General features: G+C 42.7%; 52 protein-coding genes and 1 other RNA gene (2 of these 53 only partly in view). 33 read left to right on the top strand and 20 right to left on the bottom strand.

Annotation, left to right across the window (positions count from 1 at the left end; all coding sequences use genetic code 11):
- On the bottom strand, positions 1–127 hold the start of the coding sequence (kdsB, locus tag KUA50_RS05100) for a 3-deoxy-manno-octulosonate cytidylyltransferase (protein ID WP_218457366.1). It extends 626 nt beyond the left edge of the window; 127 of the gene's 753 nt are visible here — the first part of the coding sequence; the start codon lies at positions 125–127; its stop codon lies beyond the left edge, outside the window.
- A 50-nt stretch (positions 128–177) separates the two neighbouring features.
- Complete coding sequence (recQ, locus tag KUA50_RS05095) at positions 178–1,983, bottom strand: DNA helicase RecQ (protein ID WP_218457365.1); 1,806 nt, start codon at positions 1,981–1,983, stop codon at positions 178–180.
- 111 nt (positions 1,984–2,094) lie between these two features.
- Between recQ and KUA50_RS05090 the strand changes: the two genes are divergently transcribed.
- Both KUA50_RS05090 and KUA50_RS05085 read left to right on the top strand, forming a co-directional pair.
- Positions 2,095–4,056, top strand: coding sequence for a dipeptidyl peptidase 3 (locus tag KUA50_RS05090; RefSeq protein WP_256624303.1), 1,962 nt, complete (start codon positions 2,095–2,097; stop codon positions 4,054–4,056).
- Between the two features lie 26 nt (positions 4,057–4,082).
- Positions 4,083–4,583 (top strand): NUDIX hydrolase, encoded by a 501-nt coding sequence (locus KUA50_RS05085; protein WP_218457364.1) that lies wholly within the window; start codon positions 4,083–4,085, stop codon positions 4,581–4,583.
- Between the two features lie 136 nt (positions 4,584–4,719).
- On the opposite strand, the gene pheS is transcribed toward KUA50_RS05085, so the two are convergent.
- The gene (gene pheS / locus KUA50_RS05080; protein WP_022111572.1) at positions 4,720–5,760 is read right to left on the bottom strand and encodes a phenylalanine--tRNA ligase subunit alpha; all 1,041 of its coding nucleotides are present in this window, start codon (positions 5,758–5,760) and stop codon (positions 4,720–4,722) included.
- A gap of 112 nt (positions 5,761–5,872) precedes the next feature.
- Between pheS and KUA50_RS05075 the strand changes: the two genes are divergently transcribed.
- Genes KUA50_RS05075 through KUA50_RS05065 form a run of 3 tightly spaced genes read left to right on the top strand, consistent with a single transcriptional unit; the run spans position 5,873 to position 8,625 of the window.
- Positions 5,873–6,730 carry a DUF4348 domain-containing protein gene (locus KUA50_RS05075; RefSeq protein ID WP_218457363.1) on the top strand — a complete coding sequence of 286 codons (858 nt, stop codon included), beginning with the start codon at positions 5,873–5,875 and terminating at the stop codon, positions 6,728–6,730.
- A gap of 6 nt (positions 6,731–6,736) precedes the next feature.
- On the top strand, positions 6,737–7,828 hold the full coding sequence (murB, locus tag KUA50_RS05070) for a UDP-N-acetylmuramate dehydrogenase (protein ID WP_218457362.1): 1,092 nt from the start codon (positions 6,737–6,739) through the stop codon (positions 7,826–7,828).
- An 11-nt stretch (positions 7,829–7,839) separates the two neighbouring features.
- Positions 7,840–8,625 carry an MBL fold metallo-hydrolase gene (locus tag KUA50_RS05065; RefSeq protein WP_218457361.1) on the top strand — a complete coding sequence of 262 codons (786 nt, stop codon included), beginning with the start codon at positions 7,840–7,842 and terminating at the stop codon, positions 8,623–8,625.
- Here the strand turns inward: KUA50_RS05065 and hisB are convergent.
- The 3 genes from hisB to KUA50_RS05050 form a co-directional block, all read right to left on the bottom strand.
- Positions 8,622–9,698, bottom strand: coding sequence for a bifunctional histidinol-phosphatase/imidazoleglycerol-phosphate dehydratase HisB (gene hisB / locus KUA50_RS05060; protein ID WP_218457360.1), 1,077 nt, complete (start codon positions 9,696–9,698; stop codon positions 8,622–8,624). The genes KUA50_RS05065 and hisB overlap by 4 nt on opposite strands.
- A 79-nt stretch (positions 9,699–9,777) precedes the next feature.
- Positions 9,778–10,710 carry a hypothetical protein gene (locus KUA50_RS05055; RefSeq protein ID WP_218457359.1) on the bottom strand — a complete coding sequence of 311 codons (933 nt, stop codon included), beginning with the start codon at positions 10,708–10,710 and terminating at the stop codon, positions 9,778–9,780.
- 39 nt (positions 10,711–10,749) lie between these two features.
- On the bottom strand, positions 10,750–11,532 hold the full coding sequence (locus tag KUA50_RS05050; protein WP_022111566.1) for an RNA methyltransferase: 783 nt from the start codon (positions 11,530–11,532) through the stop codon (positions 10,750–10,752).
- Positions 11,533–11,710: 178 nt separating this feature from the next.
- Between KUA50_RS05050 and KUA50_RS05045 the strand changes: the two genes are divergently transcribed.
- Positions 11,711–13,849, top strand: a complete 2,139-nt coding sequence (locus KUA50_RS05045; protein WP_218457358.1) for a BamA/TamA family outer membrane protein — start codon at positions 11,711–11,713, stop codon at positions 13,847–13,849.
- Positions 13,850–13,865: 16 nt separating this feature from the next.
- On the opposite strand, the gene KUA50_RS05040 is transcribed toward KUA50_RS05045, so the two are convergent.
- Positions 13,866–14,273 carry a hypothetical protein gene (locus tag KUA50_RS05040; protein ID WP_218457357.1) on the bottom strand — a complete coding sequence of 136 codons (408 nt, stop codon included), beginning with the start codon at positions 14,271–14,273 and terminating at the stop codon, positions 13,866–13,868.
- Positions 14,274–14,466: 193 nt separating this feature from the next.
- On the opposite strand from KUA50_RS05040, the gene KUA50_RS05035 reads away from it, so the two are divergent.
- Positions 14,467–15,270, top strand: coding sequence for an MBL fold metallo-hydrolase (locus KUA50_RS05035; protein WP_218457356.1), 804 nt, complete (start codon positions 14,467–14,469; stop codon positions 15,268–15,270).
- Positions 15,271–15,366: 96 nt separating this feature from the next.
- Here the strand turns inward: KUA50_RS05035 and KUA50_RS05030 are convergent, their stop codons facing one another.
- Genes KUA50_RS05030 through KUA50_RS05015 form a run of 4 tightly spaced genes read right to left on the bottom strand, consistent with a single transcriptional unit; the run spans position 15,367 to position 18,858 of the window.
- Positions 15,367–17,361 (bottom strand): tetratricopeptide repeat protein, encoded by a 1,995-nt coding sequence (locus KUA50_RS05030; RefSeq protein ID WP_218457355.1) that lies wholly within the window; start codon positions 17,359–17,361, stop codon positions 15,367–15,369.
- Positions 17,362–17,411: 50 nt separating this feature from the next.
- Positions 17,412–17,972, bottom strand: coding sequence for a peptide deformylase (gene def / locus KUA50_RS05025; RefSeq protein WP_022111561.1), 561 nt, complete (start codon positions 17,970–17,972; stop codon positions 17,412–17,414).
- A complete protein-coding gene (gene ruvX, locus KUA50_RS05020) occupies positions 17,969–18,385 on the bottom strand; it encodes a Holliday junction resolvase RuvX (protein ID WP_218457381.1) in 417 nt (138 codons plus the stop codon). The genes def and ruvX overlap by 4 nt, the downstream gene beginning before the upstream one ends.
- Positions 18,382–18,858 carry an SPOR domain-containing protein gene (locus tag KUA50_RS05015; RefSeq protein ID WP_218457354.1) on the bottom strand — a complete coding sequence of 159 codons (477 nt, stop codon included), beginning with the start codon at positions 18,856–18,858 and terminating at the stop codon, positions 18,382–18,384. The genes ruvX and KUA50_RS05015 overlap by 4 nt, the downstream gene beginning before the upstream one ends.
- A 314-nt stretch (positions 18,859–19,172) precedes the next feature.
- Between KUA50_RS05015 and KUA50_RS05010 the strand changes: the two genes are divergently transcribed.
- The 3 genes from KUA50_RS05010 to KUA50_RS05000 are packed head-to-tail and all read left to right on the top strand — an operon-like array spanning position 19,173 to position 20,043.
- Complete coding sequence (locus KUA50_RS05010) at positions 19,173–19,385, top strand: YtxH domain-containing protein (RefSeq protein WP_022111558.1); 213 nt, start codon at positions 19,173–19,175, stop codon at positions 19,383–19,385.
- A 36-nt stretch (positions 19,386–19,421) separates the two neighbouring features.
- Positions 19,422–19,772 (top strand): phage holin family protein, encoded by a 351-nt coding sequence (locus KUA50_RS05005; protein ID WP_218457380.1) that lies wholly within the window; start codon positions 19,422–19,424, stop codon positions 19,770–19,772.
- Between the two features lie 10 nt (positions 19,773–19,782).
- Complete coding sequence (locus KUA50_RS05000) at positions 19,783–20,043, top strand: hypothetical protein (RefSeq protein ID WP_256624301.1); 261 nt, start codon at positions 19,783–19,785, stop codon at positions 20,041–20,043.
- A gap of 270 nt (positions 20,044–20,313) precedes the next feature.
- Here the strand turns inward: KUA50_RS05000 and KUA50_RS04995 are convergent, their stop codons facing one another.
- Positions 20,314–22,530, bottom strand: coding sequence for a RelA/SpoT family protein (locus KUA50_RS04995; RefSeq protein WP_218457352.1), 2,217 nt, complete (start codon positions 22,528–22,530; stop codon positions 20,314–20,316).
- A 123-nt stretch (positions 22,531–22,653) separates the two neighbouring features.
- Here KUA50_RS04995 and KUA50_RS04990 point away from each other — a divergent pair, with 123 nt between their 5' ends.
- The 3 genes from KUA50_RS04990 to KUA50_RS04980 all read left to right on the top strand — a co-directional run bounded on the left by KUA50_RS04990 (position 22,654) and on the right by KUA50_RS04980 (position 25,347).
- Positions 22,654–24,219 carry a DUF4301 family protein gene (locus KUA50_RS04990; protein ID WP_218457351.1) on the top strand — a complete coding sequence of 522 codons (1,566 nt, stop codon included), beginning with the start codon at positions 22,654–22,656 and terminating at the stop codon, positions 24,217–24,219.
- A 167-nt stretch (positions 24,220–24,386) separates the two neighbouring features.
- An RNA gene (gene rnpB / locus KUA50_RS04985) (RNase P RNA component class A) lies at positions 24,387–24,795 on the top strand.
- Between the two features lie 120 nt (positions 24,796–24,915).
- On the top strand, positions 24,916–25,347 hold the full coding sequence (locus KUA50_RS04980) for a hypothetical protein (protein WP_218457350.1): 432 nt from the start codon (positions 24,916–24,918) through the stop codon (positions 25,345–25,347).
- Positions 25,348–25,645: 298 nt separating this feature from the next.
- On the opposite strand, the gene KUA50_RS04975 is transcribed toward KUA50_RS04980, so the two are convergent.
- The 5 genes from KUA50_RS04975 to rpsA all read right to left on the bottom strand — a co-directional run bounded on the left by KUA50_RS04975 (position 25,646) and on the right by rpsA (position 33,031).
- Entirely contained in the window at positions 25,646–26,980 is a 1,335-nt protein-coding gene (locus tag KUA50_RS04975) for an NADP-specific glutamate dehydrogenase (protein ID WP_218457349.1), read from the bottom strand.
- 390 nt (positions 26,981–27,370) lie between these two features.
- Positions 27,371–28,948, bottom strand: a complete 1,578-nt coding sequence (locus tag KUA50_RS04970) for a calycin-like domain-containing protein (protein WP_218457348.1) — start codon at positions 28,946–28,948, stop codon at positions 27,371–27,373.
- 24 nt (positions 28,949–28,972) lie between these two features.
- A complete protein-coding gene (locus tag KUA50_RS04965; protein ID WP_256624300.1) occupies positions 28,973–29,767 on the bottom strand; it encodes a porin family protein in 795 nt (264 codons plus the stop codon).
- Positions 29,760–30,935 (bottom strand): PCMD domain-containing protein, encoded by a 1,176-nt coding sequence (locus KUA50_RS04960; RefSeq protein ID WP_218457347.1) that lies wholly within the window; start codon positions 30,933–30,935, stop codon positions 29,760–29,762. The genes KUA50_RS04965 and KUA50_RS04960 overlap by 8 nt, the downstream gene beginning before the upstream one ends.
- Positions 30,936–31,249: 314 nt before the next feature.
- Positions 31,250–33,031: a 30S ribosomal protein S1 gene (rpsA, locus tag KUA50_RS04955; RefSeq protein WP_022111539.1), complete on the bottom strand. Its 1,782-nt coding sequence runs from the start codon at positions 33,029–33,031 to the stop codon at positions 31,250–31,252.
- A gap of 316 nt (positions 33,032–33,347) precedes the next feature.
- Between rpsA and KUA50_RS04950 the strand changes: the two genes are divergently transcribed.
- The 12 genes from KUA50_RS04950 (at position 33,348) to KUA50_RS04895 (ending at position 45,436) form a co-directional block, all read left to right on the top strand.
- On the top strand, positions 33,348–34,829 hold the full coding sequence (locus KUA50_RS04950; RefSeq protein WP_118115310.1) for an oligosaccharide flippase family protein: 1,482 nt from the start codon (positions 33,348–33,350) through the stop codon (positions 34,827–34,829).
- Between the two features lie 153 nt (positions 34,830–34,982).
- The gene (locus KUA50_RS04945; protein ID WP_218457346.1) at positions 34,983–36,419 is read left to right on the top strand and encodes an SLC13 family permease; all 1,437 of its coding nucleotides are present in this window, start codon (positions 34,983–34,985) and stop codon (positions 36,417–36,419) included.
- Between the two features lie 181 nt (positions 36,420–36,600).
- On the top strand, positions 36,601–37,578 hold the full coding sequence (pfkA, locus tag KUA50_RS04940) for a 6-phosphofructokinase (RefSeq protein ID WP_118115315.1): 978 nt from the start codon (positions 36,601–36,603) through the stop codon (positions 37,576–37,578).
- 243 nt (positions 37,579–37,821) lie between these two features.
- Positions 37,822–39,348 carry a F0F1 ATP synthase subunit beta gene (gene atpD / locus KUA50_RS04935; protein WP_218457345.1) on the top strand — a complete coding sequence of 509 codons (1,527 nt, stop codon included), beginning with the start codon at positions 37,822–37,824 and terminating at the stop codon, positions 39,346–39,348.
- A 101-nt stretch (positions 39,349–39,449) separates the two neighbouring features.
- A complete protein-coding gene (atpC, locus tag KUA50_RS04930) occupies positions 39,450–39,689 on the top strand; it encodes an ATP synthase F1 subunit epsilon (RefSeq protein WP_022111534.1) in 240 nt (79 codons plus the stop codon).
- Positions 39,690–39,691: 2 nt separating this feature from the next.
- A complete protein-coding gene (locus KUA50_RS04925) occupies positions 39,692–40,135 on the top strand; it encodes a hypothetical protein (RefSeq protein WP_218457344.1) in 444 nt (147 codons plus the stop codon).
- 50 nt (positions 40,136–40,185) lie between these two features.
- Entirely contained in the window at positions 40,186–41,295 is a 1,110-nt protein-coding gene (locus KUA50_RS04920; RefSeq protein WP_022111532.1) for a F0F1 ATP synthase subunit A, read from the top strand.
- A gap of 73 nt (positions 41,296–41,368) precedes the next feature.
- A complete protein-coding gene (atpE, locus tag KUA50_RS04915; RefSeq protein ID WP_006846851.1) occupies positions 41,369–41,608 on the top strand; it encodes an ATP synthase F0 subunit C in 240 nt (79 codons plus the stop codon).
- Between the two features lie 124 nt (positions 41,609–41,732).
- Entirely contained in the window at positions 41,733–42,233 is a 501-nt protein-coding gene (atpF, locus tag KUA50_RS04910; protein ID WP_022111531.1) for a F0F1 ATP synthase subunit B, read from the top strand.
- Between the two features lie 8 nt (positions 42,234–42,241).
- Entirely contained in the window at positions 42,242–42,778 is a 537-nt protein-coding gene (locus tag KUA50_RS04905; RefSeq protein WP_022111530.1) for a F0F1 ATP synthase subunit delta, read from the top strand.
- Positions 42,779–42,871: 93 nt separating this feature from the next.
- Positions 42,872–44,458: a F0F1 ATP synthase subunit alpha gene (gene atpA, locus KUA50_RS04900; protein WP_022111529.1), complete on the top strand. Its 1,587-nt coding sequence runs from the start codon at positions 42,872–42,874 to the stop codon at positions 44,456–44,458.
- 6 nt (positions 44,459–44,464) lie between these two features.
- Positions 44,465–45,436, top strand: coding sequence for a F0F1 ATP synthase subunit gamma (locus KUA50_RS04895; protein ID WP_218457343.1), 972 nt, complete (start codon positions 44,465–44,467; stop codon positions 45,434–45,436).
- Positions 45,437–45,659: 223 nt separating this feature from the next.
- Here the strand turns inward: KUA50_RS04895 and KUA50_RS04890 are convergent, their stop codons facing one another.
- Complete coding sequence (locus tag KUA50_RS04890; RefSeq protein ID WP_218457342.1) at positions 45,660–48,104, bottom strand: DUF3943 domain-containing protein; 2,445 nt, start codon at positions 48,102–48,104, stop codon at positions 45,660–45,662.
- A gap of 361 nt (positions 48,105–48,465) precedes the next feature.
- On the opposite strand from KUA50_RS04890, the gene KUA50_RS04885 reads away from it, so the two are divergent.
- The 8 genes from KUA50_RS04885 (at position 48,466) to KUA50_RS04850 (ending at position 55,762) form a co-directional block, all read left to right on the top strand.
- A complete protein-coding gene (locus tag KUA50_RS04885; RefSeq protein WP_022111526.1) occupies positions 48,466–48,879 on the top strand; it encodes a SoxR reducing system RseC family protein in 414 nt (137 codons plus the stop codon).
- An 84-nt stretch (positions 48,880–48,963) separates the two neighbouring features.
- Entirely contained in the window at positions 48,964–49,911 is a 948-nt protein-coding gene (locus tag KUA50_RS04880; RefSeq protein ID WP_218457341.1) for a Fe-S cluster domain-containing protein, read from the top strand.
- 3 nt (positions 49,912–49,914) lie between these two features.
- Positions 49,915–51,267: an electron transport complex subunit RsxC gene (rsxC, locus tag KUA50_RS04875; protein WP_218457340.1), complete on the top strand. Its 1,353-nt coding sequence runs from the start codon at positions 49,915–49,917 to the stop codon at positions 51,265–51,267.
- 99 nt (positions 51,268–51,366) lie between these two features.
- Positions 51,367–52,368, top strand: a complete 1,002-nt coding sequence (locus KUA50_RS04870) for an RnfABCDGE type electron transport complex subunit D (protein ID WP_218457339.1) — start codon at positions 51,367–51,369, stop codon at positions 52,366–52,368.
- A gap of 13 nt (positions 52,369–52,381) precedes the next feature.
- Complete coding sequence (locus tag KUA50_RS04865) at positions 52,382–53,056, top strand: RnfABCDGE type electron transport complex subunit G (RefSeq protein WP_218457338.1); 675 nt, start codon at positions 52,382–52,384, stop codon at positions 53,054–53,056.
- 6 nt (positions 53,057–53,062) lie between these two features.
- The gene (rsxE, locus tag KUA50_RS04860) at positions 53,063–53,647 is read left to right on the top strand and encodes an electron transport complex subunit RsxE (RefSeq protein ID WP_022111521.1); all 585 of its coding nucleotides are present in this window, start codon (positions 53,063–53,065) and stop codon (positions 53,645–53,647) included.
- Between the two features lie 5 nt (positions 53,648–53,652).
- A complete protein-coding gene (gene rsxA / locus KUA50_RS04855; RefSeq protein WP_218457337.1) occupies positions 53,653–54,255 on the top strand; it encodes an electron transport complex subunit RsxA in 603 nt (200 codons plus the stop codon).
- Positions 54,256–54,805: 550 nt separating this feature from the next.
- Positions 54,806–55,762 (top strand): D-2-hydroxyacid dehydrogenase, encoded by a 957-nt coding sequence (locus KUA50_RS04850; protein ID WP_218457378.1) that lies wholly within the window; start codon positions 54,806–54,808, stop codon positions 55,760–55,762.
- A gap of 295 nt (positions 55,763–56,057) precedes the next feature.
- Here KUA50_RS04850 and KUA50_RS04845 read toward each other — a convergent pair whose 3' ends face one another.
- The gene (locus KUA50_RS04845) at positions 56,058–57,269 is read right to left on the bottom strand and encodes a hypothetical protein (RefSeq protein WP_218457336.1); all 1,212 of its coding nucleotides are present in this window, start codon (positions 57,267–57,269) and stop codon (positions 56,058–56,060) included.
- Between the two features lie 54 nt (positions 57,270–57,323).
- A protein-coding gene (gyrA, locus tag KUA50_RS04840) for a DNA gyrase subunit A (protein WP_218457335.1) crosses the window boundary here: on the bottom strand, positions 57,324–57,671 show its final stretch. The gene runs 2,292 nt beyond the window's last position; the window shows 348 of its 2,640 coding nt (coding positions 2,293–2,640); its start codon lies beyond the right edge, outside the window; it ends in the stop codon at positions 57,324–57,326.

The following is a 57,671-nucleotide window of genomic DNA, read 5'->3' as shown; positions in this document are numbered from 1 at the left end:
CCTCTAAGGCAGCGGAAACTTTTTCATAAACATGCTGGATGACAGGCTTGTCGCCCAACATAGCCAGCGGCTTGCCTGGAAATCTTGTAGAGGCGAAGCGCGCAGGAATAATTCCGATAAACTTCATATTTACTATGTTTTTTGTTCAAACGTTCTATTTTAGAAGAACATTCTTTTTTATTCAAACATTCTTGGTTCTTTATTGATTTCTTTGAGGAAGATTTCCCCATACTTTTTCTTCTTGAATTCACCGATGCCATGCACTAAGCCAAACTGTTCGATGGTTCTTGGTTTCATGGCTGCCAATTCATGCAAAGACTGGTCTGACAGTATGATGTAAGGCGGATAGCCCTGTTCTGTAGCCAGTTTGAGTCGGAGTTTTCTCAATCTTTCGAAAAGGTCCTGATTCTCAGTCTTAGTATGTGATACGCGCACCAGTCTTGGATGTACCACTGGAGTCTTGCTCTTATCGTTTTGTTGTGTGACAGCCAGTTGTACAGGGTGTTCTCCCTTGAGTACCTGCCAGCCGAGGCCCGTTACTTTCATGACATTGTGCTCATTGTAGGCAATTTCGAAAAATCCCATCTGCATCATCTGCAACATGTAGTTTTGCCAGTCTTTCACGCTGACGTCACTTCCCACGCCAAAGGTCTTGAGTTCATTGTAATGGTTTTTGACCACTGTAGGTGATTTGATGCCCCTGAGAACTTCGATACATTGTCCGATGTGAATTTTTTCGTTAGTTCTGACAATGGCGCTCAGTGCTTTTTGTGTGACAATCGTACCATCGAATGTTTTTGGCGGATGGGCGCATACATCGCAGTGCCCGCAGTCTTCCGCTGATGTTTCACCAAAGTAGTTGAGCAGGATTCTTCTGCGGCAGACTCTGGCTTCAGCATATTCCTGCATACGTTGCAGTTTCTCAGCATTGATAGCCTTTTGCCCGCTTGCTTCAGCAAAACTCTTTCTCTGTATGACATCAGCTAATGAGTAGAATAGGATGGTGTCTGCAGGTGCCCCGTCGCGCCCGGCTCTTCCTATCTCCTGATAGAAACTTTCGATGCTCTGTGGCAGGTTATAGTGGATGACCCATCTTACGTTTCCCTTGTCGATACCCATGCCGAAGGCAATGGTGGCGCAGACTACCTGTATCTGATCCATCTTGAACCGTTGCTGGATAGAAGCTCGTTCTTCTGTAGGAAGCCCGGCATGATAGGCGGCAGCATTGATGCCTTTCTTTTTGAGTTCTTCTGCCACAACCTCTGTATTCTTTCTCGAGAGACAATAGATGATACCTGCATCGCCCGGATGGGAACCGATATGGCGCAAGATGAATTTGATTTTTTCTGCCTTGGTTCCTTCACGGCGTACAGCCAGACTTAAGTTGGGGCGGTCGAAGCTGCTGACGAATGTCTTGCCATTGAGGTGTAGCTGCTTGACGATGTCCTCACGGGTGATTTTATCAGCAGTGGCGGTCAGAGCCATGACCGGTACTCCTTGGAATCTTTCGTGAAGAAGTCCCAACTGTGAATATTCCGGTCTGAAATCATGCCCCCATTGGCTGATACAGTGAGCCTCATCTACGGCAAATAATGAGATTTTGATATTGCTGAAGAGATATGGTATTTCGCTCAGCAATTTCTCTGGAGAAACGTATATGATTTTCAGGTCACCAGCCTCACATCTTCTTCTGATGATGGTTTCCTCTATCGTATCCGTACTACTGTTGAGTGCTTCTGCCGGAATACCATTGGCTTTGAGCGCTTCCACCTGATCGTGCATCAGACTGATGAGTGGTGATATAACCACAGCGGTACCAGGCAAGGCTAAGGCGGGTATCTGATAGCAGAGACTTTTACCGCCTCCTGTAGGCATCAGTACGAGACAATCCTTGCCCTGCATGATTTCCTGGATGATGGCTTCCTGATTAGAACGGAAGGAATCATATCCAAAATAATTTTTCAGTATATCTATTATTTGCATTTCGCATGAATTTCTGGCAAAGGTACATATTTTTCATTAGAAAACAGACTTTTTATTTGATTATTTCAAAGAAAGTTGTTACTTTTGCATCATAATAAATAAATAAACAGAATGATGAGCAATTCTAACGAACATTTTCAGTTCACAGATGAGCGTTTTGCCGACTTGCAAATGTTGCGCTATCGCTTGAATGGTTTTGAGGATTTGACACTTTCTCAGCAAATATATATTTATTGCTTGGCAAAGGCTACCTTGATGGGCCGTGATATTACCTTCGACCAGCAGGGAAAGTACAATCTTCGTATCCGTAAGACTTTGGAGGCTATCTATAAGCATTACGATGGAGATAGAACATCTGATGACTTCAAGGCTCTCGAGGTTTACCTCAAGAGAGTCTGGTTCTCCAGCGGCATCTATCACCATTATGGTTGTGAAAAATTCAAACCGGGTTTTTCCGAGCATTTCTTCTATGAGGCAGTTTCTCTGATGCCAGAGACAGAACTGCCTTTAAGAAGAGGTGAGACCAAGGAGGACCTGCTGGATGAATTGGTGCCCGTTATCTTTGATGAGGAAGTTCTTCCGAAGCGTGTGAATCAGACTGATGGGGTTGATCTGGTAGCCACTTCTGCCTGCAATTTCTATGAAGGCGTTAACCAGGATGAGGTGGAAAGGTTTTATGCCAGACTGAAGGATGGTGAAGACTTGACACCACCTTCCTATGGACTCAATTCCAAACTGATGAAGCGGAATGGAGAAATCGTAGAAAAGACCTGGAAAGAAGAAGGTATGTATGGTTCTGCCATTAAGGAGATTATTTCCTGGCTCTTGAAAGCTCAGAAATATACAGAAAATGAGCAGCAGGCTCATGTCATCGATCTTCTGATCAAATATTATCGCACTGGCGACCTTTCTGATTTCGACCGATATAGCATTGCATGGGTCAAGCAGCAGGAGGGTATGGTTGATTTTATCAATGGTTTTATTGAGGTTTATGGTGATCCTCTTGGACTGAAAGGAACCTGGGAAGGTCTTGTTGAATTTAAAGATATGGAGGCAACCCGACGTACTCAGGCTATCAGCCAGAATGCGCAGTGGTTTGAGGACCATTCTCCTGTAGCTCCTCAATTCAAGAAGGCTGAGGTGAAAGGTGTGACGGCTCATGTTATCTGTGCTGCCATGTTGGGGGGTGATGAATATCCTGCTTCTGCCATCGGTATCAATCTTCCGAATGCTAACTGGATTCGCGAGACTCATGGCAGCAAGAGTGTGACGATAGGAAATCTGACTGAAGCATACAATAAGGCTGCGCATGGCAATGGATTCCTGGATGAATTTGTTGTTGATCAGGAAACTCTTGATCTCATCAACCGATATGGTGATGTGACGGATGACCTGCATACCGACCTGCATGAATGTCTGGGACATGGCAGTGGTCAGTTGCTTCCTGGTGTTGACCCTGATGCTCTCAAGGCTTATGGCAATACAATCGAGGAGGCTCGTGCTGATTTGTTCGGCTTGTATTATGTTGCTGATCACAAACTGGTAGAGTTGGGATTGACTCCAGATGATGAGGCTTATAAGGCTCAATATTATTCTTATTTGATGAATGGACTGTTGACACAGGCGATACGTATCAAGGAGGGTGATAAGATAGAGGAAGCTCACATGCGCAACCGTGCGTTGATAGCCAATTGGGTCTTGGAACACTATTCTCAGGCGGTACAACTGGTGAAGAAAGATGGCAAGACTTACGTTCAGATCACTGATTATCCTGCTCTCCGTCATGCTTTTGCAGACTTGTTGGCTGAAATCCAGCGTATCAAGAGTGAGGGTGATTTTGATACGGCCCGTATTCTGGTAGAGAAGTATGCTGTTAATCTCAATCCAGAGTTGCATCATGAGATCTTGGAACGATACAAGAAACTTAACCTGGCTCCTTATAAAGGATTTATCAACCCATGGATGAAACTGGAGTTTGATGAAGAGGGTAATGTGACAAAGGTTCTTCTTGATTATACGGAATCCTATGAACATCAGATGCTCAGATATTCTGATGAATATGGTACGCTATAACAAATAGCATTAAAATAGTAATGAAAATGATAGATAATAAAGATGAACAGTTTCCGGTAGTAGATGAGATGGGAACTATTTTGGGTGCCATCAGTCGTGGTCATGCTCATGACGGCAGTAAAATATTGCATCCCGTGGTACATCTACACCTTTTTAATAATAAAGGCGATCTGTTTCTCCAGCATCGCCCGGCCTGGAAGGATATTCAACCTGACAAGTGGGATACAGCTTGCGGTGGACATGTCGATTTAGGCGAGAGTGTGGACCAGGCTCTGCACCGCGAAGTGAAGGAGGAACTTGGAATAACCGACTTTGAACCAATATCCATGGGACATTATGTCTTTGAGAGTAAGCGTGAGAAGGAATTGGTCTATGTGCATCGCTGTGTGTATGATGGCGAAGTGAAGCCAAGTCAGGATGAACTGGATGGAGGCAGATTCTGGACAAAGGAGGAAATACTCGAAAATATGGGTAAAGAAGTGTTTACTCCGAATTTTGAGAATGAATACAAGAAGTATTTCATGTAATCGGGTGTATGATATAATCATAGAGTTATTCCGGTATTATCCGAATTTGGTTTTATCGTCCATAAAATAAAAGAAGAAATCCGGCAAAAGTCAGGTGGAAACCTACTTTTGCCGGATTTCTTGTATCAGTATCTATTTACTTTGCAGATTCGAATTCACGCAAGAAACGTGTATCATTCTCAGAGAAGAGACGGAGGTCGCTTACACGATACTTCAAGTTGGTAATACGCTCTACGCCCATACCAAATGCATAACCAGTGTAAACATTAGAATCGATGCCGCAAGCCTCAAGATCATGAGGGTCAACCATGCCGCAACCGAGAATCTCTACCCAGCCGGTATGCTTACAGAAGTTACATCCCTTACCACCACAGATGTTACAAGAGATATCCATCTCTGCACTTGGCTCAGTGAATGGGAAATAGCTTGGACGCAGACGGATCTTGGTGTCAGCACCAAACATCTCGCGAGCAAATGTAAGGAGAACCTGCTTCAAGTCGGTAAAGCTGACATTCTTGTCAACATACAGACCTTCTACCTGATGGAAGAAACAGTGTGCACGTGCGCTGATGGCCTCGTTACGATATACACGACCAGGGCAAAGTACACGGATAGGTGGCTCGTGGGTCTCCATATAGTGAGCCTCATCACCCGACGTATGACTGCGCAGGAGAATGTTCTTGGTCACATCGTTAGGGTCGCTCTGCTCAATGAAGAAAGTATCCTGCATATCGCGGGCTGGATGATCAGCGGCAAAGTTGAGCATGGTGAAAACATGCTTGTCATCGTCAACCTCTGGACCATGATAGAGGGTAAAGCCCATGCGAGAGAAAATGTCGATAATTTGATTCTTGACAACTGTCAATGGATGACGGGTACCGAGAGCTACAGGGTAGGCGGTACGTGTCAAGTCAATATCATCGCTGGATGCATCAGCCTCTTCCATTTGCTCCTTGAGAGCGTTGATGCGTTCTGTAACAGCTTGCTTCAACTCATTGATCTTTACACCAATTGTTTTCTTCTGGTCGGCTGGCACTGTGCGGAAGTCGGCCATAAGGGCATTAATCGAGCCCTTCTTGCTCAAATACTTGAGTCGGAGTTGCTCTACTTCTTCTGCATTTTGAGCAGAAAGAGTGCTCACTTCCTTCAAGAGTTCTTCTATTTTTTCTAATAACATAATCTTAAATTATATATTTTGAGTGCAAAGATAACATTTTTCGCTCAAAATATGAAATATCTCAAAAGAAAGTTGTACTTTTGCATTGAAAATTTGAGAAATTTATAGGTTTATGAAGAAACTTTCTTTTTTATCAGTGCTACTGGCGGTCCTTACAGTCGTTTGTTTTACGTCTGTGGGATGCTCTGACAAGAAGCCGGCTCAGGTGCATGATTCTACATCTGTTGATTCTGTTATCGCAGATACCCAAGCTGTTGATTCTACGGAGAAATTGATCGAGGAGACTCCGATGCCTAAGGCTGCAGATGAGCTTTTCGATGATTTCGTATTTAATTTTGCTGCGAATAGAAAACTGCAAATGAAACGTGTTCATTTCCCATTGCCTGTCTATCATAATGATAAACTCGTAAAAACGATAGAAAAGCGGGCTTGGAAAATGGAGCATTTCTTCATGCATCAAGATTATTACACCTTGATTTTGGATAATCAGAAGCAGATGAATCTGGTGAAGGATACTGCTATCGACCATGTGGTCATAGAAAAGGTGTTCTATGCCAAGAAAACAGTGCAGCAGTTCCTTTTCAATCGCATCAATGGTGAGTGGATGATGACTTCTATCAATTATAAGCCTATGTACACCAACATGAATGCCAGTTTCTTGAAGTTCTATGGAAAATTTGCTACGGATTCTGCTTTCCAGGCTGAACACCTCCACAATCCTGTGAAATTTGTTGGTCCTGATCCGGATGATGATTTCAGTACCATGAGTGGAGATATTGAACCGGAAACCTGGCCAGCCTTTGCTCCGCAATTGCCTCATGGAATGATATACAATATTATATATGGACAGAAATATGCTGAGAGCAATCAGAAAATCTTTGTGATACGTGGTATTGCAAATGGAATGGAAACAATATTGACTTTCAAGCGTGTTCATGGAAAATGGATGCTTACCAAACTTAATATGTAATACAGAATGAAGGATATTAAAGATTATAGCCTCTTGGCTCACAATACTTTTGGCATAGCTGCTACTTGCCGTCGCTTTCTGGAATATGCTTCTGTAGAGGATGCAAGAAAGGTGGCTGAGATACTTACAGAGCAAGATCAGCCTGTTTTGATTATCGGAAGTGGTAGTAACCTGCTTTTGACGGGTGATTATCCCGCTACGGTCATCCACTCTTCCATCTTGGGAATTCGTGTCATTGATAGGCAGGAACTCCTAAATGAGGGATGGATTACTGCTGCAGATGTAACTGCTGAAAAGACGATGGACTCTCTTGCTTCTCAAGAGGATGAAATCTTCGTAGAGTGCGGAAGCGGCGTTGTCTTTGATGATTTTGTTGCATATTGTGTTGAACATGGTTACTATGGTGCCGAGAATCTGTCAATTATTCCTGGTGAGGTGGGAGCCAGTGCGGTGCAGAACATAGGTGCTTATGGTGTTGAGGCAAAGGATATCATTTATAAGGTAGAGGCTGTTGAACTCTCTACGGGTAAGATTGTAAAATTTGATAATTCCGACTGCGAGTATAGTTATCGCCAGAGTAAATTCAAGAAGGAATGGCGCGATAAGTATTTGGTTACCCGTGTGGTATATCGTCTGTCAAAGACCTATACTCCAGACCTTGACTATGGCAATATCCGCAGTTCTTTGGCTGAAAGAGGTATTTCTAATCCTACGGCAAAGCAGTTGAGAGAGGTCATCATGGATATTCGCAATGCTAAATTGCCGGATCCGAAGAATCAGGGCAATGCGGGTAGTTTCTTTATGAATCCTATCGTGGATAAGACTAAGTATGAGGAATTGGCATCGCTTTATCCGAACATGCCTCATTATACGATAGATGCATCTCATGAGAAAATTCCTGCAGGATGGATGATTGATCAGTGTGGATGGAAAGGTAAGAGCCTTGGCCCTGCTGGTGTTCATGATAAGCAGGCTTTGGTCTTGGTAAATAGAGGTGGTGCTAAGGGACAGGATGTGGTCAGATTGTGTAAGGCTATTCAGGATGATGTCTTTCATAAGTTTGGCATTGAGATTCACCCTGAGGTAAATATCAAATAAAGAGTTGTCTCATGAATAATAAATTAAAGATAACTTTATTGGGAACAGGAACATCAAGCGGTGTTCCTGTTTTGGGATGTAATTGTGAGGTATGCAGAAGCCAGAATCCAAAGGATAAGAGGTTTCGCTGTGCCGTATTGGTAGAAACGGATCATACCCGGATACTGATAGATGCAGGTCCTGATATTCGCATGCAACTTCTCCGTGTTCCTTTCCGTAAGTTAGATGGGGTGCTGATTACTCATATCCATTATGATCATGTAGGAGGAATGGATGACTTGCGCGGTTTCTGTAAATTTGGGGATATTCAGGTTTATGGTGACGGGTTGGTTACTTCCACCTTGCCCCATACCATGCCTTACTGTTTCCCTGCTAATCCGGAACTCCTTTATCCAGGTGCTCCCAAATTATCGCTGCATACCATAGAACCTCATCATGAATATACGATAGGGGATATCTCCTACATGCCAATTAGGGTAATGCATGATAAAATGCCTATTTTGGGTTATCGCTTCGGAAAGTTTGCCTATATCACGGATATGAAGTCGATGGATGATGAAGAATATACTTATCTGGAGGGGGTAGAGGTGCTGGTAATCAATGCGTTGCGCTTTGAGAAGCCTCATCATAGTCATCAGTTGGTAGATGATGCCATTCGTGTGGCAAGGCGTATAGGAGCCAAACTGGTTTATCTTACTCATGTAACGCACCAGATTGGCTTATACGAAAAAGCCAACAGGCGACTGCCTGCTGGCTTCCAGTTTGCTTATGATACTCAAGTGATAGAAATCCTTTAGAGCATACCCTTGGAACTTGGCAGTTCGAAGTGGTAAATGTCTCGCTTCACTGCCATTTTCAGTGAGCGGGCCAGCGCTTTGAAGATTCCTTCTATCTTATGGTGTTCATTTTCACCCTCTGCCTTGATGTTGAGATTCATCTTGGCTGCATCGCTTAAGCTTTTGAAGAAATGCTTAAACATCTCTGTAGGCATTTCGCCTACTTTCTCTCTATGAAATTCTGCGTCCCATATCAGCCATGGGCGACCTCCGAAGTCTAATGCTACCTGGCACAGACAGTCATCCATTGGCAGGCAATAGCCATATCTTTCAATTCCTCTTTTATCACCTAATGCCTGGAGGAGACATTCACCGAGGGCTATACCTGTATCTTCGATGGTATGGTGCTCATCTACTTCAAGATCTCCCTTGGTATGTATGGTGAGATCCATCATGCCATGCTTACCAATTTGTTCCAGCATGTGGTCGAAGAAGCCCAATCCTGTAGATATATCGCACTTGCCCGAACCATCGAGATTTACCTTGATATAGATGTCTGTTTCCTTGGTGGTGCGCTTCACCTCAGCGATACGGTCACCTGCAAAGAGAATTTCAGCTATCTTGTCCCAATCCATTCCGTCTTTGCCGAGAATGAGGCTCTTGCAACCGAGATTTTCTGCTAATTGCGCATCTGTCTCTCTGTCTCCGATAACATAACTGTTGGCCAGATCATACTCAGGATTATTCATGTATTCTTGCAGCATTCCCGTACCCGGCTTTCTCATAGGTGAATGATCTTCCGGAAAATGTCGGTCGATATGCTGTTTCTCAAAATGGATACCTTCGCTTTCCAAACTCTGGATGATAAAATTGTGTACAGGCCAGAAAGTATCTTCTGGAAAACTGTCAGTGCCCAAACCATCCTGATTGCTCACCATGATTAACTTGAAATCTGTATGTTGAGCTATGAACGAGAGATTTCTGAACACGCCCTTGGTAAAGACGAGCTTTGCAAAGCTGTCTATCTGTTCATCCTCAGGTTCTTGAATCAAGGTTCCATCGCGGTCGATGAAAAGCAATTTTGTCTTTTTCATTGAATTCTGTATTTTTATGTTGATACTATTTTATGATGCTTTAAAGTGAAAGTAGCTTCATTGGCAGATGAAAGCAACTTCATTTATTGGTGAAAGAGCCTTCGTTTGTATTTTGCAGTTCTTTTTTCTTTTTCTCCAGACAGGTATTTGCCCCATAGAGGTAGGCATAGGAAAAGCCTAACCAGCTTGCAACGTATGTCAGGACAAATATTGTGATAGTCAAGACAATCAAAAGTAATGGAGTGAAATAAGCAGGGACTCCAAGCGGGTCGCCACCTAAAGCTCCCACTTGAGATGACATCTGTGCCCAACTCATGATGAAGGTTGGTATCAATACGATACAGGAAATGATGCAGATAATGATCGTTCCCAAGAAACCCATCAGGAAAATACTGCCCAGGTGTTTGGCGCCTTCTTTGTAAGTGCTCCAAGGTTTCAGCTTTTCTTCTTTTTGCTTGAGCATAACATGGGGGATGATATGGGCAAAAGGCAAAACCAAGAGTGCAATGATAACCAATAAGATTATTGCGACAATGCCTGTTACTGCATAAGTTAGGGTTAATGTGGAATTTGCTGCCATAGCCTTGGTTGCCATGGCTTGGTAAATAGCAGACGTGCCTCCATATCCGAAACCGATGGCAAAACCACCTATTATTTCGAATATAATATATACGATGGTGAATTTCAGCAAATTCTTCCAGAATGATGTCTTGGTAAGCCATGTCCAGATAGCTGCACTACTGAGACAGAATGAAAACCATGTCATTGCATAAATGATGGTTTGCAGAAGGTATGACGTGATGGGATTTTCTACTCCCCAATCATGCAGTCCCTTATTGGGCATTCTGAAATATATGGTAATTGCCATCAGAACAGCATAGATGAGTGTAGCCCACCATGTCTTCTTGATGAGTGAAGTAAAATGGCTTCCGATGTAATCATAAGCAGCTTTCATACAGGATGTTATGCTGCGATTCTTGAATAAAACTTTAGTATCCATGATCTTCTTCATTTATGAATATTTTCTTCCTTTTAAGAACGTAACCTTCTTTTATGAGAGGGATATGTCCTGTCTTCTAAATTCTGCACAAGTAATAGCGGTGGCTATCGCTACATTGAGACTGTCTGCGGTGGCTCTTCCTTCAGGGAAGTTGGGAATTAACAGGCGGTGGTTGACGAGTTTGGTCAATGCAGGAGTGATACCTTTCCCCTCATTTCCCATGATGATAAAACCACGGTTCTCTAACTTTTGCTGGTAGATATTCTCACCATCTAACAGTGTACCGTAAATCGGTGTCTCCTGAGAAAGTGACTCCATCAAAGCCTGCAGGTTTCCATATTCCACTCTTACGCGGGCTATACTACCCATGGTAGCTTGTACTACCTTGGGATTGTAGACATCTGCTGTGTCCAGACTGCAGTAGATATGTTCGATACCAAACCAGTCTGCGATTCGTATGATTGTTCCCAGATTTCCCGGGTCTTGGACTCCATCCAGTGCAAGATTGAGAATCGAAGTGTCCACTTCAGAAAAGCCTGTAGTAGATGTAGGGTGTTCCCTGCCGGCCTGTTTGAAAACAGCAAGAACCTGTTGGGGATGCTGTAAGAAACTCACTTTTTTGAGTTCTTCATCAGTTACTTCAATCACTTCTGTTGAGGCTCCAAAGCGTTTACCTTTCAGCCATTCTTCTGTAGCAACGAGGATTTCTGCAGGCTGGAGTTCCAGGAGGTCTTCCACCACCTTATGTCCTTCGGCTACAAATACGCCTTCTTTATTTCGGTTCTTTTTGAGCTCAAGAGAGTGAATATATTTAATTTTATTCTTGCTTATCATATATGTATCTTCTATTCTTATTATGAATCTTGTAATCCCTTTACTATAGGACTTATTTTTGGCAAAGTTACATTAAAAATAGGACATGGCAAAATATTCCTCCTGTTAAAGCCTTAATTTGTTTGAATTTTTATATTTTTTTTTCGTTGGCTCGATTTTTTGTCGTAACTTTGCAGCAATGAAGAGATATAGTTATATTCCGTTTTCAATCCTTTTGTTGACTACAGCTTGCTCTACTGGCAAGTATGTACAAGAGGGTGAGTATATATTAGATAAGGTGGCGGTTGTGTCAGATCAGTCTGATTATAATGCAGCCCCTCTATCTCAGTATGTACGTCAGAAAGAGAAGCCCAAGTTGTTTTCGCTTTTCAGAAATCCTTTCAGTCGCAAGCCTGTCATTTATGATACCTTGCAGGCTCGTCTGTCCTGTCAGGATCTGATGACAGCCATGCAGAATGAAGGATATATGAATGCGGGTGTTTCTCTTTATACTGAGACAAAAGGGAAAAAACTGAAGGCTACCTATCTCCTTCATCCAGGGCAACCTTTTCTGATAGGAAAGGTAAATTATGACATCCAGGATGAAGGTATCCAGCAGTTGTTGCATCTCGATCAGACTGATAATCAGCAGATAAAACCTGGTATGCGTTTTACTGTTGAAACATTGGATAATGAGCGTAAGCGTATTGCTGGTTTATTGTCAGATAATGGATATTTCCGTTTCAATAAGGATTTTATTCACTTTACGGCCGACACGGTGATGGGACGCAAGGATATTGCTCTGACGCTTCAGTTGAGAAAGTACAAGTCAAATAGCAATTCTCCAGAAGTTGATCACACCCGTTATCTGATACGTGATGTACTTTTCCAAAGTAATGACAGTGATCGAATTCATCTTCGTAAACAGGTACTTCTCAATGCGACCGCCATCAAAGCGGGGCGACCTTATGATGCTTCTGCTTTGCAGCGGACATACAATAATTTCGCCCGCCTGCAAGCTGTAAAATATACGAATATTAAATTTGCGGAAGTGCCGGATACCAATTTGCTGGATTGCCATATTCAGATAAGTACCAATAAGCCTTCTACTATATCATTCCAGCCGGAAGGTACAAACACAGCTGGTGACTTGGGCGCTGCTGCATCCATTACCTATACCAATCGCAATCTCTTTCATGGTAGCGAACAGTTGAGTATAGAGTTTCGTGGCGCATATGAGGCAATTACCGGTTTGGAAGGTTATCAGGATCAGAACTATACGGAGTTTTCCGTAGAAACGAAATTAGTTTTCCCTCGTTTCCTGGCTCCATTTCTTTCCAAGAGTTTCAGGCGCAGACAGACGGCAAGTTCTGAGTGGGCTGTAAGTTGGAATTTTCAGAATCGCCCTGAATTTCATCGTAGAGTCTTTTCATCTGCATGGCGTTATCGCTGGAGTGAACCGAAGCATCATCTGAATTACCGCTTTGATTTGCTGGATCTCAATTATGTGTATATGCCTTGGATCTCTTCTACGTTCAAGCGTGATTATTTGGATAATGCGGAAAACAGAAATGCTATCCTGCGTTATAACTACGAGGATATCTTTATCATGAAGGCTGGTTTTACTGTCAGTTATACGGATGGTGTAGATGCTGTCAGGGCTAATTTTGAGTCGGCAGGTAATCTGCTGAATGGAGTATCTAAGGGATTTGGATTTAAAACTAATTCTCAGGGACAACATACTTTGTTTAATATCGCTTATGCGCAGTATGTGAAGTTGGATTTTGATTATACTCATCTGTTCCAGTTTGATAAGCGTAATGCCTTGGCTCTTCATGCTGGTCTGGGAGTTGCTTATCCTTATGGTAATAGCACGGTGCTGCCTTTTGAAAAACGATATTTCTCTGGCGGTGCCAATTCCGTAAGAGGTTGGAGTGTAAGAGAATTAGGTCCGGGTAAGTTTAAGGGAACTGACGGCCGTATCGATTTTATCAATCAGACGGGTGATGTCAAACTTGACTTAAATGCTGAGTATCGCTCTTCTTTGTTCTGGAAATTGCAGGGTGCGCTCTTCATAGATGCAGGTAATATCTGGACGCTCCGCAATTATGCAGAACAGCCTGGAGGTCAATTCAAGTTTACTGAATTCTATAAGCAAATAGCCGCTTCATACGGTATGGGTCTGAGATTGAACTTTGATTATTTCATCTTGCGATTTGATGTGGGTATGAAAGCTATCAATCCTGCTTATGAATCAGAAAAGGAACATTGGTCTATCTTCCATCCAAAGTTGAGCCGTGATTTCGATTTTCACTTTGCAGTAGGTTTGCCTTTCTAAAGAGGGAAGGGCAAACCTATTTTTGCAAGGTAGGTAACTGCTTGAGTTCTACTTTCCATTTGCCATTATGGATAGTCATCGGCAATGTGAGTTTCGACTTGTTGATGAGATGGGCCTCTTTACCAATTGTATCCATTTGTAGGAAATTGGTTATTTCCAGATTGACGGTAGCAGATACTTCATCTTCTTTGAAGTCTATGTCTCCAATTTCGATGTGTGCATCTTCATTTTTTGCTTTCAGAAGTTCTATGTCTGCTGGGTGTACGTTGCTTGCGGCATAGCGTAGCCAAACCTTAGATTCGGGGGTGCAAAACCTGGCTGCCTTTTCAAAATGCCAATTATAATAATAGGTAGCGAAGGAATCAGCGTCTGCTTTCAGTTGTTCTTCACTTCCTTCATGTGGCTGGCAACTTATGAGGGACAAAAATCCGAATAAACTTCCGCATACAATTGAAGAAAGTATGGGATAAAAGCTTTTTTTTGTATATGTGATTACATTTCTTACCATAAAGCTGATGTTTAAATCCTATTAATTTGCTAAAAATTGCTACAAAGGTACTAAAAAACTTTGTAATATGAGTTTTTTTTGCTAATTTTGCATGAAAATATAATTTTAAATGCTGAGATTTATTTCCTTCGGCAGTGGAAGTAGTGGTAATTGCTACTATCTTTACACTGAGACGGATTCTATATTGATAGATGTTGGTGTCGGATTGAGAAGCTTGAAAAAGCATTTTCATAATTATGGCATGCAGTTTGAGGATATTCATCATATCCTGGTTACTCATGATCATGCAGACCATGTTAAGTCTGTGGGAAGTTTGAGTAATGATTTTCATCTACCGGTATATACAACCCGTAAAGTTCACATGGGGATAGAGAGGAATTATTGTGTTCGCAAGAAGATTGTTCCGCAAAATGTCCATGTCATAGAAAAAGGGGTTCCTTTTACTCTGGGAGAGTTTAAGGTTACACCATTTGGAGTTCCTCATGATAGTACCGACAATGTGGGCTATTTTGTGGAACAGGGTGGTGTGTGCTTCTGTCTGCTTACTGATGTCGGACATATTACAGAAGAAATGCACAAATTCATAGGTCGTGCTAATTATCTGGTAATAGAAGCAAACCATAGTGTTGAAATGTTGTTGCAGGGTAATTATCCTCAATATCTGAAAGATCGTATTCTGGGTCCTAACGGACATCTGAGTAATGATGCTTGTGGAAAGGCGCTTGCCGAATATGCAACTTCTAATCTCCGACATGTTTGGCTCTGTCATCTTAGTGAAGAAAATAATCATCCGGAATTGGCACGGAAGACTGTTGAACATGTTTTGAGAAGCTATGGCATTGTGGCAGGAAAGGATTTTGGTTTGGAAGTGCTGAAACGTAAAACTCCGAGTGAAATCTATAAGTTATTATAATTTGTATACAGAAGGGGGTGTATTAAGCTGATAATTTTGCTTGATACACCCCTTTGTTATAGAATTATCTGTTGTTGCATTATCTGCAAACAAAATCTATTTCTTTTCTTCTTTCTGTTTGTTTAGCCTTTTGATGACAGAATAAGCATCATAAAGACCTAATTCTCCTGCTTTAGACAAATCTTGGATGGCAGTAGTCTTATTGCCAGTTTTTGAACGTGCTATACCTCTATTATAATATGCTTCTGCCAGTTTGTTGTCTATCTTGATGGCCATGGTATAGTCGTCAATGGCCTTGGATAATTCCTTGCGGTTAGCGTGCAGATTACCTCTATTATAATAAATGTATGCATTATTGTTCTTGCTCAGACGGATCGCATCACTGAAATCTGCTTCTGCAGAATGGATGTTGATAATAGGCTGTCCCTCAGAAACGTTGAATTCGTCCATTTCTGTCTGACAAACGGCTCTTTGCCAATATGCTAATGCGTTGGTGTCGTCCAACTTGATGTATTCTGTGAAATCACTGATGGCTGCCTCAAAGTCACGCAATACAGCATTGGCAACAGCCCTGTGTATCAGAAGTTCCTTCTTTCTTTCGTCATCTTTTGCTACGCTTAATTCTGCCGATAGCTTATCAATTAGCGAGAATATTTTCATAGAGCCGTTCTCGTCCAGCTGTTCCTTGTTGCATACGATGTAGAGCTTTGTGTCCTTATTTTGTTTGTTCTGGATATTGAGTTGCTCTACGTCCCTGTCGAATGCCTGTACACCCGTAATATTTTGTGTACTTGGGAAATAACTGATTCTGTACATAGGGAGATAAGCAGTCTCCACCAATCTGTTTTGAATGCGTCCGCGATACTCACTCTTGTATTCGTGCTCGTATTTTGGTTCGTCTTCTACTACAAGGCTTGCAAACTTATTCGGATCAATTTCTGAGCGTTTACGTATTTCTTTCTTGGTCTTGGAACTCCATCTCGGTTGTATTCCCAGATGTTTGTTCATTTGTGCTTTAAGTATGCGGAATTCGTCAAGCTCCGCCTTGTTTGTCATGCCAAGTCGTCTGTAACAGTTGGCACGATAGGAGAGCCCTGTCCAGAAATTAGGAAATTGATTGATTACCGTTGTAAAGTCACGGATGGCTGCACGGAGATTTCCTGTTTTCTCATGCAGGAGCGCACGGTTGAAAATCGCCATGAAATTTTGTGGCTCCATCTTGATGACGAAGTCAAAGTCGGAGATAGCTCTGTTATCGTCTCCCAGTTGTACACGCATCAGACCACGGTTGTAGTGTGCGAGAAAATTATTCGGATCCAAATCCAGTGCATTGTCGTAATCGCTCATAGCTCCCCTCAGATTGTTGAGGTTGATACGAGCCAAGGCTCTATTGATATAGTTGTTTACATTGTTTGGCTTGAAATGCAAAGACTTGGTGAGAGCCTCATCGGCAATGTTCCATTCTTTTCTTGCGAGAGCCATGTAGGCACGTGTGGTCCATGTATCTCCATCGTATGGATTGAGTTCCAGACTTTTATCCAGCCATTTTTCGGCACTTATGGTATCTTTTTTCTGGAGATACACTTCTGCCTTGAGGGAATATGCATTGGAAAAGTCATGCCACTGCTTGATGATAGAATCAAGTTGTACCAGAGCAGGATCGTATTTCTTGTCCTGCATCAGACAGAGCGCACGGTTGAACCAATAGTTGCGATTCCTCGGTTCTATCTTGATGGCAGAATTGTAATCCTGGATAGCCTCATCATATTTGCTTTGTCTGATACGGCAAATAGCACGTAGGTCATAGATATCATTGATATAAGGGTTGAGATGCAATGCTTCTGTAGCATCGCTCTCAGCACCCGTATAGTCATCGAGGCTGAATTTAGCCACGCTGCGATAATACCATGGTTCATAGAGATATGGCTTGGCGCCGATTGCCAAATTAAAGTATTTGATAGACAAAACATAGTCTTCGTAATACAGAGCACTTCTGCCTGCAGTAATGAGGCGATCTACTCGATATTGCGCAGCAACCGGTGCTATAGACAATGCAAGGAAAGCTATAGCCAAGAATCTCTTTTTGTTCATACTGAATGTATAAATAGAACTAAAACCTATTGAAAATGCTTTTTCGCTGATTAGCGACGAATTTTAGTGCGATAAGCACAGCGGAATTTGCCCTTGATGATGTTTTTAAGTTTACCGGCAATCATGTTTTTGCGTAGAGGTGAAATGCGATCTACAAACATGGTGCCCTCCAGGTGGTCAAATTCATGCTGCATAACTCTTGCCAGATAACCTTCCACCCATTCGTCGTGCTCCTGATACTCTTCATCAAGATATTTCACATGGATACGGGTAGGGCGGGTAACTTTTTCTGAGATGCCAGGGATAGACAGGCAGCCTTCTTCCAAAGACTCTGTCTTGCTTTCCTCGTCGCGCTCGATGATGTGAGCATTGATAAATGCTTTTCTGAAACCTTTGTACTCAGGAAAATCCTCGCTGAGTACATCTAAATCGATAACAACAACACGGATGTCGAGACCAATTTGGGGAGCTGCAAGACCCACTCCATTACTTGCGTCAAGGGTTTCATACATGTTGGAAATCAGCTGTTTCAGTTCCGGATAATCCGGAGTAATATCTTCAGCCACTTTTCTCAATACAGGCTGACCATATATATAAATAGGTAAAATCATTTTCTGGATTGCAAAAAATCTTGTAAAATAATGGTGGCGCTAATCTCGTCCACCAGTCCTTTGTTTTCTTTTCTCACTTTCTTCTTTACTCCGCCGGCTATCATTGCTCGATGGGCGAGTACAGAAGTGAATCTTTCATCATAGTACTCAATGGGAATCTCCGGGTGAGCCTTGCGCCATCTGTTGAAGAAGTTCTCCACACGCGCCAGGTTTTCGCTGGGTTGCCCATTGGGCTGCATCGGTTTGCCGATGACAATGCGCTCCACCTGCTCCTTTTGTATATAGCCTTCGATGAAGGCAAATAGTTCAGATGTAGCAACAGTGGCCAACCCACCTGCAATAATCTGCAATGGGTCGGTCACTGCCAGTCCGGTACGTTTCTTACCGTAATCTATGGATAAGATGCGCATTATTTCTTAAAGAGCAACCAAGCGTCTGGGTACTTGCTGGCACGGAGTTCGTTACGGCTCTTTACAGCACCAGCCTTATCTACGAATGTGGAAGCAACCACACGATACATGTTGCGCTCATTGTTGAATACGATTTGTGCGTCATAGCCTGAACTCTTCAATGTGTTGTAGAGACCCTCAGCGTTAGCCTTCAAAGAGAAAGAACCTACTACTACGCTGAAATTCTGGAGACCAGAACCAGAAACAAGTGATACATTCTCCTGACGTACAGATGCATTATCTACTTCTGTATTTGTTGATTCGCTAGGAGTAGTTGTCTCCAATGGAGTAACAACTGGTTCTGTTGTTGTAGGCTGCTGTACTTCCTGAGCCTGTGCCTTCTCGTATGCTTTCTTATACATGCTTTCTTTAGACTTACAACTTGCAAGTGCCAAAACAATGCACAAGCCCAAGCTCAAAACTGATAATTTCTTCATAACTTAATGTTTTTATTGTTTAACTTATTTGATTTCTTTGTTGTTTAGTAGTGATATAATCACCACCCGTTGACAATTCGTGTCGCTTTCGTTCTGCGAAAATACAAATAATATTGCAAATACAACAAGAAACCTCGCATAAAGTTTGTTAAAACATGGGTAATACAACACCTTTAAATAAAAATTAAGGAAAAAATCATTGTTTATTGAATATTATTTTGTACATTTGCAACATAAAGAAGTCGTCGGGCCAGCTTATAGAGATAGTTCGTCGATCTCTTGATAACATGTTTAACAATAAAAACTTAGTAATTATGAAAGCATTAGGTTACATTGGAGCTTTCCTCGGCGGTGCAATCGCTGGTTCAGCTTTAGGTTTGATTTTTGCTCCTGAGAAGGGTGAGGATACACGTAGCAAAATTGCTGATGCAGTTGACAATTTCTGCAGCAAGCATAACATCAAGCTCAGCAAAAAAGATGTTGATGATTTGGTAGATGACATTAAGGACGCTGCTCCTGAGGTATAATTTATCATGTCTTTTTGAGGACGATAATTTATCATGATGTTTTCTAACGATAAAAATGTAGAAACTATTGGGCAACTTGTTGAAGTGCTCAAACACTATATCGGGCTTCAGACGGAATATGTGAAGCTCGATGTAGTGGATAAAGTAGTACGCTTGCTGACAGCCTTAACTGTTACCGTTGTGTTAGTCGGCTTGCTCATGATAGCCCTTATTTATTTTTCTTTTGCCTTGGCTTATGGCTTGGGTGAACTTATTGGATATGTCTGGGGATTCTGCATCGTTGCGGCTATATACCTATTTATATTAGTGGTATTCTTTATATTCCGCCATCAATGGATTGAACGTCCTTTGGTGAAATTCCTTGCAGGTATTCTCATGCAAAAATAATGATAAGATGATGAGTCAAGATAATTCTAATCCGACGAAATATAGTTCATTGACAGAAATCCGTTTGCGAAAGGAATTGTTGCAAAAGGATATCGAGGCTGATGATGCAAGAATCAAGGCTTTGTGGAAATCTTTGTTTGCAAAGCCTGATGCTTTGTCCAAGAACGCAAGCCCAAGCAAAAGAATGCAGAGCCTGTTCTCCATCGGTGCAAGTGCCTTTGATGGGGCTTTGTTGGCTTGGAAACTTTATAGAAAATTCAAGAAAAAATAAAAAAAGGGTCACCGCTGTGACCCATTCCTTGTTAACCTTAAATCTAATACTATGAAAAACACACGTACAAAAATAGTTATTATATTCGAAATAGCAATGGATTTTTATGAAAATCTGTTTGCTTATAACAAACTTTAATACTCGCATACTTGTGCTTAAATAAAATTAAGGCTAAATGCTTGATGCTTATAGCATCGCATTTAGCCTTAATCTCGTTGAATTTATGCTGAAAAAGTTATGTTATAACTTCAGCTAACTTTAATCTTACGTTTAGATTCTTATTACCTGTTTTACTCCCTTTACTGCACTCAGTTTCTTGATGAGTGTTTCTGTCTTTGTAGCATCATCTATCATGACTGTTACGTTACCAGAGAAGAGTCCATCCTTGGAGGAGATGTTGATTCCGCGCATCACGAGTTTATCCTCTTTGGAAATAATGTTGGTAATGTTGCTGACAATACCGATATCATCATTGCCGATAATTCGCAGAGTAATGGCATACTTGGAAGAACCTTTACCGCTCCAGCGGGCTCTTACGATACGGTAACCGAAACGTCTGCGCAATTCGCGGGCATTTGGGCAGTCGGTACGGTGAATCTTGATTCCCTTGTTGATGGTTACGAAACCAAAAATCGGATCACCATAGATAGGGTGGCAGCAATGAGCAAGTTCGAAGTCTATACCTTTGAGATTTTCGTCTATGGTAAGTACGTCGTCGCTTTGCTTCACCAGTTCCTCTGTAGGATTTTCGTATTCGAAGTTGGCTGCGCTCTCAGCAGGCTTTGTGGCGTTGGACAAGTTGAGATCGTGGTCTCGTTCTGCCACATATCTGTCGATAACGCTGTTGACATCCAGTCTTTCTTCTGCTATATCTTTATAGAAATCCGAGTTCTCTTTGTAGCCCATCTTCTTGATGATACGCGCCATCGTACTTTCATCAATATCGATTTTGCGGTTTTTGAATCGTCGTTCGATGAGTTCCTTGGCAAGAAGTCCGTCCTTCTTCTGGGTTTCCTTGAGGGCGAGTCTGATTTTTGCCTTTGCCTTCGAGGTCTGTACGATATTCAACCATTCTTGTCTTGGCTTTTGATTGCTCTGGGTGAGAATCTCAATCTGGTCGCCGGAATGGAGCTCTTGTCTGAAACTTACAGCCCTTCCGTTGATTTTACCTCCCACGCAGTTGTTGCCAATACGCGAGTGGATATAGTAGGCGAAATCGAGCACAGTGGCTCCTTTAGGGAAGTTGAGCAGATCACCCTTCGGGGTAAATACATACACCTCATCTTCCTTCAGATCTGTGGTGAACTGGTCCATCAATTGCAGATCGTCATTATTCTCCAGTGCACTTCGGATATTGGCAAGCCATTCGTCAATGCCGCCTTCTCCCTGTCTGATACCTTTATAGCGCCAGTGGGCAGCCAGACCATGCTCGGCGATATCGTCCATACGTTCTGTTCTGATTTGGACTTCCACCCATTTCTTTTCCGGACCCAGTACGGTGGTGTGCAAACTTTCATATCCATTACTCTTAGGTACGGATAACCAGTCGCGCATACGCTTCGGATTAGGCTGATACATGTCCGTGATGATGGCGAACACTTGCCAGCATTGTTTGTATTCCATTTCACGAGGCACATCAAGGATGATTCTGATGGCAAACAGGTCATATACACCTTCAAATCCGCATCCCTGCTTTTTCATTTTCTGCCAGATGGAATGGATGCTCTTTGTTCTTCCCTTCATGTGATATTTCAGTCCAGCTTCATTCAACTTTTCCTGAATAGGTTTGATAAAACGAGCGATATAAGCATCTCGGGATGCTTTTGTGGCATTCAATTTCTCCTTTATTAAATAATAGGCATCATGCTCCAGATACTTCAGACTGAGATCTTCCAGTTCGCTCTTCAGTTTATAGAGACCCAATTTGTGGGCGAGTGGGGCATAGAGGTAACTAGCTTCCTCGCTGACTTCCTTTTTAGCCTCTTCCTGCTTAGTGTCCCTTATCTGTCGCATCACATTCACGCGGTCTGCTATCATGATGAGGATGACACGCATGTCTTCTGAAAACGAGATAAGCAGATTTCTGAAATTCTCGCTTTCTATAATAGGATTACGTTTGTACAGATCGTGAATGCGGAGAAGACCTCCGATGATGTGCTCCACGTTGTCACCATATTTGCGTTTGATGTCTGCTAATGTCTGGTATCCGTCGATGACGCTGGTCTGCATCAGTATGGAAATGACACCATCTCGTTTCAGACCAATCTCGTTGACAGCTATTTCTGCCGTCTGGAGTGCATGCAAAATAGGATTCAGTCCAAACACGTCACGTCGTATTTGGTGATTTTCGAAAGCATGGTGGATATCCTCACGCAAATGGGTTTCATCTTCCTGCGTGAAAGTCTCTCCGATGGCATTTCTCAATCTTTCGAGGATGAGCAGGGTTTGCTCCTTCTCTTCGGGTGTAAATGTAAAAACTTCGTTCATTTTTATCCCTCCTTGTTAATATTTTGCTGCAAAGGTACAAAAAATCGCGCAAATATTTCGCATTTTCAAAAAAAGTTACTATATTTGTGGCATAATCGCATAAAATAACATAAATGTGGTATTATGAATCAGCAAGATCTAAGTCAAATCAAGGCTCGTGGCATTAGCGAGCAACAAATCGAACATCAGTTAGAACAGATCAAGAATGGTTTTCCTTTCTTGAAACTTGAGGCTGCTGCCGCTATCGGCAAGGGCATCATGGCTCCTACAGATGACGAAGTGAAAAACTATGAGCAGGCCTGGAATGAGTACAAGGCTGAGGGTCACAAAATCGTGAAGTTTGTGCCTGCATCCGGTGCTGCCAGTCGTATGTTCAAGAATATGTTTGCTTTCTTGAGCGCTCCTTACGATGTACCTACTACAGACTTTGAGAAGCATTTCTTCGAGAATATCAAGAAGTTTGCTTTCCGTGAGGCTCTCTGTGACAAATGTCGTGAGAATGAAGGCAAGGGCATCAAGAAACTGATGGGTGAAGGTAATTACAAGGCTGTGGTGGCTAACCTTTTGGAAGCAAAGGGACTCAACTACGGTCAGTTACCTAAGGGCTTATTGCTTTTCCATGAGTATTCTGCGGATGAGGTGCGCACTCCTATGGAGGAGCACCTGGTAGAAGCGGCTCTCTATGCAAGTAGCAATGGTGAGGCTAACGTACACTTTACTGTTTCTCATGACCATTTGGACCTTTTCAAGCAGAAGGTGGCAGAGAAGGCAGATTTCTATGCCGAGAAGTTTGGTGTGAAGTACAACATCTCTTTCTCAGAGCAGAAACCAAGCACCGATACGATTGCTGCTAATCCTGATAACACGCCTTTCCGCAATGAGGATGGCAGTTTGCTGTTCCGTCCAGGAGGACATGGTGCTCTGATCCAGAATCTGAATGAAATTGATGCCGACGTTGTCTTTGTGAAGAACATTGATAATGTAGTGCCAGATCGCTTGAAGGCTGACACTGTAACCTATAAGCAGGTTATTGCTGGTATTCTGGTTACGCTTCAGAAGAGGGCTTTCGAATACTTGAATTTGCTTGACTCTGGTCTTTATAATCATGAGAAATTGGAGGAGATTATCCGCTTCGTTCAGCGCGATCTCTGCTGCCGCCGTGCAGATATCAAGGAATTGGAGGATGCCGAACTGGTTATTTATTTGCGTAAGAAATTGAACCGCCCTATGCGTGTCTGCGGCGTAGTCAAGAACGTTGGTGAGCCTGGTGGCGGTCCATTCCTTACATATAATAATGATGGTACTGTAAGTTTGCAGATTCTTGAGAGTTCTCAGATTGACACAAACAATGAGGAATATATGAAGATGTTTACTCAGGGTACTCACTTCAATCCGGTAGATCTCGTTTGTGCTACAAAGAACTATAAGGGCGAACCATTCAATCTGCCTGATTATGTGGATCCTACTACTGGCTTTATTTCAAGCAAGAGTAAGAATGGTAAGGACTTGAAGGCATTGGAGTTGCCTGGTCTGTGGAATGGTGCGATGAGCGATTGGAACACCGTCTTTGTAGAGGTTCCTCTGAGCACTTTCAATCCTGTAAAGACCGTCAACGACTTGTTGCGTGATCAGCATCAGGCTGTCATTGGCGGTGTAAAGCACGAAGGAGGTTGCTGCTGCAAGCACTAATTTGATTGCGCCTATTTATCCTGCACTTACTATGATTCGTGCATATATATAATAAGGTGTAGGAAGAATATGATGCGGCGTAAGAAGAACTCTATAGGGTAATATTGGAAAAAAGTAAAGAAACATAGCAGAGATTCAAAAGTTTTTTGTACCTTTGCAGACTGAAAGCAGCGCTCCGGTCTGTCGCTGGCATTCCTTTATGGGGGATGCGGGAGGAAAGTCCGGGCAGCATAGGGCATCCCACTTCCGAAAATAGAAGCTATTGGTGACAGTAGGTGTCGGCAGAAGAAAATAACCGCTTTTACTATCTTGCTCTTTGAGTGGGGTGGTGAGAGTAAGGGTGAGAAGGTGGTGTAAGAGACCACCAGCTGGCGGGTGATCGTCAGGCTGTGCCATCTGGGAGCTGTAAGCTCATGTAAACCGCAGTTTGAGGGCGGCTCGTCCGAAGTCTTCGGGCTACTGTGGAGGGTAGAGTGCTTGAACCTAAGGGTGACTTTAGGGCTAGATAAATGGCAGACTCTGTTCTTACTTCTGGTAGGATACAGACAGAACTCGGCTTATAGGGGCACTGCTTTCTTTTTTTTACTGAAAAGTATGAAGGCGAAGGTTTCTCGTGATAAGATACCTTTGCTTTTTTCTTTTGTAATTGTTGTGGTAATTTTTGCAGGAATATTCAATATTTAATATAATAAGAAAATGAACTTAAAAGATCCAGAGAAGGAGTTTTTTGATGACTTCGAACATAAGGTGACTGACAAGATCAAAAAGTATGGCGACCGTCCTAACTTCCCAAAGTTGGAAGATTATGGTATCGAGCGGATGGAGTTGGAGGATTACCTCTTCGACAAGCAAGCCATCATGGATATGGGTGGTACTCCTCGCCACAAGATGACTGTTGGAGGTATTATTACTTTGATTCCAATCATCATCTTATCTGCAATGCCAGATAGTGCCTACGTTTATGGAAAGACCTGGACGTCCGTCTTGGCGATTGTCATTGGTTTGATGCTGACCCTCTGTTTTTATGCGGTTTTGAAAGCTATCATCCAAATGAGATTGAGCAAGCATAAAGATTCCAAGTTTGAGACTTACATTAAGGCTGTGCTCTTCTATCAACCTGCAGAATAAAGTAGGCTGAACCCCATTTTTCATTGTGTTGATTATGTCATATTGTGGTGCAGATTTTCTGCTAAACAGAGGCACTTGAAAGGTGGGTTTTAATGATGCGCTTTATTAGATGTTAATGATGCGCTTCGTTAGGTGTTAATGATGCGCATCGTTAGGTGTTAATAAAGCGCATCGTTAAATGCTAATGATGCGCATTGTTAAGTTGCGCTATTTAAAAAGCGAAAATTTTGCGCATAAAAAAAGAAAGTAGGCCGTTTTTGACCTACTTTCTTTGAGTAATATCTTAAAGTTGATATGATTATACGATACCCTGAGCCATCATAGCCTTAGCTACCTTCAAGAAACCTGCTACGTTAGCACCCTTTACATAGTTAACGTAACCATCAGCCTCTGTTCCATACTTCACACAGTTTGCGTGAATGTCGTTCATGATGTCGTGGAGCTTAGCGTCAACCTCCTCACGAGACCACTTCAAACGCTCTGAGTTCTGGCTCATCTCGAGACCTGATACAGCAACACCACCTGCGTTGGCAGCCTTACCTGGAGCGTAGAGAATCTTAGCATCCTGGAATACCTTGATAGCCTCTGGAGTAGATGGCATGTTAGCACCCTCGCTGACTGCGATTACACCATTAGCGATGAGAGCCTTAGCAGCTTCCTCGTTGATCTCATTCTGAGTAGCAGATGGGAGAGCGATGTCTGCCTTCTCAAACCAAGGCTTTGCACCCTCTACATACTTCACGCCATATTTCTCAGCATACTCCTTGATACGACCGCGCTCTACGTTCTTGAGTTCCATGATGTAGTCGAGCTTCTCGCGATCGATACCGTCTGGATCGTAGATGTAACCGTCAGAGTCAGAACATGTCACTGGCTTAGCACCCAACTCGATCAACTTCTCCATTGTATATTGAGCAACGTTACCAGAACCAGATACCAAAACAGTCTTGCCCTTGATGTCGATGTTCTTTGTAGCGAGCATGTTGCAGAGGAAATATACGTTACCGTAACCTGTAGCCTCAGGACGGATACGAGAACCACCGAACTCCTGACCCTTACCAGTCAAGACACCCTGGAACTGGTGAGTCAACTTCTTGTACATACCGAAGAGGTAACCAACCTCACGGCCACCAACACCGATATCACCTGCAGGAACGTCCTCGTCTGGACCCATGTGACGGTAAAGCTCAGTCATGAAAGCCTGGCAGAAACGCATCACCTCGTTGTTGCTCTTACCACGTGGAGAGAAGTCAGAACCACCCTTAGCACCACCCATTGGGAGAGTAGTCAAAGAGTTCTTGAATGTCTGCTCGAAAGCCAAGAACTTCAAGATGCTCAAGTTTACAGACTTGTGATAGCGAAGACCTCCCTTGTATGGGCCAATCACGTTGTTGTGCTGGATACGGTAACCCATGTTAGTCTGAACGTTACCCTTATCATCTACCCATGATACACGGAATTCGATGACACGGTCTGGAATACAAAGACGCTCGATGAGGTTTGCTTTCTCAAACTCAGGGTGCTTGTTGTACTCTTCCTCGATGGTACCAAGTACCTGACTAACTGCCTGGATGTATTCAGGCTCATTAGGGAATCTTCTCTGAAGATTCGCGATGACTTCTGATGCTTTCATAATCTTAATCTTTTATTGAGTTTAAAATTTTTATTTTCTTGTTTGCGATTGCAAAGGTAAAGAAAAAGATTGAAATAACAAACAAAAAGAAAGAAAAAATGATATAAAAGTAGAAAAAAGTCACTTTTTTAACTTTTTGTAAGACGAAAAGGCCTATTTTTGTGTACGTACACCTTATTATATATAGGGAAAGCCTAAATTTATATCTGTAGTGTATCGAATAGGATAGTAGGGTACCACTTTTATTTTTGCGTGGGCAGGGAAAAATTTGCGCCTGCCCACGCAGAAAAAATCCTCGGCGAAAGGAAATTTCCTTCTGCCGAGGATTCTGATGTTTATGATAGGAAGTAAATTGTTACTTCTGTATCGTTATTTTACTTTTTAAAACCATTATTTCTTGATAACCTTCTTGGTCTTTCCGTCAGTGGTCTTCACAATGTAAACATTGCCAGAAGTCATAGAACTTACCTGCTGACCAGCGAGGTTGTAAATGGCGTTGATGCCGTTAGGGAGAGTAACGGTCTGAGGCTTGTTGATACCGTTTACCAAACCAGGGAAGGTTACTGTACGAGTGACAAATGTTTTTAAGTCATTTGAAGTAACCGTAATTGTTACATATGTTGCTTCATCATCAGATGTTATCTTCTTGGTTACGTAAGCACCTGCGCCTTCCGCTACAATGGTAAAATCTTCAGGTTTAACTTCCTTGTCGTATTTCTCTATGTTTATGTTTCCAGATTCATCAAAATCAGTCAATTCTTCATTGTTGAAAGAAACTGATTTAAAACCAGCATTATATACAAGTTCTACATCATCTACATAGAGAATGTCTGGATCATTAGTGTTTTTGCTACCACCTCCAGGTTCTGCGCATGTAGAGATTGTAACAAGAGCTGCCTTAGGTGTTTCCTTATCCTTTGCGTATATAAATGGAATAGAAATTTCTTGCCAAGCATCTTTTGTATCTGCTATTGTCTTATTCTCTGCACGTGCGATGATATTATCTTCGTATTTATTATCTTCTGGGTCTTGTACGTATTTCCCATTTGTGAGAATAGCTTTTGCAGATGCAGTAACATGAGTACTGTAAGTTTCAATTTTTCCCACCCAATTTTTAGCACTTCTTTCCCCCACATGATACTTTACGCTCATCTTAATAAAGTCTGGCTTATTTGTCAGCACTGCGTAGAATGGATTATTATCAACATCAAGGTCAGTTTTACTAAAATCAAGGAATGAGCAATTTTTTTTGTTTGAAGCAGATATGTCTCCTGCTTTAATGCGCCCCGTTGTAATGGTTCCGTTGGCAGAGACAGAAAGAATGCTTGAGGATTTTATCATGACGGACTTAGTGCCTTCGCTGCTCTCTGGTTTGTCTTCTGATTCCCACGTACGCTGTCCTGCTGCTGTTACTGCTAACGAGCCTGTGAGGTTTTCTTTATAGAAAGAGTGCCATCCGATAGGCTCTTTGCTTTTTTCTGAAAAATCTTCAAATCCAGAGTTTGGTAATTGACCCATCAGGTTGGCATCGTTACCTAATTTTACACCTACGATCATGTTCCCTGCAAGTGGAATATTCAAAATTGCATTGAAATTTCCACCTTTGAGTTGACCTTTGAGAAGAATAGGAAGGTCGCCTAAACCAGGACCCATCCAATCTTCAACAGAAGCATCGTCACCCTGAGTGATTTGAATGGTTTGTTGGGCTTCCAAAGCGGTTACGTTTCCGCATTCTGTTGCTTCTACGTTCTCAATATGAATATTTCCAACTCCCATGTCACCCATAGCAAAGTTTTTGAGATCCATGGTGTATTTGCCATTGTCCTGCTTGGTGACAGATACTGTAACGTCTCCTACAGGCATATCAACAGAACCACTGATGTTTACAGCCAGAGGACAAGTGTAATTTTCGGCAGATGCAGACATCAGTGCAAGTGCCAATGCTACAGAAGTAAATAATTTCTTCATATTTTCTTTGTTTAAATTAAGTTTTTATTTCAATTGATAAATCAAACCGATAGTTCCGTAGATAGGGTATAATGATTGATCTAATACTGTAAAGTTTTTCTTGAAGATTTCAGAAAGACCCCATGTCAGACCAGCATAACCTCCCCATCGTTTAGAAAAGTACCAGTCTGCACCTACGTCAATACCGAATTGCCAGTTGCGCATATCTCCAGAAAAATCGTATTCCCCACGTTCGCCATCTGTGTTACCAAGTTCAACTTTCATTCCCGTTGGATCACCTTGACGCAAATAGCCATCATAGGCATATCCGTCAAATTTATGTGAGGTGACATAAGAGAAATATGGACCTAACTTGATTCTTACCTTTTCAGATATATCATAGGTTGCTTGTACTGGTATTGTTGCCAAACTTTGATCTACTTTAGTGACTACATTTCCAGTGAACATACCTTCCAATTCTCTGTCGCCACATTTCATTTTCATGTGGTAATTCTTAACGCCAGCATCTGTTTTCATGCCTTTATTTTCAAAGTGGAGACCAAACATGATTCCCCAACTGTCATTGAATGGGTGGAATGCGTCGAAACCTAATATAAAATTAGGACGAACAGAATAGCTATGAAGGGTGCGAATAGTAGCAGGCATTCCTATAGGAGCTGTTCCTCCCAAATTGTAGCCACCTCTTACGTAGTAACTGTAGTTTCTTAGGAGACTGTTACTTTTTACCTCTCCGTATTGATTCGTCCAACCAAAAGTTGGTGTGCTTGCTGCTGTTATGAGCAGAATTGATAATATCGAAATTTTATTCATTTTATTCATCTCCCTTTTCACATGTTATACGGAATTTATCAACATATAAGGTGCTACCTATCGCACCCATAAATGATGCACCATCCACGCTGGATGAACATACAATTGCTAAACTGTAGCCCATATTCTTGAGCTTCTCCATGTCGATTTCCTTCCTTTTATCAAACTCTAAGTCAAAATGAGTCCATTCTGGTGTATTATCAATGTCTGGCACCTTTGCTATGGCTACTATTTGTTCGCTTGTTTGCACGTTGCTGCCATCAAGAAAGATGGCTTCTCCTTCCGCATTATGATTGTCGTAAAGTACAGCATAGATGGTACCATAATCCAATTTGCCCTCTACAACTCTCTTCTTTTTGTCGGTAAATTTATTACCTCTTTGGTATTTGTAATAGCCGCTGAATCTGATTGGCAAGAAACTCACAGGAATACCAAATTGAGTAGTTTTCATTGCATCCTTCATGGCTTGAGATGCGTCGAACTTACCTAAGAATAAGTTGCCTGCTGCAATAGGCATTTTGTACATCATTCCGAATCCACCAGTGTCGCTTGTCGTTAGTTTAACGCAAGCAGTACCATCCAGTGTGCCTTCTGAACCTGCAGGAATAGGAATAGTAGGGTAGTCGTTTGGTTTGGCTGTGTTTCCTACGCTTAAGTTGTATCCAGGATTACCTGTTGCCCAATTGTTGGCTCTTGTTCCGTCATCGTTTTTGTCGCTCCATACATAATATTTATTCACAGGTTTAACCTCATTGAGGAAATACTCCTCAAAGTCATATTTCATTTCTTCGTAAACAACAGGTGGAAATGAAAATGATACGGAATAAGAACGATTCCATTCTCCATCCTGCGAAGTAACCTTATATATAATAGGACCATTAGTAAAATCATGTACAGAACCATTTTCGGGTGTAATCTTTGCACCTTCAGTTAGTCTGAATAATGGTGCCATATTACTTATGTCTGTATGTCTTTTTACGTTGAAAGTTATGTCTTGTTCGTTGGAGAGAACCTTTACGATAGTGTCTGTGTAATTGGCGAATATTTCCAACGGATTATCCACATGAATATATGCCTGCTCAATATCGCACTCTGCGTTAAGAGGCTCATCCTTGAAACAAGAAGTGAGGGTAGCGCTGCCAATCATTGCAGCGGCCATCAATTTAAAATATTTCATAAACTATTAATATAATCTTTTTTACCGGGTGCAAAGTTACGACGAAAACTTGTAACTTCCAAATGTTTTTCCCTTAAAATGCATATTTGTTCTCTTTTTGGCATAAAAAAAGAGGAAAAATGATATGATGTACCTGAATTGCAAACAATTAGCTACTTTCTTTTATATGCTTTCACTTTGTTATGAAATATCAATAGAATAGGGGGACTTTTATTAAAATGATGAGATAAAAAATCCCCGATTCCAAAGAACCGGGGATAAAATATTTTGCATTGTTATTGAATGCGATTCAAATTGAAGCGAAAGGCTAATGATTAAGCCTTACCCTCCATCTGAGCCTTCAATTTAGCAAGTGCGTCGATATCACCGAGTGAAGTACCTGCTGCTACGTTGTTGATAGCTGCAGCCTCATTCTTGCGACCTGCGTTGTTGTGCTTGCGTGGAGCTGCTGGCTTAACATCGTCCTTGCCCTCCTCGAATGTACGAGAGTGAGAGAGGATGATACGCTTTGTCTCCTTAACGAACTCGATAACCTTGAAGTCGAGCTCCTCGCCCTTCTTAGCCATTGAGCCATCCTCCTTAGTGAGGTGCTTTGGAGTTGCGAAGCCTTCGCCACCCTCTGCGAGAGCAACTACAGCGCCCTTATCCATCATCTCAGTGATGGTACCCTTGTGGATAGAACCAGGAGTATAGATTGCCTCGTACTCATCCCATGGGTTAGCCTCCAACTGCTTGTGGCCAAGGCTCAAACGACGGTTCTCCTTATCAATCTCGAGAACTACTACGTCGATGTCAGCGCCTACTGTTGTGAACTCAGATGGGTGCTTAACCTTCTTAGTCCAAGAGAGGTCGGAGATGTGGATCAACCCATCAACACCTTCCTCGAGCTCTACGAAGATACCGAAGTTAGTGAAGTTGCGAACCTTTGCAGTGTGCTTGCTACCTACAGGGTACTTAACCTCGATGGTCTCCCATGGGTCTTCCTTCAACTGCTTGATACCAAGGCTCATCTTACGCTCAGCGCGGTCGAGTGTCAAGATAACAGCCTCAACCTCGTCACCTACCTTCATGAAGTCCTGAGCAGAACGCAAGTGCTGGCTCCAAGACATCTCAGATACGTGGATAAGACCCTCTACACCAGGAGCAATCTCTACGAATGCACCGTAATCAGCCATAACGACTACCTTACCCTTAACGTGGTCACCAACCTTCAAGTTAGCATCCAAAGCATCCCATGGGTGTGGAGTCAACTGCTTCAAACCAAGAGCGATACGCTTCTTCTCCTCATCGAAGTCGAGGATAACAACGTTGATCTTCTGGTCGAGTGTTACAACCTCGTGTGGATCGCTTACGCGGCCCCAAGAGAGGTCTGTGATGTGAATCAAACCATCTACGCCGCCGAGGTCAACGAATACACCGTAAGAAGTGATGTTCTTAACAGTACCTTCGAGGATCTGACCCTTCTCGAGCTTACCGATGATTTCTTTACGCTGCTGCTCCAACTCCTGCTCGATGAGAGCCTTGTGAGATACAACAACATTGCGGAACTCCTGGTTGATCTTTACAACCTTGAACTCCATTGTCTTGCCTACGAAGATATCGTAGTCGCGTATAGGGTGAACGTCAATCTGGCTTCCTGGCAAGAAAGCTTCGATACCGAAAACGTCAACAATCATACCGCCCTTAGTGCGGCACTTGATATAACCCTGGATAACTTCCTCGTTCTCAAGAGCCTCGTTAACACGCTCCCAAGACTTGCTCAAGCGAGCCTTCTTGTGAGAGAGAACCAACTGACCCTTAACGTCTTCCTGGTTTTCTACATAAACCTCAACCTTGTCACCTACCTTCAAGTCTGGGTTGTAACGGAATTCAGAAGCTGGGATAATACCGTCGCTCTTGTAACCGATGTTTACGATAACCTCTTTCTTATCAACAGAGATTACAGTACCCTCTACAACCTGATGTTCAGTTACTTTGTTAAGAGTTTCGTCATAGGCCTTCTCGAGGTCCTCTTTGCTGACGTTTGCGCTGCCGCCATTCTCAAACTCGTCCCAATTGAAGTCGTCCAATGGCTTTACGTTCTTTAAATCTGACATAAAATTAAATAAAAAATTAAAAATTAATAAAGTTAGACTTTATGTGAATTATATAAATCGGGCGCAAAATTACTCATTTTTGGCGGAATAACCCAATTTGGAGAGATATAAATGCTGATATTTATTGTATTTTAACATTTTTGGGCTATAAAATGGGGCTATTTCCTATTTTACCTTATTATATATATGAAATATACTCTATAAAAACTGCTTGGGTGCAGATACTCATTGATGATAGATAGATAGTTGATGGGCGTAGAAGGAATATTATTGCTGCTTAAGGCAATATTTCTTTTAGGTTAGCGTTTTATAATAGATGGAAAATAAAGAAAAAGAAGATAGCTACTCTCATATTCTCAAATACACCGGCATTCTTGGCGGTGTACAGGGACTTAGTGTGCTTGTTGGTATTGTACGCAACAAGTTCGCTGCTTTGTTCTTGGGGCCAAATGGTATGGGAATGGTCTCTCTGTTGAATTCCACTATCAATATGATGGTTTCTGCTACTTCTTTTGGTATTCCTACAAGCGCAGTACACGAAATATCAGAGAATTATGACCGTGCTCCTAAACAATTACTTGAATCTATCAAGCTGATTCGCTCGTGGGTACTTCTGACTGCTGTTTTGGGCGTGCTGGTGTGTGTATGTTTAGGACCACTTTTCAATAACTGGACTTTTACTTGGGGTAATCATACGCTTCATTACATGTTATTAGCACCAACGGTTGGATTGACTATTCTTGTTGGCGGGGAAATGGCCGTGCTGAAGGCTACCCGTCAATTGAAGGCTTTGGCCTATTCTTCTCTTTATGTTGTTGCAGCGTCTTTGATCATATCTGCTCCTGTATATTATCTGTGGGGACAGGCGGGAATCGTCTTTGTGCTAAACTTTCAAGCGTTTGTTCAATTGGTGTGTGTAATGCGCTATTCTTTAAGGTATTATCCTTATTTAATATCACTAAGACGTAGCTATTTGAAGTCCGGTGTTCATGTCATCAGATTAGGAATTGCGTTTGTTCTCTCCGGTGTCATCAATAGTGGCGCTGAGTTCTTAGTACGCACCTATCTTAATAATGTGGGAGATTTGGAAGAGGTGGGTCTGTTTAATGCCTGCTCTACGCTGGTTTTGGTGTATGGTGGTCTCGTTTTTTCAGCTATGGAATCTGATTATTATCCGAGATTATCGTGTATTAAAGGAAAAGGAAGTGAACTGAATGCCTGTGTTAACCGTCAGATAGAGGTGAATACGCTTCTGATATCTCCTTTTATCATCATGCTGATTTTTGGTTTGCCTATTTTGATTCCTCTGCTTTACGATAAGAGTTTTATGGGCATTCTTCTGATGGCGCAATTTGCTGCTGTCAGCATGTTGTTCCGTGCCGTGTATCTTCCTATAGAATATCTTCCGTTATCCAAAGGGCAGTCTTTTGTGTTCTTGGGGCAGGAGACTTTTGCCGTAGTGCTTCTTTTTGTTTTTGAGATTATTGGTTTCAATTTATATGGTCTTACGGGTATGGGAATTGGTATTGTTCTTGCTTATTTTGTGGAGGCCATAGCTGTGTGTTTCTTTAGCAGGATTTATTATTCTATGGCAATTTCTAAAAGTGCTTACCTCTATATGGGTATTGAAACGTTGTTTTGTCTTTTTGCATTGACTGTTGTTGTTTCGGTAGATTTGAACTTCTATTATTGGCTGGCTGCTTTCGTCTTTTCTGCGATGAATGTTTGTTTCAGTTTGTACATCATCAAAACCAAGACGCATCTTATTGAAAAAATAATGGCACGGTTGAAACGGTAAAGGGGCGATATTGCTAACCGTATGTGGCAAATGTGTAACAATATACTCGTAAATTATTACTTTTCCGTTAAAACCGGTAAAAAAATCCATTCGATTTGTCGTTATATTAAGAATAATTGTTATCTTTGCGTTCGAAATGTAAAGATAATAGTTATGACATTAGTCATTGTAGGCATATTTTTGATTGGTTGTCTCCTCATTGCGACGGAGAATGTTACCAAAGTTAACCGTGCTGCCGTTGCGATTTTCGCGGGAACGGTAGGATGGGTACTCTATATTTGCTTTGGTATGGACTTCGTGACCAGTCAGCATGCGTATGAATTTTCTAACTATCTGCATGCCGATGAATGGAATATTATTCCTGACAATAGTGTCGCTGTCAAGAATTTCATTTCACGTTTTGTCTTTCTGCCATACGTGGGAAGAGCGGCTGAAATCGTACTCTTCCTTTTATCTACTATGACTATTGTTGAGATCTTGAATAATAATGGTTGCTTTGATTTTATCAGCCAACTTTTGCGTACCCGTAAAAGCAAGAAAATGCTGTGGACTTTAGCAATAGTTACCTTTATTATATCTGCCAATCTTGATAATCTCACGACTACTGTGATGATGCTTACGATTATGCATGGCATTATCCCGAGTCGTCGTCAGCGTATGTTTTATGGCAGTGCTATATTGCTGGCTGCCAATTGCGGTGGTGCTTTGACTGTGATTGGAAATCCTGAAGGTCTGGTGCTTTGGAATGGAGGTTTGGTTACGGCTACAGCTTTCTCTATGGCGTTGTTTTTGCCTTGTCTGGCAGCCTGGCTGATTCCTACTTATATGATTTCCAAACAGTTGCCGGAAAGGGTAGAAACGGAGTGGATTGTGATGCCCTACAGAGGCGATGATACTCGTCTGAATGTTTGGCAGCGCCTCGTGATGCTTTTTGTTGGTATAGGTGGATTATGGTTTATTCCTACATTCCATAATATTACGAAACTGAGTCCATTCTTGGGTGCACTCTGTGTTCTCGCTATTTTGTGGGTGGTAAATGAGATTTTCAACCGTAAGCTCATGAATATGGATGCCATGGTGGATCGTCGTACACCTCGTGTGTTGCAGTATGGAGTCATTCAGATGATTCTTTTTGTAATGGGAATCATGATGGCGGTTGCTGTGGTGAAGGAAACTGGTGCTTTCAATGCGCTGACTGAGTATCTGGGTGTGGATGAGCAGAATCCGAGTGTGTGGACACATGGTGTGGTGGCAGGTGTTATCAGTACAGTTTTGGATAATTTCGCTACAGCCATCAATTTCTTCTCTTTGCCTGATCTTCCTTTGCAGAATGAATTGTTGGAAGGGATGACAGATTACAGTTGCAATGGCTTGTATTGGCAGGTGATTGCTTATTGTGTCATGGCAGGTGGAAATGTATTGGGTATTGGTACGGTAAGTGGATTGGCTCTGATGAAAATGGAGCGGATGCGCATTACTTGGTTCTTCCGTAATGTTGGTTGGAAGGCTCTTTTGGGTGGCGTTATTGGACTTGCCATCCTCTGGCTCTCACACAATCTTGTTTCGGGAGCTACGTGTTTGTTGATTTAAAGAATTTATCCTTATTCTTATATTTTGATAAAAGAGTATTCTTATACTCTGGAAAATGAGAATAAAAATATGAAAAGCATTCACATTGCGTGAAAGGCACGTAATCAGAATAAAACTGAATATAAATTCAGATAAAACTAATTCAGAATAAACATATAATAATATAATAAGGTATATAGTTATGGCAAAAATTAAAACTATAGGTATTTTGACCTCTGGAGGTGATGCTCCAGGAATGAATGCAGCTATCCGTGCGGTAACTCGTGCTGCAATTTACAATGGTTTCAACGTAAAGGGTATCTATCGTGGTTATGATGGTCTTATCAATGATGAGATCAAGACTTTTACCACAGAAAATGTGAGTGGTATCATCGGTACAGGTGGTACTATACTGAAAACAGCTCGTTCTAAGGAATTTATGACAGAAGAAGGTCGTCAGAAGGCTTTCGAGACCATTCAGAAAGAAGAAATCGATGCCCTTGTGGTTATCGGTGGTAATGGTTCGCTGACTGGTGCGATGAATTTCGCCCGCGAATTTGATGTTTGCTGCATTGGCCTCCCTGGTACTATTGATAATGACCTTTATGGAACAGATAATACAATCGGTTATGATACTACCATGAATACAATCGTGGAATGTGTGGACCGTATCCGTGATACCGCCCAGAGCCATGAGCGTATTTTCTTCATTGAGGTAATGGGACGTGATGCTGGTTTCCTGGCACAGAACAGTGCTATCGCAAGTGGTGCAGAGGCTGCTATCATTCCTGAAGACAGTACGGATGTTGACCAGTTGGCTCAGTTTATGGAGCGTGGTATCCGTAAATCTAAGAAGAGTTGTATCGTTATCGTCTCTGAAAGTCCTAAGTGTGGTGCACTCTACTATGCAGACCGTGTACGCAAGGAGTTCCCAGAGTTTGATGTGCGTGTTTCTATCTTAGGTCACTTGCAGCGTGGCGGTCGTCCTTCTGCCCGTGACAGAATCCTTGCTTCCCGTACAGGTTGTGGTGCTATAGAAGCCATCATACAGGGACAGAGAAATGTCATGATTGGTGTGCGTAATAATGAGGTTGTTTATGTTCCATTGTCAGAAGCTATCCGCTCAGACAAACCATTTGACCGTAAATTGATCAAGGTGCTTGATGAATTGAGCATCTAAACTTGATGATGTCAAAGCCGAATGTTGAGTGTGGGTTTCTGAAAAGAAATCTGAAAAAACACTCAACATTCAAGGTTTTGAGAATCAATGTAAAAGTAAAAATGATTTAAACGGCACTAAAAATGGTTTAAAGGAGAATTAAACTTCATTTTTATTTGGAGTTTTCTTAAATTGTTGTTACTTTTGCAGGGTCGTTAAATAAGATAACAACTATAATAATAAATAAATTTAAACTTATAGCTTATGTCACAAATTAACGGACGCATTTCGCAGATTATCGGTCCTGTTATCGACGTTTATTTCGATATCAAGGGCGAGAACCCTGAGAAGGTGCTTCCAAAGATTCATGAAGCTCTAAAGGTGCAACGTCCTGACGGACGCGAATTGGTCATCGAGGTGCAGCAGCACATCGGTGAGGACACAGTACGCTGTGTCGCTATGGACAACACCGACGGCTTGCAGCGTGGCTTGGAGGTTGTCTCTACGGGCAGCCCAATCGTGATGCCTGCAGGCGAGCAAATCAAAGGTCGTATGATGAATGTCATCGGACAGCCTATTGATGGTATGAAAGAATTGGACATGAAGGGCGCTTATCCTATCCATCGCGAAGCTCCTAAGTTTGACGAACTGTCAACCCACAAGGAGATGCTTGCTACCGGTATAAAGGTGATCGACTTGCTCGAGCCTTATATGAAGGGTGGTAAGATTGGACTTTTCGGAGGTGCTGGTGTAGGTAAGACTGTGCTTATCATGGAGTTGATCAACAACATCGCCAAGGGACACAACGGTTACTCCGTATTCGCTGGTGTAGGTGAACGTACTCGTGAGGGTAACGACTTGATTCGAGATATGCTTGAGTCAGGTGTTATCAAGTATGGCGAGAAGTTCCGTAAAGCCATGGAAGAGGGTAAGTGGAATCTTTCCCTCGTTGACCCAGAGGAACTTGCCAAGAGTCAGGCTACCCTGGTGTATGGTCAGATGAATGAGCCACCGGGGGCACGTGCTTCTGTAGCGCTTTCTGGTTTGACCGTAGCCGAGGAATTCCGTGATCATGGTGGTAAGAATGGTGAGGCTGCCGATATCATGTTCTTCATCGATAACATCTTCCGTTTCACCCAGGCTGGTTCTGAGGTTTCTGCGCTGTTGGGTCGTATGCCATCAGCCGTAGGTTATCAGCCAACATTGGCTTCCGAGATGGGTGCTATGCAGGAGCGAATCACTTCTACCAAGAATGGTTCCATCACCTCTGTACAGGCTGTTTATGTGCCTGCCGATGACTTGACCGACCCTGCTCCAGCTACTACATTTACCCACCTGGATGCTACCACAGAGCTTTCACGTAAGATTGCTTCTCTCGGTATCTATCCTGCTGTAGATCCATTAGGTTCTACCTCTCGTATCCTCGATCCACTGATCGTCGGCAAGGCACATTACGATTGTGCACAGCGAGTAAAACAGTTGTTGCAGCGTTACAATGAGTTGCAGGATATCATCGCCATCCTCGGTATGGATGAACTTTCTGATGAGGATAAGTTGACCGTGAACCGTGCACGCCGTGTACAGCGTTTCTTGAGTCAGCCATTCACCGTAGCAGAGCAGTTCACCGGTTTGAAGGGTGTGATGGTACCTATCGAAGAGACTATCAAGGGCTTCAATGCTATCCTCGACGGCGAGGTGGATGACCTGCCTGAGCAGGCTTTCCTCAACGTAGGTACTATCGAGGACGCAAAGGAGAAGGCTAAGCAGTTGCTTGCAGCAGCACAGGCGTAGTCTTTAGTGAAGAGTGAAGAACGAAGAATGAAGAATTCGATAGCAATATTGGGTTATTATAAAGTTCAAAGTTCAAAGTTCAAAATTCAAAGTTAAAGATTATGTTAAAACTTAAGATAGTTTCTCCCGAGAAAATAGTCTTCCAAGGTGAAGTGGAGAGCGTTCTGGTTCCTGGAACTCTCGGTTCATTCGAGATTCTCAACGATCACGCTCCTATTATCTCCTCGCTTGAAATAGGCAAGGTGGAATACACTACCAAGGAAGGCAAGCAAGTGATGAACATACAGGGTGGATTCGTGGAATGTAAGAAAAACGAAGTAAGCCTCTGTGTAGAAGTATAGATATGGAAAAGGAAGAAAAGATGCGCTTGCAATATATCAGGCAAGTTGATATCAAGTATAAACAGATTTCGCTCTGGTTGACAGCGGGTGTGGCCTTGGTCATACTTTTTGCCTGCAGATTGTCTGCTCAATGCGAAGATATAATTGCTCAGGTGGTTAATCCTCTGATTGTGAGTGCGTTGTTCTCGCTTGTTGCAAGTACTGCTTACAGTGAAGCATGGAAAGCGATAGCAAAGTCTTCACCTGCAAATCTTGCCAAGTTTTACTTGGCGGCTTTGGTTGTGAAGTTGATGGCTGGAATCTTGGTGTTTCTCATCTACGTACTTGTATGTGATAAGCAGAACATATTAGGCTTTACAGCTATCTTTGCTCTTTTCTATATAGTTCTTCTCGTATTCGATTGCGTTTATTTCACTCGGGTAGAGAAAAAAGGTCGTCTTTCTTAAGCGACTTTGAGACAAACAGATTAATAAATTAAAAATAAGAATTAAAGAATATGAAACATCTCAAGCAATTCCTCTTGATGGCGATGCTGCTTTTCACGCTGGCACCTCTGCAGGTATCGGCCAAGGAAAACATCGACGTGAAAGAGATATTGTGGGGTCATATCAAGGATTCTTATGAATGGCATATCACAAAGGTGGGAGACCATCCCGTAGTGATTCATCTGCCTATCATCGTGAAGAGCTCAACGGGCTGGCACGTCTTCTGTAGCAGCGAATTCTCGGAAGAGAAGGATGCCAATGGAGACCGTCCAGGACCTTTCAACCTGGTGATCAAGAACGCTGATGCGCAGGCGAATCCCAACAAGATAGTAGAGAAGGTGGGAGGCCAGGAGGTTCGTCCTCTCGACATCTCCATCACGAAGACCGTTTGCGTGCTCTTCATCGATGCTATCATCCTGTTGCTCTGTGTCCTGATACCAGCCCGCTGGTGCAGGAACCACAAGGTGGATGACCCTGCACCAAAGGGATTTGTGGGACTGATGCACATGTTCATCATGTCGGTATATACCGATGTAATTGAGGCCACACTGGGTAAGGAAGCCCCAAAGTACGCACCATGGTTGCTTACTTGCTTCTTCTTTATCTTCGTGGCGAATATCATGGGTATCGTACCATTCCCTCCAGGTGGTGGTAACCTGACGGGTAATATCGCCTGCACCGTATTCTTCGGTGTAACGACATTCCTGATTACCAACTTCACCGGTACCAAGGAATACTGGAAGGAAATCTTCTGGCCGGAGGTACCAACGTGGTTGAAGGTGCCAGTGCCACTGATGCCATTCATCGAGCTTTTCGGAATCTTTACGAAACCGCTGGCTCTGATTATCCGACTCTTCGCCAACATGATGGCGGGTCACGCCATCGCACTTTCGTTTGCGGCTATCATTTTCATCATGTTCAACATCAGTGAGAATGCTATCGCCAACTATGTGGCAGGTACGGGTATGACAATAGTAAGTGTTGCGATGAGCGCTTTTATGATGCTCCTCGAAGTATTGGTAAGCTACATTCAGGCATTGGTATTCACCATGCTGAGTGCAGTATTCATCTCGCTGGCTCATGTAAAGTCTCATGAGGCTGAGCCAGAGGTAGTGAAGTAATTTATAATTACGGAATCTACATTCAATTAAACATTAAATAAAGAAAATATTAACAACTTAAATTATTAAGATTATGTTATCACTTTTATTAGCAGCAGAGATTGCAAAGTTGGGTGCCGCAGTAGGTGCAGGTTTGGCCGCTATTGGCGCAGGTATTGGTATCGGTCGCATTGGTGGCCAGGCTATGGACGCCATGGCTCGTCAGCCAGAGAAGATGGGCGATCTCCGTTCTTCTATGATTATCGCAGCTGCGTTGGTTGAGGGTGTTGCGTTCTTCGCAGTCATCATTGCCATCTTGGCTATCGTAATGTAATATTTTGCTGTCACAGTTTGCCGTTCTCAATATTTGTTTTTAAATAAGATTGAGGACGGAGAACGGTGGCTCAAAAAGAGTTAGTTAATTAAAAAACGTTTAAGTAAAACTTTAACCAGTATATATGGATTTATTGATTCCTGATAGCGGTTTGCTTTTCTGGATGACGTTGGTCTTTATCATCGTCTTCATTATCCTTTGGAAGGCTGGATTCCCAGCCATCATCAAGATGGTGAACGACCGAAAGGCCTACATCGATGAGAGTTTGCGTAAAGCTCACGAAGCCAATGAAAAGCTTGCCAATATCCAAAAAGAAGGTGAATCCATCTTGCAGGAAGCTCGCGAGAAGCAGGCTGCCATTCTGAAAGAGGCTGCTGAAACCCGTGATGCCATCGTAGAGAAAGCACAGGACAAGGCCCGCGAAGAGGGCGCTCGTCTTCTTTCTGATGCCAAGACTCAGATTGAGAACGAAAAGCAGAATGCTATTCGTGAAATCCGTGGACAGGTTGCAGAACTCTCTGTTCAAATAGCAGAGAAGGTGCTCAAAGCAAAACTCTCTGACGATAAAGCACAGATGGATTTGATAAATCGACTGCTGGACGAGGTTTCTTCTGATAACAAATAGTAAAGCTTATGGATATAGGTGTAATATCGGTGCGTTATGCCCGTGCTCTTATCAAGGCAGCTACCGGCATGAAGCTCGAAGATCAGGTGTACCAGGAGATGCAGACGCTCTACAAGAGCTACATCGACGTGCCTGAACTGAGATTTACGATAGACAACCCTATGCTTTCTAAGGATAAGAAACAGACACTTCTCACGACTGCTTTAGGTGAAAAACCTTCAGACCTCAGTAAGAAGTTCGTTGCTCTTGTACTGAAAGAGGATAGGGAGAGCACCCTGCAATTCATGGCTGCTTCGTATATCACTCTTTACAGGAAACAGAAGAACATCATCCGTGGTAAGCTGATTACCGCCACAGCAGTAGCTCCTGAAACTGAGCAGAAAATGCGCCAGATGGTGGAGCAGCGAACGCAAGGTACTGTGGAGTTCAAAACAGAGGTGAACCCTGAAATCATCGGTGGCTTCATCCTTGAGTATGATACTTATAGAATGGATGCGAGCGTGAAAACAAAGCTCACAAACATTCTGACACAGCTTAAAAAGTAAGAGATAAGTGAAGTGTGAAAAACGAAGAGTGTACTACTCTGGTGCTTTTCCCTTCATATATTTCTAAATTCAAATTTTAAATTTTAAATAACAATGTCAGATAAAATTAAACCAAGTGAGGTGTCTGAAGTTCTTCAGCAACAACTACAGGAGGTAAATGGCGCTCAGCAGTTTGACGAAGTTGGTACTGTGCTCACCGTCGGTGATGGTGTGGCTCGTATCTATGGTCTTCGTAATGCAGAGGCTAATGAGCTTCTTGAGTTCGAGAACGGCACGATGGCCATCGTCATGAACCTCGAGGAAGACAACGTGGGTTGTGTCCTCCTGGGTCCTACTGCTGGCATCAAGGAGGGACAGAGCGTGAAGCGTACTCACCGTATCGCTTCTATCCGCGTGAACGACAACTTCTTAGGTCGTGTCGTTAACCCTCTGGGTCAGGCTATCGATGGCCAGGGTGATATCGATCTCACCGGCGCTTTCGAGATGCCTCTGGATCGTAAGGCTCCTGGTGTGATCTATCGTCAGCCAGTGAAGGAGCCTCTTCAGACAGGTTTGAAGGCTGTCGATTCCATGATTCCTATCGGTCGTGGACAGCGTGAGTTGATCATCGGCGACCGTCAGACCGGTAAGACTGCCATCGCAGTGGATACCATCATCAACCAGAAGAGTTTCTATGAGGCAGGCAAGCCTGTATATTGTATCTATGTAGCCATCGGCCAGAAAGCATCTACCGTTGCAGCATTGGTACAGAACCTCAAGGAGCATGGCGCTTTGCCATATACTATTATTGTAAGTGCTACTGCTGCTGATCCTGCAGCCATGCAGTATTACGCACCATTCGCCGGTGCAGCCATCGGTGAGTACTTCCGCGACCGCGGTTACTCAGCCCTCGTAGTATATGATGACTTGAGTAAGCAGGCTGTGGCTTATCGTGAGGTATCCTTGATTCTCCGCCGTCCATCAGGACGTGAGGCTTACCCTGGTGATGTATTCTATCTCCACTCTCGTCTGTTGGAGCGTGCTGCTCGTATCAACGACCAGCAGGAGGTAGCTGAGCAGATGAACGACCTGCCAGAGTGCTTGAAGGGCAAGGTAAAGGGTGGTGGTTCTTTGACTGCCCTTCCTATCATTGAGACTCAGGCTGGTGACGTTTCAGCATACATCCCAACCAACGTAATTTCTATTACCGATGGTCAGATCTTCCTGGAGACCGACCTCTTCAACCAGGGCTTCCGCCCAGCTATCAACGTAGGTATCTCTGTATCCCGTGTAGGTGGTTCTGCTCAGATTAAGAGTATGAAGAAGGTGGCAGGTACCTTGAAGATTGATATGGCTCAGTATCGTGAGTTGGAGGCTTTCTCTAAGTTCTCCAGCGATATGGATGCTGTGACAGCGATGACCTTGGACCGTGGTCGTAAGAACGACCAACTGTTGGTACAGCCTCAGTATCGCCCTATGCCAGTAGGCGAGCAGGTGGCTATTCTCTATTGTGGTGTTCATGGTTTGATGCACGACGTGCCTATGGATAAGGTTCGTGAGTGTCAGGATCAGTTCCTCGACGCTATGCGCAGCCAGCACGCTGATGTCATAGAAACTTTGGCAGATGGTAAACTCACCGACGACTGCATCAAGGTTGTCGAGGAGACCATGGCAAATGTAGCTGGACAATATAAAGTGTAATAGCCTATGCCGTCATTAAAAGAGATAAAAACTCGTATTGCCAGCGTCAATAGCACCCGTAAAATTACGAGTGCTATGAAGATGGTGGCATCCAGTAAGTTGCATCATGCTCAGGTTGCTATACAGAACATGTTACCTTATGAGAATATGCTAGAACATATTCTCAAGAGTTTCTTAGTCAGTACTCCTTCTGTTCAATGTGAATTGGAAGTAGAGCATAAGTTGGTTAAGCGCGTTGCTCTTGTGGTTTACAGTTCGAATAGTTCGCTTTGCGGTGGATTCAATTCCAATATCATTAAGATGATGATGCATGCTGTGGATGAGTATAAAGCTCAAGGCATTGACGACATTACGGTTTATCCTATCGGTAGAAAGGTTGCTGAGAAGGCGCAGAAATTGGGACTTCATATTGCAGGTGATTTTACAGAGCTTGCTGAAAAGCCAAATTCCAGTGAATGCGCTGCTATTGCAAAGGAACTGGCCAAAAAATATGTGGCAGGTGAACTGGACCGAGTAGAAATGATTTATCATCATTTCAAAAGTGCTGGTTCTCAGATTCTTACCCGCAAGACATTTTTGCCAATCGACCTCTCTACGGAGGCTATTGGTGAAGATAACGACCGTGATCTGACTTCCAATATTGCTACAGCCAAAGCTCAAGAATATCTCCGCAAGAAACAGGAAGATCAAGAGCGCCAAACTACAGAAGCAAAACCGCTGAATGATGATTTCATCGTAGAGCCGGATTTGAATACTGTACTGAGCGTGCTGATTCCTAAGCATTTGCATCTGATGATATTCACAGCTTTGCTGGATAGCTTAGCCAGCGAACATGCTGCTCGAATGGTGGCTATGCAAACTGCTACGGATAATGCCGATGAACTCTTGCGCGAACTCAACTTGCAGTACAACAAGAGTCGTCAACAGGCCATTACAAATGAATTGCTTGATATTGTTGGCGGTAGTGTCAACAATTAAATGTTTGTCTTGAGTATTTAAGAAAATATGTAGTAATCTTGATGATTTCAAGGAAACATTCATTCTAAATAAAAAAGGAGATAAGCTCACCGCTTGTCTCCTTTTTTCATGTTTCATTTTAAAGCACCTTTTTGTTTCTTGTTATAGTGCCATCCTTATATCTTCTTTATTTTTAGTGCCATCCTTTTTTATACTTTATACCCTTTAAGGTTTTAACTGTTTTTTATATCTTGTATCGTAGCCCGATATTGAGATCAAAAGTTCGGGATTTTACATTTTCATGATACGAATAATATGTATATCTCAGATAATAAGATGCTCCCATTTCAAAACTCAGATGTCTCGAGAGATTGAAGAACATCTTAGCGTTTGTAACAAGCAGTGACGCATTTCCCTTATCGCCCTGAGCGTTCAGGTAGAGTGGGTCGGTATTTTCCCAGTCTTTCTGCTCATACCCTTTCCAGGTGAAGATGCGATAGTAATCTGCACCGAGTCTGATACTTCCCACTTTTCCAAATTCCATGAAACTATTCATCTTCACGCTGTATCCGCTACCCATATTGTAGTCTCTGTCTATGATGTTATAGTAGTCGGTCAGGCTTCCACCGAGAATGATGCCGTCTATGAAGATGCTCTGTTCCAGTTTGGTCAAATTTCCGATGGTAGGATAACTGCATAAGATTCCTGGTCCTACTGAAGCGGCTTCTGATATGCGGTATGGAACCTCACTGGTTCCGTCCTTTACAGGTTGGGAGTCATAATAGTTGAAGTGCTGGAAGATACCGAACAGCACCTTCAAATCATCTTTCTCGATAACATGTGCTCCCCACAGTCTTCCTAACAAGTGTACTGACGTAATGAGCGGTTGGTTGTTGCTCAATCCGAAAGTCAGATCCGTGGTGAAATAATCGAACGGTTTGTTCGTTTCTTCCTTGAAAGCATCACCATATACTAAGTTCAGATTGATATATGGATTTCCCTCACCCCTGAAAAGAGAATTGTTATCTGCCAGATAGCGGTAACCTGCAGAAATGGAAAAGTCAACGGGTAATTTCTCGTAGTCATGGTATTTATAGTATTTGCCCCTTACTCTCCAGGCATCACCGCTGATGATACGGTTCAACTCTTTGATAGGACAGACTATGGCTCCAAGAAATTCTCTCAGAAATCGACTGAATCCTCTCTGGCGGTCATCATATACCAGATTGCTGATGCGGTGTGTGACCTCACCGATGCACACTCCTCCCATGGTTGTTGCCATCAGGTCATTGATAGCAGGCGGTTCTATCTCGCAGGTCGTCTCCCACATCAGACTTCCACAGAAAGAATAGGGGATGGATTGCCAGAAATTCATGCCGTTGCTTCTTGCAGCATTAAAGTACAGACCTCCATGATAGGGGTGAGCAAACAGGTTGGTAGAGAATTGGTCATTATCCCATACAAATCCGTTCTGGATGTTGTGCTTGATACTGTGGAGAGAGATTTTTGCAAAATCTTCATTCATCACAAATTGGTCAAAGCATTGTACGCCCATATTGATGGCAAAAGCTTCCAGCGCAGCTTTCCATGGATGTTTCTTCTGGCGGGATGGGTCATTGGCTGCATAAACCTGCATCAGACTATCGGTTGCTGGGAGATATTGGTCTGCTTGTTTATTGCCTAAGGTCAGCGATTCTATGATGTTGGCTTTTTCTTCTTTTTTTTGATTTTCCAAAGCCCCATTTCTGACAAGTCTGAATGCAATACCGCCTTCCAGCAGCAAACGGTTGCGATAGTGCTGGGCATGGTGGTAATATCGGGTGTCTCCATAACCTACCGATGCAAAAAGCGAACTGTAGTGGCCCAATTGATAGTCTGCGTTCAGGCGTGCTTGGAGAGAGAAGAGTCTTTTTGGCTTTTCTGATGAATGTTCTTCAAAAGTCTCCACATGATAATATCCCAAATCGCCGCTCAGAGAGAATTTTGGATTCAGTTGAAAATACTGTCCGATGCGATAGAAAAGTGCTCCAGAGAACTTGCTGTCGAGTCCCATGTAATGAGTTCCGATACCTATTATATTATAGGTACTGCGATTTCTGAATCTGAGAGCCATGTTCAGTTTTGTTGAGGTTCCGATATAGCTCAGCAAGTCAATGCGGGTCTTGGGATTAACATTGACCAGACCAATTTTGTGAGCCACCGTGTCTCTGCTATAGTTGATGATGCCAATCTGGACACCTCGTGGATGGCTGATGCAAGCATTGAACAATCCTATTTGAGAACCATTGAGGGTATCAGCATAGTTATAAACTGCTGTTTGAATTCCCCTCATGGACGAGGAACAGATATTGGCTGCTCCCGCCAATTGGATGCCGCGCTTCATTCCCATGGAAACGTTAGAAATTCCAGCCAACTGGATCCCCTTGAACGTAGAAGTGGATGCATTGCTGAGCATACCTATCTGGATACCATTTCCTTTGGTAGCAAAGTTGTTTAATGCAGAAATCTGAACTCCCTGCATATCTTTTTTGATGGCATTTGTAAGGATGCTCAGATTGGCCCCTTTTAAGGAGTCGGTATTACAGAATAAAGAGATGTTGAAATGCTCAACGCCTTTCTGCGCCTGAACTCCTGCGGAATTCAGACTCAATGTCATGCATATCAGCATTTCTATCTTCGTTTTTGTCATATTGCATAGTTTATTTTAACAGCGCTTTCTCATCATACTTACCATTCTGCAGTGCTGTTTGTTAATTCTTCAATTAATTATTATATGGATAGTGTATGACTTTTCCTATCCGTTGCAAAAGTACATATAATTAGCGTAATAAACCACAAAATGGGCAAAAGTTTTCGTTTTTGCTTATAAAAAATATAAACAGAAAACGTTTACGCTTCTTTTTCGTATAAAAACTTTACTAATATTTTGCAGTTTCCGAATAAAGTATTATCTTTGCATTCAAATACAGTTTGCTATCTCGACTTTGCAATGTGTAGGTATTAAAGACTGATTTGCAAGTTATGGCATACATTATGAATTAAGTAAAGAAATGAGCGATAAGATAAAACATTCTGGTATAATCAATGCTATCAGGGGAGAATGTATATCAGTACGTATTCTACAATCCTCCGCCTGTAGTGGCTGCAAGGTTGCTTCTCACTGTAATTCTTCTGAGACAAAAGAGAAGATTATTGAGGTAAACCAACCTGGCGTTCAATCGAAATACAAAATCGGTGATCATGTAGTAGTGGTGGCTGATATGTCAGTTGGCTTTCGGGCAAGTATCTATGGTTATATATTACCATTGGTCCTGATGGTTGTAACTTTGGTTCTTGTCATAGCCTGTGGGGCAGGTGAGGGCATTGCTGCACTTTCTTCTTTGGGAATCCTCTTTCCTTATTATATGGCTCTGTTTCTGTTGAAGGATAAGCTGAAGGAAAAGTTGTCGTTCACATTGGAATAGTAAGTAAAGAGCAAGAGAATAATCATATAAGTAATGAACCTGAAATAAGTAATTTCGGATAAATAACTAAAACAAATTATAATTATGAATTTTATCGTGATTGCAATCTTGGTCCTTGGTTCCATTGCGCTTGTTGCTGCATTGGTTCTTTTTGGAGTATCCAAGAAATTTGCCGTCAAAGAAGACCCGAGACTTGGACAGGTGGGAGAAATCCTGCCAGGTGCTAATTGTGGTGGTTGTGGTTTTGCCGGTTGTTCTGGTATGGCCGCTGCCCTTGTCAAGGGTGCTGATGCCGGTTCTATCGAAGGATTGATGTGTCCTGTAGGTGGAGCTGACGTGATGGGCAAAGTGGCTGACCTTTTGGGTATCGCAGTGGCTAACACTGAGGCGAAGGTGGCCGTAGTGCGTTGTAATGGCTCTTGCGAGAATCGTCCTCGCATCGCCGAGTATGATGGTTTGCACACTTGTGCAGCAATGAATTCCTGTGGTGCTGGTGAGACTGGCTGCGGATTCGGTTGTCTGGGTTGTGGTGATTGTGTTGCTGCTTGCCAGTTTGGTGCGATTGCGATCAATCCAAAAACAGGCCTTCCTGAGGTTGATGAAGAAAAATGTACGGGTTGCGGCGCTTGTGCTAAGGCTTGTCCACGTCACATCATCGAACTCCGCAAGAAGGGTCCTAAGGGACGCCGTGTTTACGTTCAGTGCGTAAATCACGACAAGGGCGCTGTAGCAAAGAAAGCTTGTAGTGTTGCTTGTATCGGATGCGGTAAGTGTCAGAAAGTCTGCAAGTTCGATGCTATCACAATCGAAAACAACGTGGCTTATGTTGACTTCAACAAGTGCCGCATGTGTACAAAGTGTGTTGACGAATGCCCTACAGGTGCACTCGTGAAAGTAAATTTCCCAATTAAGAAGGCAAAGCCAGCTGCTGATGTTACTCCTCAGGCAGATGCTCCAGTTGCAGCTCCTAAAGCAGAAGCTCCAGTTGTAGCTCCTCAGGCAGAGACTTCAGAAGTAAAGAAGGAGGACTAAATCATGAATTTGAGAACATTTAGAATTGGTGGAGTTCACCCAGAAGAGAATAAAATTACTGCCGAGATGGCTACTCAGGTAGCTCCTCTCCCTAAGCAGGCTATTTTCCCACTTGGACAGCACATTGGTGCTCCTGCTAAACCAGTTGTTGCTAAGGGTGACAAGGTGAAAGTAGGTACTCTCATCGCAGAGGCTGGTGGTTTCGTGAGTGCTCCTATTTACAGCTCTGTATCAGGAACTGTATTCAAGGTTGATACGTCTATTGATGCTACAGGTTATCGTAAGCCTTGTATTATTATTAATGTAGAAGGTGATGAATGGGAGGAGAGTATTGACCGCTCAGACAAACTTGAGACTTTGGAAGCTCACGCAGAATTGACTTCAGAGGAGATTGTCAATCGCATCAAGGTGGCAGGTGTTACTGGTATGGGTGGTGCTGGTTTCCCTACTTTCATCAAACTTTGTCCTCCTCCAGGAGCTAAGGCTGAATGTGTGATTATCAATGGTGTTGAGTGTGAGCCTTATATTACAGCCGACTATCGTCTGATGATGGAGCATGCTGATGAGATTCTCGTAGGTCTTAATCTCCTGATGAAGGCTGCTAAGGTGAAGAAGGGTTACATTGGTATCGAAGATAACAAGCCTGCTGCTATCAAACTCTTTGAAGAGAAGACTGCTGGCGATTCTCGTATCGAGATAGTACCACTCGCAAAGAAGTATCCTCAAGGTGGTGAGAAACAGTTGGTGGATGCAGTTATCCGTCGTCAGGTTCCTGCTCCTCCTGCAATCCCTGTCAATGTTGGAGCAATAGTTCAGAATGTAGGTACTGCCTTTGCTGTTTATCAGGCAGTTATGAAGAATAAACCTCTCTTCGAACGCTATACCACCGTTACTGGTAAGCAGGTGAAGAATCCAGGAAACTTCCTCGTACGTATGGGAACTCCATTCTCTCAGATGATTGAAAACTGTGGCGGTTTGCCAGAGGGTGATAATAAGGTGTTGGCTGGTGGTCCGATGATGGGTAAGGCCGTGATTAGCCTCGATGTACCTGTAACCAAGGGTACTAACTCAATCACCGTATTGAGTGATGCTGATGCTCATCGCAAGAAAGCTCAGCCATGTATCCGTTGTGCCAAGTGTGTGGATGCTTGTCCTATGGGATTGGAGCCATACTTACTTGCTACATTGAGCGTAGTGAAGGATTATGAGCGCCTGGAGGCAGAGGAGGTAACTTCTTGTATCGCTTGCGGTTCTTGCCAGTTTACTTGTCCTTCTCATCGTCCTATCCTTGATAATATCATCAATGGTAAGGCTGCTGTGATGGGTATCATCAGAGCTCGTAGCGCTAAGAAGTAATCATTCACGTCAAGAAGAAATTTCATTCGCATCAAGAAGGAATTTCATTGAGAAAAGAATCTAAAGAAAATTCATTTACGAAAGAATTTAAAAGATAAAATGGGAAAATTAATCGTTTCATTATCGCCACATGCCCATGGAAATGAGAGCGTGGAGAAGAATATGTACGGTGTGATTATCGCTCTCGTGCCTGCCATTCTCGCCTCTATCTATTTCTTCGGCTTAGGTTCAGTAGTTGTACTGCTTACCTCAGTGGCAGCCTGCGTTTTCTTTGAGTGGGCAATTACAAAATATCTCCTAAAGGAGGAGACTAGTTTGCTTGATGGTTCTGCTATTATCACCGGTCTTCTGCTCGGCATGAACTTGCCAAGTAACCTTCCTCTTTGGATCATTATTATCGGTGCCTTGTTTGCCATCGGTGTAGGTAAGATGACTTTCGGCGGTTTGGGTAACAATCCTTTCAATCCTGCGTTGGTAGGTCGTTGCTTCCTGCTCGTCAGTTTCCCTGCCCAGATGACTTCATGGCCAGTAGCTGGACAGATGCTCAGCTATACTGATGCTACAACAGGTGCAACACCATTGGCGATTATGAAGACAGCCATCAAGACTGGTGATGCTTCTCTTCTGAATCAGTTGCCTGATTCTTTGAGTTTGCTTTTCGGAGCAACTGGCGATACGTTTGGAGCTGGTACTACTGGTGAAGTTTGTGCTGTCGCTCTCTTGCTTGGTTTGGCTTACATGCTTTGGAAGAAGGTTATCACCTGGCATATTCCTGTCAGCATCATCGCTACCGTATTTGTATTTAGCGGTCTGATGCACTTGGCTAACCCTGTTTATGCCAATCCATTTGCAGTCATTTTAAGTGGAGGTTTGATGCTCGGTGCCATCTTTATGGCAACTGATTATGTTACCTCTCCAATGACTCATAAGGGTATGCTCATTTATGGAGTTTGTATCGGTCTTCTGACCATCATTATCCGCAACTGGGGTAGCTATCCAGAAGGTATGTCGTTCGCCATTCTAATCATGAATGCGTTCACACCTCTTATTAACACATATGTTAAACCAAAGCGCTTCGGTGAGAAGCCTGCTAAGAAATAAGGAGGACTGAGACATGCAGAAATTAGAATCATCATTAAAGAACATGGTGCTTGTTCTGGTGGGCGTAGCGCTCATCGTAGGTGCCGTTCTTGCTTATATCAATCATCTTACTTCTGGTCCTATTGCTGAAAAGGATGAACAGAGTCTGGCTGCTGGTATCAAAAGCGTGATGGGTACTGATCAACTTCAGGTGGCAGCTCCTCAAGAGGTGAAGCAGGAGTTTGGTGGTAAGGAGTTTACTTTTGTACTTCATAATTGTTCAGACAAGAGTGGCAAGCAGTTGGGTACTGCCGTAGAGAGTACAACCGGTGGCTTCGGTGGCGATGTGAAGGTACTTGTTGGTTTCGATACCGAAGGTAAGATCTTAGGTTATACCATTCTTCAGGCTTCTGAGACTCCTGGCTTGGGAGCTAAGGCTGCCACATGGTTCCAGAAAGACGGAAAGGGTAGTGTTATTGGTATGACTCCAAAGGATGGCGACCTTCACGTAAGTAAGGATGATAAGAGTGGCAATGCTGTAGATGCGATAACTGCTTCTACAATTACCAGCCGTGCTTTCCTTAAAGCCATCAATCAGGCTTACAAGGTCTATTCCGGTAAGCAGGTAGATGGTGAGAGTGGTGCTACCAAGCATGCCGAAGGTGAGGGTGATGCAGCAAAAGTTGAACAAAATGAAAAGAAAGGATAAGCCGATATGAGTAATGTTAAGATTTTGATGAACGGACTCATCAAGGAGAATCCAACCTTCGTGTTGCTTCTCGGTATGTGTCCTACCTTGGCTACAACAACCAGCGCCATCAATGGTCTCTCTATGGGATTAGCTACTATGGCAGTGCTGATTTGTACCAACTTTGTAATTTCTTGTATCAAGAAGATTACTCCGGATATGGTTCGCATCCCTGTGTTTATCGTAGTGATTGCAGCTTTCGTTACAATCCTTCAGATGGTAATGAGTGCTTATGCTCCAGATAGCATCAACCAGGCTTTGGGTATCTATATTCCGCTGATTGTCGTAAACTGTATCATCTTGGGCCGTGCAGAGAGTTTTGCAGCAAAGAACTCGCCTCTGTCCAGTTTGGTAGATGGAGTAGGTTGCGGTTTGGGATTCACCCTTGCCTTGACGCTTCTTGGTTGTGCCCGTGAGATTTTAGGGGCAGGCAGTATCTTTGGCATCGCCTTGTTGCCTGAGACTACTAACATTCTGGTATTCATCTTGCCTCCTGGTGCATTCCTCACATTGGGATACATTATAGCAATATTTAATAAGGTTAAGAAATAGAAATTATGGAATATTTATTGATATTTATCTCTGCGATATTCGTTAACAATATCGTCTTGTCGCAGTTCCTCGGTATCTGTCCTTTTTTGGGCGTATCGAAGAAGATTGATACAGCCATCGGTATGGGTGGAGCCATCGCCTTTGTCTTGACCTTGGCAACCATCATAACTTGGTGTGTTCAGAAGTATGTACTCGATCCATTCGGATTGCAATATCTCCAGACTCTGGCATTTATCCTTGTGATAGCAGCCTTGGTACAGATGGTTGAGATCATCCTCAAGAAAGTTTCCCCTGCACTTTATCAGGCTCTTGGAATTTTCCTTCCATTGATTACTACCAACTGTGCAGTGCTTGGTGTAGCCATCTTGGTTATCCAGAAAGATTTCAATCTTTTGGAGAGTGTCGTTTATGCATTCTCTACAGCTTTGGGTTTTGCTCTGGCTCTGATTGTTTTTGCTGGTATCCGTGAGCAGCAGGCTTTGGTTCGTATTCCTAAGGGTATGCAGGGAATGGCTATTGTGCTTATTACCGCATCATTACTCAGTTTGGCCTTTATGGGATTCTCTGGTGTAGATGGTGGTCTGAAGGCTTTATTCGGTTTGAACTAAGTATTCTGAATGTTTTCGCGAATAAGAATAGCTTTTTAAGATGTCCATACAAAAAAATGTGGGCATTGTTTTCGAATCTTAAAAGTATTTAGATTTTTGATTTAAATACGATTGTTATAATTGGTATAGTTTGAAGGAGAATATTTGGATATTTCAAATGTTCTCCTTTTTAATTGATGAGAAAGAGATTTTAATAGGTTATATTGTGGGATTAGTTTTGCTTCTTAGAATTTTATTTCCAGACAGAAGGATAAAATATCGGTAGGGGTTTATTTATTACTTTTTGTTATACAAACTATTTCCTATTAATCATAATGTTGCTTACAACTTAATAGTAGAATGTTGTAGAAGGGGGGATTAGTTCCTGATTTACTCTCAGTTTTATTTATCGAAATCTTTTGTATTTCTTCCTTCATATATCTGTTTTTCTTTAATCTATAATTTGTTGTTTTCTTATTGAATTTTCTTATTTATTTTCTTTGATGTTTCTCAGAAATTGTGTATTTTTGCATTGATTTTATGAACAATCAACATTAATTTGAAGAATATGATGAATATAGTAATTTTAGATGGTTATGCTTCTAATCCCGGCGACTTGAATTGGAATCTTTTGGAGCAATTGGGAAACGTTACTGTTTATCCCCGTACAACAGATGAAGAAAAAATCGAGCGTGCTAAAGATGCTGATATTATATTAATAAATAAGGTGCAAATAGATTCTGAAACTTTAGATCAGCTTCCAAAACTGAAATATATAGGTATTCAGGCCACTGGCTATAATGTGGTTGATATTGAGGCTGCCAAACGTCATGGTGTAGTCGTAACCAATATTCCTGCATATAGTACTGATAGTGTTGCACAAATGACATTCGCGCTTATTTTGGCAATAACAAACAGAGTTGAACATTACACGCTCGAAAATCGCAATGAGCGCTGGGCTTATAATAAGGATTTCTGTTATTGGGATACACCGCTTATGGAATTGTCCGGTAAATGCCTGGGAATTATGGGACTTGGCAATATCGGTATGAAAGTTGCTACTATAGCTCGTGATTTCGGAATGGACGTTTATGCCTGCACCAGTAAGAATGCCTGTGATTTGCCTGATTGGATAACCAAAGTAAGCAAGGATGGACTTTTAGCTGTATCTGATATCTTGTCACTGCATTGTCCGTTGACAGATGATACTTACCATTTCGTCAATACAGACAGTCTGAAAAAGATGAAACCTTCCTGTATTCTGATTAATACGGGACGCGGTCCGCTGGTTGATGAAGAAGCTGTGGCTTCTGCTTTGCATCATGGTAAGCTTGGAGCCTATGGCGCAGATGTGATGACACAGGAACCGCCAGCTCAGGACAATCCACTTTTCAAAGAGCCGAATGCCTTTATTACTCCTCATATCGCCTGGGCCACTTTAGAAGCAAGAACTCGATTGAATAAGCAAGTTGCTGCAAATGTTAAAGCCTTTATTGAGGGGCATCCTATCAATGTGGTGAACCCATAATTTGTGAAGGTTTACCTATTATAATATGGATAAGAAATCATCCTGATTTATAAATTATGATAAATAGACGAAATCGTTATTGTCTAAATAAAACTGTAATCATGACTAAAATGCCAGAATCTTTTGGATATTTCAAAATTCAATCTGGACAACTGTGATGATGATAGTTTTAGGTTAATTTGAAAAAAAAAGACTTCAATGAAGACAAAACAATGCCTCCTTTGAAGTCTTTTATTTATTCTTTCATCCTACGATTATATGATGATTTTATAATCGTAGGATTTATAGATCTTAATTAGTTCTGGCTATCAGCCTCAGCCTGCTTGGTCTTAGGATCATTAGGACCATAGAGACCATAATAAGCCTGGTAGCGGTTGTAACCCCAGTTGTACTGCTTCTTCTCTGGATCGAGCTCCTTAGCCTTGTCGAGGTACTTGATAGACTCCTGGTAAACTACCTTACGTCCGTTAGGATCCTGAAGATTAGAAGCCTTAACGTTCAAGCATGCACCGAGATAAACCATGACAGTACCATTTTCTGGCTGAATCTCCAATGCTTTCTTCAGATACTTGATAGCATTGTCTGCATCATTCTTCTGGATATACATCATACCCTTGTTGGCAAGAGCTACGAAGTTGTTAGGGTTCTTTGCGATAGCATTGTCCAAAAGATCAGTCTGCTCCTTCTCCATCTTTAATGAAGAATACATAGAGTTCAAACCATCGAGTATAACCTCATTGGTCTCGTCCTGCGCAAAGATATCCTTAAGCTTGTTAACATAAGCAAGAGAATCCTCGTGAGTCTTCAAACCATCCTTCATTACATAGAGTTTGAGGTTGAGGGCATCCTTTGCTTCCTTCTCGCTCTTCATGGCTATGTCGCAATACTTCTCGCAACGGGCAGGATCCTTAGCCTGGTATGCATAACGGGCTGCAAAGAGAGCAACCTGACCAATATACTCCTTCTCGCTATCCTTCTGCTTCTGGTCAACAGAAGCGAAGAGAGGCTCATTGTCTGTATCAAGGAATGCACCCCAATACTTCAATACGTCAGCCTCCTTGTTGTTCTGAGCTGCAGTCTGACCAGCATTAACGAGCTGAATACGAGCACTCCATACACGATTAGCGTTGTTGTTAAACTTAGGAGCAATCTTACCCTTAGCGTTAGGAAGCTGATCGTACTTGTAGCACTCAATAGCATTGATCAATGCATTGTAAGCGCCCTCAGACATAGCTGCCTCGTCAACTGGGTCGTTCTTCTTCATAATCTGATTGGTCTGCTGGATGCTCTGCTGGTCGTTAAACTGCCTCATAGAGAGTTCTACGAGGTAGTTGTAGGCCTTAGCTTTTTCAGCATCATTAGCCATTGAACCGAGGTTTTGCTCTACCAAAGCCTTAGCATCTGCATAAGTCTTGGCTTTGAGTACTGCCTTGAGTGCATCGCTGTCTCCAGCGAAAGCTGATGTGGCACCTAGTACCATCATAGCTGCAATCATTAACTTTTTCATTTTTCTTAATGAGTTTAAAAGTTGTTATTATTTATTCTTTACACGTCTTTTCGTTTATTCGAAATCCACGTTCCCTGTGTCAGTATTGTCCTCAGACTCTGTAGCTTCGTTATCGAGATGAGCTTCTGCCTCGGCAGCCTCTTCTGCAGTCATTGCACCTACGTTGTCATTCTCGATTTCTTCGCTCTTCTTAGCCCAGGCAGAACGACTCTCCTCCTCTACTGATGCTTCGAGTTCAGAACTCATCACCTTGCATACGCTGGCGATGACATCATTCTTTTTTGTCAGATTGATGAGGCGGACACCTTGAGTAGCACGACCCATTACACGGCAGTCTGCCACAGCAAGTCGGATTACGATACCACTCTGATTAATTATCATCAGGTCGTTGTCGTCTGTTAC

The organism is Segatella hominis, assembly GCF_019249725.2.
GTDB lineage: Bacteria > Bacteroidota > Bacteroidia > Bacteroidales > Bacteroidaceae > Prevotella.
This window is presented reverse-complemented; position numbering and strand designations above follow the sequence as displayed.

Bases quoted from the DNA above. Each gene is read 5' to 3' on its own strand.
- atpD (WP_218457345.1), top strand. From the start codon at position 37,822: ATGTCACAAATTAACGGACGCATTTCGCAGATTATCGGTCCTGTTATC.
- atpA (WP_022111529.1), top strand. From the start codon at position 42,872: ATGTCAGATAAAATTAAACCAAGTGAGGTGTCTGAAGTTCTTCAGCAA.
- KUA50_RS04990 (WP_218457351.1), top strand. From the start codon at position 22,654: ATGAATCAGCAAGATCTAAGTCAAATCAAGGCTCGTGGCATTAGCGAG.
- KUA50_RS04880 (WP_218457341.1), top strand. From the start codon at position 48,964: ATGAATTTTATCGTGATTGCAATCTTGGTCCTTGGTTCCATTGCGCTT.
- KUA50_RS04865 (WP_218457338.1), top strand. From the start codon at position 52,382: ATGCAGAAATTAGAATCATCATTAAAGAACATGGTGCTTGTTCTGGTG.
- KUA50_RS05065 (WP_218457361.1), top strand. From the start codon at position 7,840: ATGAATAATAAATTAAAGATAACTTTATTGGGAACAGGAACATCAAGC.
- KUA50_RS05045 (WP_218457358.1), top strand. From the start codon at position 11,711: ATGAAGAGATATAGTTATATTCCGTTTTCAATCCTTTTGTTGACTACA.
- KUA50_RS05015 (WP_218457354.1), bottom strand. From the start codon at position 18,858: ATGAAGAAATTATCAGTTTTGAGCTTGGGCTTGTGCATTGTTTTGGCA.
- KUA50_RS04970 (WP_218457348.1), bottom strand. From the start codon at position 28,948: ATGAAGAAATTATTTACTTCTGTAGCATTGGCACTTGCACTGATGTCT.
- KUA50_RS05085 (WP_218457364.1), top strand. From the start codon at position 4,083: ATGATAGATAATAAAGATGAACAGTTTCCGGTAGTAGATGAGATGGGA.
- recQ (WP_218457365.1), bottom strand. From the start codon at position 1,983: ATGCAAATAATAGATATACTGAAAAATTATTTTGGATATGATTCCTTC.
- rpsA (WP_022111539.1), bottom strand. From the start codon at position 33,031: ATGTCAGATTTAAAGAACGTAAAGCCATTGGACGACTTCAATTGGGAC.
- pheS (WP_022111572.1), bottom strand. From the start codon at position 5,760: ATGTTATTAGAAAAAATAGAAGAACTCTTGAAGGAAGTGAGCACTCTT.
- KUA50_RS05050 (WP_022111566.1), bottom strand. From the start codon at position 11,532: ATGATAAGCAAGAATAAAATTAAATATATTCACTCTCTTGAGCTCAAA.
- KUA50_RS05000 (WP_256624301.1), top strand. From the start codon at position 19,783: ATGAGTCAAGATAATTCTAATCCGACGAAATATAGTTCATTGACAGAA.
- KUA50_RS05055 (WP_218457359.1), bottom strand. From the start codon at position 10,710: ATGAAGAAGATCATGGATACTAAAGTTTTATTCAAGAATCGCAGCATA.
- KUA50_RS04950 (WP_118115310.1), top strand. From the start codon at position 33,348: ATGGAAAATAAAGAAAAAGAAGATAGCTACTCTCATATTCTCAAATAC.
- KUA50_RS04960 (WP_218457347.1), bottom strand. From the start codon at position 30,935: ATGAAATATTTTAAATTGATGGCCGCTGCAATGATTGGCAGCGCTACC.
- KUA50_RS04850 (WP_218457378.1), top strand. From the start codon at position 54,806: ATGAATATAGTAATTTTAGATGGTTATGCTTCTAATCCCGGCGACTTG.
- pfkA (WP_118115315.1), top strand. From the start codon at position 36,601: ATGGCAAAAATTAAAACTATAGGTATTTTGACCTCTGGAGGTGATGCT.
- KUA50_RS04945 (WP_218457346.1), top strand. From the start codon at position 34,983: ATGACATTAGTCATTGTAGGCATATTTTTGATTGGTTGTCTCCTCATT.
- KUA50_RS04905 (WP_022111530.1), top strand. From the start codon at position 42,242: ATGGATATAGGTGTAATATCGGTGCGTTATGCCCGTGCTCTTATCAAG.
- KUA50_RS04885 (WP_022111526.1), top strand. From the start codon at position 48,466: ATGAGCGATAAGATAAAACATTCTGGTATAATCAATGCTATCAGGGGA.
- atpE (WP_006846851.1), top strand. From the start codon at position 41,369: ATGTTATCACTTTTATTAGCAGCAGAGATTGCAAAGTTGGGTGCCGCA.
- rsxA (WP_218457337.1), top strand. From the start codon at position 53,653: ATGGAATATTTATTGATATTTATCTCTGCGATATTCGTTAACAATATC.
- KUA50_RS05035 (WP_218457356.1), top strand. From the start codon at position 14,467: ATGCTGAGATTTATTTCCTTCGGCAGTGGAAGTAGTGGTAATTGCTAC.
- KUA50_RS05005 (WP_218457380.1), top strand. From the start codon at position 19,422: ATGTTTTCTAACGATAAAAATGTAGAAACTATTGGGCAACTTGTTGAA.
- hisB (WP_218457360.1), bottom strand. From the start codon at position 9,698: ATGAAAAAGACAAAATTGCTTTTCATCGACCGCGATGGAACCTTGATT.
- KUA50_RS05090 (WP_256624303.1), top strand. From the start codon at position 2,095: ATGATGAGCAATTCTAACGAACATTTTCAGTTCACAGATGAGCGTTTT.
- KUA50_RS04995 (WP_218457352.1), bottom strand. From the start codon at position 22,530: ATGAACGAAGTTTTTACATTTACACCCGAAGAGAAGGAGCAAACCCTG.
- KUA50_RS04925 (WP_218457344.1), top strand. From the start codon at position 39,692: ATGGAAAAGGAAGAAAAGATGCGCTTGCAATATATCAGGCAAGTTGAT.
- KUA50_RS04890 (WP_218457342.1), bottom strand. From the start codon at position 48,104: ATGACAAAAACGAAGATAGAAATGCTGATATGCATGACATTGAGTCTG.
- KUA50_RS05010 (WP_022111558.1), top strand. From the start codon at position 19,173: ATGAAAGCATTAGGTTACATTGGAGCTTTCCTCGGCGGTGCAATCGCT.
- KUA50_RS05075 (WP_218457363.1), top strand. From the start codon at position 5,873: ATGAAGAAACTTTCTTTTTTATCAGTGCTACTGGCGGTCCTTACAGTC.
- KUA50_RS04975 (WP_218457349.1), bottom strand. From the start codon at position 26,980: ATGAAAGCATCAGAAGTCATCGCGAATCTTCAGAGAAGATTCCCTAAT.
- KUA50_RS04920 (WP_022111532.1), top strand. From the start codon at position 40,186: ATGAAACATCTCAAGCAATTCCTCTTGATGGCGATGCTGCTTTTCACG.
- rsxC (WP_218457340.1), top strand. From the start codon at position 49,915: ATGAATTTGAGAACATTTAGAATTGGTGGAGTTCACCCAGAAGAGAAT.
- atpF (WP_022111531.1), top strand. From the start codon at position 41,733: ATGGATTTATTGATTCCTGATAGCGGTTTGCTTTTCTGGATGACGTTG.
- murB (WP_218457362.1), top strand. From the start codon at position 6,737: ATGAAGGATATTAAAGATTATAGCCTCTTGGCTCACAATACTTTTGGC.
- KUA50_RS04870 (WP_218457339.1), top strand. From the start codon at position 51,367: ATGGGAAAATTAATCGTTTCATTATCGCCACATGCCCATGGAAATGAG.
- KUA50_RS04980 (WP_218457350.1), top strand. From the start codon at position 24,916: ATGAACTTAAAAGATCCAGAGAAGGAGTTTTTTGATGACTTCGAACAT.
- KUA50_RS04965 (WP_256624300.1), bottom strand. From the start codon at position 29,767: ATGAATAAAATGAATAAAATTTCGATATTATCAATTCTGCTCATAACA.
- KUA50_RS05030 (WP_218457355.1), bottom strand. From the start codon at position 17,361: ATGAACAAAAAGAGATTCTTGGCTATAGCTTTCCTTGCATTGTCTATA.
- def (WP_022111561.1), bottom strand. From the start codon at position 17,972: ATGATTTTACCTATTTATATATATGGTCAGCCTGTATTGAGAAAAGTG.
- rsxE (WP_022111521.1), top strand. From the start codon at position 53,063: ATGAGTAATGTTAAGATTTTGATGAACGGACTCATCAAGGAGAATCCA.
- KUA50_RS04895 (WP_218457343.1), top strand. From the start codon at position 44,465: ATGCCGTCATTAAAAGAGATAAAAACTCGTATTGCCAGCGTCAATAGC.
- atpC (WP_022111534.1), top strand. From the start codon at position 39,450: ATGTTAAAACTTAAGATAGTTTCTCCCGAGAAAATAGTCTTCCAAGGT.
- KUA50_RS04845 (WP_218457336.1), bottom strand. From the start codon at position 57,269: ATGAAAAAGTTAATGATTGCAGCTATGATGGTACTAGGTGCCACATCA.